Annotated in this window: 53 protein-coding genes (1 of these 53 running past the window's edge); 26 read left to right on the forward strand and 27 right to left on the reverse strand. The window is 73.5% G+C overall.

Annotation, left to right across the window (positions count from 1 at the left end; translation table 11 throughout):
* Positions 1-90: 90 nt before the first annotated feature.
* Together ABT403_RS31420 and ABT403_RS31425 are read right to left on the reverse strand one after the other, a co-directional pair.
* Positions 91-1,110 carry a hemolysin family protein gene (locus ABT403_RS31420; protein ID WP_344155220.1) on the reverse strand — a complete coding sequence of 340 codons (1,020 nt, stop codon included), beginning with the start codon at positions 1,108-1,110 and terminating at the stop codon, positions 91-93.
* Positions 1,107-2,447 carry a hemolysin family protein gene (locus ABT403_RS31425; protein WP_344155224.1) on the reverse strand — a complete coding sequence of 447 codons (1,341 nt, stop codon included), beginning with the start codon at positions 2,445-2,447 and terminating at the stop codon, positions 1,107-1,109. The genes ABT403_RS31420 and ABT403_RS31425 overlap by 4 nt, the downstream gene beginning before the upstream one ends.
* A 234-nt stretch (positions 2,448-2,681) precedes the next feature.
* On the opposite strand from ABT403_RS31425, the gene ABT403_RS31430 reads away from it, so the two are divergent.
* The gene (locus ABT403_RS31430) at positions 2,682-3,104 is read left to right on the forward strand and encodes a GNAT family N-acetyltransferase (protein WP_344155227.1); all 423 of its coding nucleotides are present in this window, start codon (positions 2,682-2,684) and stop codon (positions 3,102-3,104) included.
* A 35-nt stretch (positions 3,105-3,139) separates the two neighbouring features.
* On the opposite strand, the gene ABT403_RS31435 is transcribed toward ABT403_RS31430, so the two are convergent.
* From ABT403_RS31435 to bioB, 4 genes are all read right to left on the reverse strand, one after another.
* Positions 3,140-3,796 carry a class I SAM-dependent methyltransferase gene (locus tag ABT403_RS31435; protein ID WP_344155230.1) on the reverse strand — a complete coding sequence of 219 codons (657 nt, stop codon included), beginning with the start codon at positions 3,794-3,796 and terminating at the stop codon, positions 3,140-3,142.
* Positions 3,797-4,140: 344 nt separating this feature from the next.
* Complete coding sequence (bioD, locus tag ABT403_RS31440) at positions 4,141-4,860, reverse strand: dethiobiotin synthase (RefSeq protein ID WP_344155232.1); 720 nt, start codon at positions 4,858-4,860, stop codon at positions 4,141-4,143.
* A gap of 1 nt (position 4,861) precedes the next feature.
* On the reverse strand, positions 4,862-6,196 hold the full coding sequence (locus ABT403_RS31445) for an adenosylmethionine--8-amino-7-oxononanoate transaminase (RefSeq protein WP_344155234.1): 1,335 nt from the start codon (positions 6,194-6,196) through the stop codon (positions 4,862-4,864).
* Entirely contained in the window at positions 6,189-7,448 is a 1,260-nt protein-coding gene (bioB, locus tag ABT403_RS31450) for a biotin synthase BioB (RefSeq protein WP_344155237.1), read from the reverse strand. Before bioB ends, ABT403_RS31445 begins: the two co-directional genes overlap by 8 nt.
* Before the next feature lie 179 nt (positions 7,449-7,627).
* On the opposite strand from bioB, the gene ABT403_RS31455 reads away from it, so the two are divergent.
* Positions 7,628-8,809 (forward strand): 8-amino-7-oxononanoate synthase, encoded by a 1,182-nt coding sequence (locus ABT403_RS31455; RefSeq protein ID WP_344155240.1) that lies wholly within the window; start codon positions 7,628-7,630, stop codon positions 8,807-8,809.
* A gap of 4 nt (positions 8,810-8,813) precedes the next feature.
* Here the strand turns inward: ABT403_RS31455 and ABT403_RS31460 are convergent, their stop codons facing one another.
* Complete coding sequence (locus ABT403_RS31460) at positions 8,814-9,035, reverse strand: DUF397 domain-containing protein (protein WP_344155243.1); 222 nt, start codon at positions 9,033-9,035, stop codon at positions 8,814-8,816.
* Between the two features lie 12 nt (positions 9,036-9,047).
* Complete coding sequence (locus ABT403_RS31465) at positions 9,048-9,932, reverse strand: helix-turn-helix domain-containing protein (RefSeq protein ID WP_344155246.1); 885 nt, start codon at positions 9,930-9,932, stop codon at positions 9,048-9,050.
* A gap of 197 nt (positions 9,933-10,129) precedes the next feature.
* On the opposite strand from ABT403_RS31465, the gene ABT403_RS31470 reads away from it, so the two are divergent.
* The 8 genes from ABT403_RS31470 to ABT403_RS31505 all read left to right on the forward strand — a co-directional run bounded on the left by ABT403_RS31470 (position 10,130) and on the right by ABT403_RS31505 (position 17,232).
* Complete coding sequence (locus ABT403_RS31470) at positions 10,130-10,555, forward strand: ATP-binding protein (protein WP_344155250.1); 426 nt, start codon at positions 10,130-10,132, stop codon at positions 10,553-10,555.
* Positions 10,556-10,801: 246 nt separating this feature from the next.
* The gene (locus ABT403_RS31475) at positions 10,802-11,104 is read left to right on the forward strand and encodes an urease subunit gamma (protein ID WP_344155253.1); all 303 of its coding nucleotides are present in this window, start codon (positions 10,802-10,804) and stop codon (positions 11,102-11,104) included.
* Positions 11,105-11,118: 14 nt separating this feature from the next.
* On the forward strand, positions 11,119-11,430 hold the full coding sequence (locus ABT403_RS31480) for an urease subunit beta (RefSeq protein WP_344155256.1): 312 nt from the start codon (positions 11,119-11,121) through the stop codon (positions 11,428-11,430).
* Positions 11,423-13,144: an urease subunit alpha gene (locus ABT403_RS31485; RefSeq protein WP_344155259.1), complete on the forward strand. Its 1,722-nt coding sequence runs from the start codon at positions 11,423-11,425 to the stop codon at positions 13,142-13,144. The genes ABT403_RS31480 and ABT403_RS31485 overlap by 8 nt, the downstream gene beginning before the upstream one ends.
* Before the next feature lie 16 nt (positions 13,145-13,160).
* Positions 13,161-13,835: an urease accessory protein UreF gene (locus ABT403_RS31490; protein WP_344155262.1), complete on the forward strand. Its 675-nt coding sequence runs from the start codon at positions 13,161-13,163 to the stop codon at positions 13,833-13,835.
* A 43-nt stretch (positions 13,836-13,878) separates the two neighbouring features.
* Positions 13,879-14,565 (forward strand): urease accessory protein UreG, encoded by a 687-nt coding sequence (gene ureG, locus ABT403_RS31495; protein WP_344155265.1) that lies wholly within the window; start codon positions 13,879-13,881, stop codon positions 14,563-14,565.
* A complete protein-coding gene (locus tag ABT403_RS31500) occupies positions 14,562-15,347 on the forward strand; it encodes an urease accessory protein UreD (protein ID WP_344155268.1) in 786 nt (261 codons plus the stop codon). The genes ureG and ABT403_RS31500 overlap by 4 nt, the downstream gene beginning before the upstream one ends.
* 223 nt (positions 15,348-15,570) lie before the next feature.
* Positions 15,571-17,232 carry an alpha/beta hydrolase gene (locus ABT403_RS31505; protein WP_344155271.1) on the forward strand — a complete coding sequence of 554 codons (1,662 nt, stop codon included), beginning with the start codon at positions 15,571-15,573 and terminating at the stop codon, positions 17,230-17,232.
* 32 nt (positions 17,233-17,264) lie between these two features.
* Here the strand turns inward: ABT403_RS31505 and ABT403_RS31510 are convergent, their stop codons facing one another.
* The 6 genes from ABT403_RS31510 to ABT403_RS31535 form a co-directional block, all read right to left on the reverse strand.
* Positions 17,265-17,975, reverse strand: a complete 711-nt coding sequence (locus ABT403_RS31510) for a lysophospholipid acyltransferase family protein (protein ID WP_344155274.1) — start codon at positions 17,973-17,975, stop codon at positions 17,265-17,267.
* Positions 17,976-18,063: 88 nt separating this feature from the next.
* Positions 18,064-18,222, reverse strand: coding sequence for a hypothetical protein (locus tag ABT403_RS31515; protein ID WP_344155277.1), 159 nt, complete (start codon positions 18,220-18,222; stop codon positions 18,064-18,066).
* 32 nt (positions 18,223-18,254) lie between these two features.
* Positions 18,255-19,223, reverse strand: coding sequence for a cytochrome c oxidase assembly protein (locus ABT403_RS31520; RefSeq protein ID WP_344155280.1), 969 nt, complete (start codon positions 19,221-19,223; stop codon positions 18,255-18,257).
* 98 nt (positions 19,224-19,321) lie between these two features.
* On the reverse strand, positions 19,322-20,347 hold the full coding sequence (locus tag ABT403_RS31525; protein ID WP_344155283.1) for a 6-phosphofructokinase: 1,026 nt from the start codon (positions 20,345-20,347) through the stop codon (positions 19,322-19,324).
* 194 nt (positions 20,348-20,541) lie between these two features.
* Positions 20,542-21,270, reverse strand: coding sequence for a type 1 glutamine amidotransferase (locus ABT403_RS31530; RefSeq protein ID WP_344155286.1), 729 nt, complete (start codon positions 21,268-21,270; stop codon positions 20,542-20,544).
* Positions 21,271-21,291: 21 nt separating this feature from the next.
* Complete coding sequence (locus ABT403_RS31535; protein WP_344155289.1) at positions 21,292-22,530, reverse strand: MurT ligase domain-containing protein; 1,239 nt, start codon at positions 22,528-22,530, stop codon at positions 21,292-21,294.
* Between the two features lie 122 nt (positions 22,531-22,652).
* On the opposite strand from ABT403_RS31535, the gene def reads away from it, so the two are divergent.
* Positions 22,653-23,207, forward strand: a complete 555-nt coding sequence (def, locus tag ABT403_RS31540) for a peptide deformylase (RefSeq protein WP_344155291.1) — start codon at positions 22,653-22,655, stop codon at positions 23,205-23,207.
* 55 nt (positions 23,208-23,262) lie between these two features.
* Here def and ABT403_RS31545 read toward each other — a convergent pair whose 3' ends face one another.
* Entirely contained in the window at positions 23,263-23,913 is a 651-nt protein-coding gene (locus tag ABT403_RS31545; protein WP_344155294.1) for a TetR/AcrR family transcriptional regulator, read from the reverse strand.
* Between the two features lie 204 nt (positions 23,914-24,117).
* Here ABT403_RS31545 and ABT403_RS31550 point away from each other — a divergent pair, with 204 nt between their 5' ends.
* Positions 24,118-25,344, forward strand: coding sequence for an acyl-CoA dehydrogenase family protein (locus ABT403_RS31550; RefSeq protein WP_344155297.1), 1,227 nt, complete (start codon positions 24,118-24,120; stop codon positions 25,342-25,344).
* 303 nt (positions 25,345-25,647) lie between these two features.
* Positions 25,648-25,833: a DUF5999 family protein gene (locus ABT403_RS31555; protein WP_042809879.1), complete on the forward strand. Its 186-nt coding sequence runs from the start codon at positions 25,648-25,650 to the stop codon at positions 25,831-25,833.
* A gap of 143 nt (positions 25,834-25,976) precedes the next feature.
* Here the strand turns inward: ABT403_RS31555 and ABT403_RS31560 are convergent, their stop codons facing one another.
* Both ABT403_RS31560 and ABT403_RS31565 read right to left on the reverse strand, forming a co-directional pair.
* The gene (locus tag ABT403_RS31560; protein WP_344155302.1) at positions 25,977-28,016 is read right to left on the reverse strand and encodes an ATP-binding protein; all 2,040 of its coding nucleotides are present in this window, start codon (positions 28,014-28,016) and stop codon (positions 25,977-25,979) included.
* A 149-nt stretch (positions 28,017-28,165) separates the two neighbouring features.
* The gene (locus tag ABT403_RS31565) at positions 28,166-29,143 is read right to left on the reverse strand and encodes a fibronectin type III domain-containing protein (protein WP_344155305.1); all 978 of its coding nucleotides are present in this window, start codon (positions 29,141-29,143) and stop codon (positions 28,166-28,168) included.
* Between the two features lie 189 nt (positions 29,144-29,332).
* Here ABT403_RS31565 and ABT403_RS31570 point away from each other — a divergent pair, with 189 nt between their 5' ends.
* The 6 genes from ABT403_RS31570 to ABT403_RS31595 all read left to right on the forward strand — a co-directional run bounded on the left by ABT403_RS31570 (position 29,333) and on the right by ABT403_RS31595 (position 36,121).
* Positions 29,333-30,919 (forward strand): ABC transporter substrate-binding protein, encoded by a 1,587-nt coding sequence (locus ABT403_RS31570; protein ID WP_344155308.1) that lies wholly within the window; start codon positions 29,333-29,335, stop codon positions 30,917-30,919.
* A gap of 32 nt (positions 30,920-30,951) precedes the next feature.
* Positions 30,952-31,917 (forward strand): ABC transporter permease, encoded by a 966-nt coding sequence (locus ABT403_RS31575; protein WP_344155311.1) that lies wholly within the window; start codon positions 30,952-30,954, stop codon positions 31,915-31,917.
* Positions 31,910-32,779 carry an ABC transporter permease gene (locus ABT403_RS31580; RefSeq protein ID WP_344155314.1) on the forward strand — a complete coding sequence of 290 codons (870 nt, stop codon included), beginning with the start codon at positions 31,910-31,912 and terminating at the stop codon, positions 32,777-32,779. The genes ABT403_RS31575 and ABT403_RS31580 overlap by 8 nt, the downstream gene beginning before the upstream one ends.
* A 71-nt stretch (positions 32,780-32,850) precedes the next feature.
* Complete coding sequence (locus tag ABT403_RS31585) at positions 32,851-33,771, forward strand: ABC transporter ATP-binding protein (protein WP_344155434.1); 921 nt, start codon at positions 32,851-32,853, stop codon at positions 33,769-33,771.
* Positions 33,764-34,423 carry an ABC transporter ATP-binding protein gene (locus tag ABT403_RS31590; protein ID WP_344155317.1) on the forward strand — a complete coding sequence of 220 codons (660 nt, stop codon included), beginning with the start codon at positions 33,764-33,766 and terminating at the stop codon, positions 34,421-34,423. Before ABT403_RS31585 ends, ABT403_RS31590 begins: the two co-directional genes overlap by 8 nt.
* Before the next feature lie 129 nt (positions 34,424-34,552).
* Entirely contained in the window at positions 34,553-36,121 is a 1,569-nt protein-coding gene (locus ABT403_RS31595) for a hypothetical protein (RefSeq protein WP_344155320.1), read from the forward strand.
* 22 nt (positions 36,122-36,143) lie between these two features.
* Here the strand turns inward: ABT403_RS31595 and ABT403_RS31600 are convergent, their stop codons facing one another.
* From ABT403_RS31600 to ABT403_RS31610, 3 genes are all read right to left on the reverse strand, one after another.
* Positions 36,144-40,454 carry an nSTAND1 domain-containing NTPase gene (locus tag ABT403_RS31600; RefSeq protein WP_344155323.1) on the reverse strand — a complete coding sequence of 1,437 codons (4,311 nt, stop codon included), beginning with the start codon at positions 40,452-40,454 and terminating at the stop codon, positions 36,144-36,146.
* 10 nt (positions 40,455-40,464) lie between these two features.
* Positions 40,465-40,815 (reverse strand): CU044_2847 family protein, encoded by a 351-nt coding sequence (locus tag ABT403_RS31605; RefSeq protein WP_344155326.1) that lies wholly within the window; start codon positions 40,813-40,815, stop codon positions 40,465-40,467.
* Positions 40,816-40,969: 154 nt separating this feature from the next.
* Positions 40,970-41,899: an ion transporter gene (locus ABT403_RS31610; protein ID WP_344155329.1), complete on the reverse strand. Its 930-nt coding sequence runs from the start codon at positions 41,897-41,899 to the stop codon at positions 40,970-40,972.
* A 193-nt stretch (positions 41,900-42,092) separates the two neighbouring features.
* On the opposite strand from ABT403_RS31610, the gene ABT403_RS31615 reads away from it, so the two are divergent.
* Both ABT403_RS31615 and ABT403_RS31620 read left to right on the forward strand, forming a co-directional pair.
* Positions 42,093-43,298, forward strand: coding sequence for a sensor histidine kinase (locus ABT403_RS31615; RefSeq protein WP_344155332.1), 1,206 nt, complete (start codon positions 42,093-42,095; stop codon positions 43,296-43,298).
* Entirely contained in the window at positions 43,295-43,984 is a 690-nt protein-coding gene (locus ABT403_RS31620) for a response regulator (RefSeq protein ID WP_344155336.1), read from the forward strand. Before ABT403_RS31615 ends, ABT403_RS31620 begins: the two co-directional genes overlap by 4 nt.
* Positions 43,985-44,081: 97 nt before the next feature.
* On the opposite strand, the gene ABT403_RS31625 is transcribed toward ABT403_RS31620, so the two are convergent.
* Positions 44,082-44,486, reverse strand: a complete 405-nt coding sequence (locus ABT403_RS31625) for a DUF5997 family protein (protein WP_344155339.1) — start codon at positions 44,484-44,486, stop codon at positions 44,082-44,084.
* A 57-nt stretch (positions 44,487-44,543) separates the two neighbouring features.
* Here ABT403_RS31625 and ABT403_RS31630 point away from each other — a divergent pair, with 57 nt between their 5' ends.
* Positions 44,544-45,317, forward strand: a complete 774-nt coding sequence (locus ABT403_RS31630; RefSeq protein WP_344155342.1) for a LysR family transcriptional regulator substrate-binding protein — start codon at positions 44,544-44,546, stop codon at positions 45,315-45,317.
* A gap of 31 nt (positions 45,318-45,348) precedes the next feature.
* Here the strand turns inward: ABT403_RS31630 and ABT403_RS31635 are convergent, their stop codons facing one another.
* Positions 45,349-45,960 carry a hypothetical protein gene (locus tag ABT403_RS31635; RefSeq protein ID WP_344155345.1) on the reverse strand — a complete coding sequence of 204 codons (612 nt, stop codon included), beginning with the start codon at positions 45,958-45,960 and terminating at the stop codon, positions 45,349-45,351.
* Positions 45,961-46,141: 181 nt separating this feature from the next.
* Between ABT403_RS31635 and ABT403_RS31640 the strand changes: the two genes are divergently transcribed.
* Positions 46,142-47,542: an NADP-dependent succinic semialdehyde dehydrogenase gene (locus ABT403_RS31640; protein ID WP_344155348.1), complete on the forward strand. Its 1,401-nt coding sequence runs from the start codon at positions 46,142-46,144 to the stop codon at positions 47,540-47,542.
* 3 nt (positions 47,543-47,545) lie between these two features.
* Here the strand turns inward: ABT403_RS31640 and ABT403_RS31645 are convergent, their stop codons facing one another.
* The 3 genes from ABT403_RS31645 to ABT403_RS31655 form a co-directional block, all read right to left on the reverse strand.
* Complete coding sequence (locus tag ABT403_RS31645) at positions 47,546-48,139, reverse strand: TetR/AcrR family transcriptional regulator (protein WP_344155437.1); 594 nt, start codon at positions 48,137-48,139, stop codon at positions 47,546-47,548.
* Positions 48,140-48,199: 60 nt separating this feature from the next.
* Complete coding sequence (locus tag ABT403_RS31650) at positions 48,200-50,203, reverse strand: galactose-binding domain-containing protein (protein WP_344155440.1); 2,004 nt, start codon at positions 50,201-50,203, stop codon at positions 48,200-48,202.
* A gap of 240 nt (positions 50,204-50,443) precedes the next feature.
* Positions 50,444-50,644: a hypothetical protein gene (locus tag ABT403_RS31655; RefSeq protein ID WP_344155351.1), complete on the reverse strand. Its 201-nt coding sequence runs from the start codon at positions 50,642-50,644 to the stop codon at positions 50,444-50,446.
* Positions 50,645-50,762: 118 nt separating this feature from the next.
* On the opposite strand from ABT403_RS31655, the gene ABT403_RS31660 reads away from it, so the two are divergent.
* The 3 genes from ABT403_RS31660 to ABT403_RS31670 all read left to right on the forward strand — a co-directional run bounded on the left by ABT403_RS31660 (position 50,763) and on the right by ABT403_RS31670 (position 53,591).
* Entirely contained in the window at positions 50,763-52,202 is a 1,440-nt protein-coding gene (locus tag ABT403_RS31660; protein ID WP_344155354.1) for a hypothetical protein, read from the forward strand.
* 67 nt (positions 52,203-52,269) lie between these two features.
* Positions 52,270-53,250 (forward strand): alpha/beta fold hydrolase, encoded by a 981-nt coding sequence (locus ABT403_RS31665; protein ID WP_344155357.1) that lies wholly within the window; start codon positions 52,270-52,272, stop codon positions 53,248-53,250.
* A gap of 65 nt (positions 53,251-53,315) precedes the next feature.
* Positions 53,316-53,591 carry a hypothetical protein gene (locus ABT403_RS31670; protein ID WP_344155360.1) on the forward strand — a complete coding sequence of 92 codons (276 nt, stop codon included), beginning with the start codon at positions 53,316-53,318 and terminating at the stop codon, positions 53,589-53,591.
* A 10-nt stretch (positions 53,592-53,601) separates the two neighbouring features.
* On the opposite strand, the gene ABT403_RS31675 is transcribed toward ABT403_RS31670, so the two are convergent.
* Both ABT403_RS31675 and ABT403_RS31680 read right to left on the reverse strand, forming a co-directional pair.
* On the reverse strand, positions 53,602-54,057 hold the full coding sequence (locus ABT403_RS31675) for a GNAT family N-acetyltransferase (RefSeq protein ID WP_344155363.1): 456 nt from the start codon (positions 54,055-54,057) through the stop codon (positions 53,602-53,604).
* Positions 54,058-54,240: 183 nt separating this feature from the next.
* Positions 54,241-55,778: the end of a M28 family peptidase gene (locus ABT403_RS31680; RefSeq protein WP_344155366.1), read on the reverse strand. 1,972 nt of this gene lie beyond the right edge of the window; the window shows 1,538 of its 3,510 coding nt (coding positions 1,973-3,510); its start codon lies beyond the right edge, outside the window; the stop codon is at positions 54,241-54,243.

A 55,778-nucleotide genomic window follows, 5' to 3' on the forward strand; every position in this document is an offset into this window, starting at 1 on the left:
TCCGAAGCGAGAAAGGCCTCCAATGGGGCGGCAGACCACTACCCGCCGCGGCCTGACTTCCCAACCCGGCAAACCTTCCCGGTCACAGCACTAGGCCGAGGCCGGTTTGCCGAAGAGTTCGCGCAGGACGTCCTCCATCGTCACCAGCCCCGTCATGGCCCCGTCCGCCCCCAGGACCGCCGCCAGGTGGGTGCGGCTGGCCCGCATGGCGGTCAGGACGTCGTCCAGTGGGGTCTCCGCCCGCACCTGTGCGATCGGGCGCAGCGCGGACACCGGGAAGGGCTCGTCCCGCTCCACCACGTCCAGGGCGTCCTTGACGTGCAGGTAGCCGAGGATCCGCCGCTGCCCGTCGACCACCGGGAAGCGGGAGTAGCCCGACTCGGCCGACAGCCGCTCCAGTCCGGCGGGGGTGATCCCCTGCCGGGCCCGGACCACCCGGTCCACGGGCAGCACCACATCGGCGACCGGACGGCGCCCCAGTTCCAGGGCGTCGTACAGGCGCTCGCTCGCCCGGTCGTCGATCAGCCCGGCGTCGCTGGAGTCCTTGACCATCCGGGCCAGCTCGTCATCCGAGAAGGTGGCCGCGACCTCGTCCTTCGCGTCCACCCGCAGCAGCCGCAGCAGGGTGTTGGCGAAGGCGTTGATCGCGAAGATCACGGGCTTCAGCGCGTGGGTCATCGCCACCAGCGGCGGCCCCAGCAGCAGCGCCGTGCGCACGGGCTCGGCCAGCGCCACGTTCTTGGGCACCATCTCGCCGAAGAGCATGTGCAGGTAGGTGGCCAGCGCCAGCGCGATCACGAAGGAGATCGCGTGCGTCAGGCCGGAGGGCACCCCGACGGCGTCGAGCAGCGGACCCACCAGGTGCGCGATGGCCGGCTCGGCCACGACGCCCAGCACCAGGGTGCACAGGGTGATGCCCAGCTGGGCCGCCGCCATCAGCGCGGACACGTGCTCCAGGCCCCAGACGACCGCGCGGGCCCGGCGGTCGCCCTGCTCGGCGTACGGTTCGATCTGGCTGCGCCGGACCGAGATCAGCGCGAACTCCGCGCCGACGAAGAAGGCGTTGACGACGAGCGTCGCCAGGCCGATCAGCAGCTGGATCGCGGTCATCGGTCCCCCTCCGGGTTCTCGTCGCCGGGCGTCTCGGACGGCATGTGCAGCAGGACCCGCGCGGCGCGGCGGCCGCTCGCGTCCACCACGTCCAGGCGCCAGCCGTCCAGCTCCAGCCGGTCACCGACGGCCGGTATCCGTCCGAGTTCGGCGGCTATGAGCCCGGCCAGGGTCTCGTACGGCCCCTCGGGCACCCGCAGGCCGATGCGCCGCAGCTGGTCGGTGCGGGCGGCGCCGTCGGCGGAGTACAGGGCGCGGCCGGACTCGTCCGTACCGGCCGGTGCCAGGTCGGAGGTCTCGTGCGGGTCGTGCTCGTCGCGGACCTCGCCGACGACCTCCTCGACGATGTCCTCCAGCGTGGCCACACCGGCCGTGCCCCCGTACTCGTCGATGACCACGGCCATCGTCTGCCGACCGGACAGCCGGTCCAGCAGCCGGTCCACGGTCAGCGACTCCGGTACGAGGAGGGGTTCGCGCAGCAGCCGCGACACCGGGTGGCGGTGGCGCTCCTCGGCGGGCAGGGCCAGGACGTCCTTGATGTGGACCGTCCCGACGACGGTGTCCAGGCTGCCCCGGTAGACGGGGAAGCGGGACAGGCCGGTGGCCATGGTCGCGTTGGCCACGTCCTCGGCGGTGGTCTGCACGTCGAGGGCGGTGACCTGCACGCGCGGGGTCATCACGTTCTCGGCGGTCAGGTCGGCCAGGTTCAGGGTCCGCACGAAGAGCTCCGCCGTGTCCTTCTCCAGCGCGCCCGCCTTGGCGGAGTGCCGGGCCAGGGCCACCAGTTCCTGCGGGGTGCGCGCGGAGGCCAGTTCCTCGGCGGGCTCCATGCCCAGCCGGCGCACCAGGTGGTTGGCGGTGGTGTTGAGATGGCTGATCAGCGGGCGGAAGGCGCGGCTGAAGACGCGCTGCATGGTCGCCACGCGCTTGGCGATGGCCAGCGGTGAGGAGATCGCCCAGTTCTTGGGGACCAGCTCGCCCACGACCATCAGCACCACCGTCGACACGACGGTGCCCAGGATCAGGGCGGTGGAGGAGGCCACCGAGGCGGACAGGCCCATGGCCTTGAAGGGGCCGGTGAGCAGGGCGGCGATCGACGGCTTGGAGATCATGCCGATGACCAGGCCGGTCACCGTGATGCCGAGCTGGGCGCCGGAGAGCTGGAAGGTCAGGCTGCGGACGGCGGCCAGGGCGCTGTCCGCGCCGCGTTCGCCGCGCTCGACGGCCCGTTCGAGCTCGCTGCGCTCGACGGTGGTCAGCGAGAACTCGGCGGCGACGAAGACCCCGCAGGCAAGGCAGAGCAGCAGCGCCACGACGAGCAGGAGCACTTCGGTCATCGGTCGGTCACCTCCGTCCCATGATCGGCCAGAGGGAGGGGTGCCGCGCGATGTCGCGTGCGGGGATGCCGGGGACTGGGAGGCTCGCCCATGGGCGGACGCTCACACCTTTCGGTCGGGAGGGCGCGGAGGATTCCGGGGGTCCCGGGAGGGACCCTGCCCACATGGTAAAGGAAAGGCAAAGGGAGTGGCTCCTCCTTTTGGCCGAGTATGCGCGGGTGGTGGGATCGGCGCATGGACGATCTTCATATCGGCGAGGCCGCGGCCGCGGACCTCCCCGCCGTACTGGACTTCTGGAAGGCCGCCGCCAAGGGCACGAGCATCAGCGACGACCTGGCCGGGGTCGAGCGGCTGTACGCCCGCGACCCGCGGGCCCTGCTGCTCGCCCGGCGTGGCGGGGAACTCGTCGGCACGGTCATCGCCGGGTTCGACGGCTGGCGCTGCCACCTGTACCGGCTCGCCGTCCACCCGGCGCACCGCCGGCGGGGCATCGGGTCGGCGCTGCTGGCCGCCGCCGAGGAGCGGTTCGCGGAGCTGGGCGGGCGGCGCGCCGACGCGATGGTGCTCGACGGGAACGAGCAGGCGCACGGCGCCTGGGACGCGGCCGGCTACCACCCCGAGGAGATCTGGACCCGCTGGGTGAAGCCGCTGGCCTGACCGTGCCGTGCGTCGGCCGGACGGGTGAACGCGGTTCAGTCGCGGCGGCGGGCCGTGCCGATGACGCAGTACGAGGTGGGCAGGGACGGGCCGCGCTCGGGCAGCCGGAAGGAGCGGTGCGCGGTGATCCGGAAGCCGGCCGCCTCGATCGCCGCGAGCGGGTCCCGGGCGGTGTGGCAGCCGCCGAACAGCCGCGGCCAGACCGTCCGGTCGAGCGCCCGCTGGACGGAGGCCATCCCGGGGCCGGGGGCGAGCCCGTGCTCCAGGAAGCGCAGCTCGGCGCCGGGGCGCAGCACCCGGTGCAGTTCGCTGAGGGCGCGCGGCAGGTTCCGTACGGTGCACAGCACCAGCGAGGCCACGGCGGCGTCGAAGGCCTCGCTCTTGAGGGGGAGGGCCTCGGCGACACCCGGTACGAGGTCCACCGGCACCTCGGCGCGCAGCGCGGCGGACGCCGCGAGCCGGCGCAGGGTGGACTCGGGTTCGACGGCGACGACCTCGGAGACGGCGCGCGGATAGTGCGCGAAGTTCAGGCCGTTGCCGGCGCCGATCTCGATGACGCGGCCCGACACCCCCAGCAGGAGCTCCTCGCGCAGCGCCCCGATCCCGGCCCGGGTCTCGGCGGCGGTGCTGGCGCGGGCGTAGAACCGGGCGAAGCAGGGGTGGTGGACCGAATCGGGGGCGTGGGCGGGCATGGGGCGGCCTCCGGGCGCGGATCGGGGGCTGACGGGCGGACACACGGGCGCGCGCGTGTGCCCTCCCGGGCTGTTCCCCGCCCCGCCGGGCCGCGAAACCGCCCCGCCGGGCCACGAAACCGCCCCGCCGGGCCACGAGACCGCCCCGGTGGGGGCCGCGGGGGTGTCGCCGGGCGGAGCCGTCCCCCCTGCCGCGCCTCTCCCGTTCACTCCCGGCCACCGCCGGCAGGTGCCCCGGCCCCTCTCGCCGGCGCGGCCGCGAACACGGAGTCACCGCGCCCGCGCCGCACCCGCCGGCGGGGCCGCGCACCCGGTGGTACGGCCCGCGCCCCGGCCGGCGGGACCTACGCCGGCCAGGCCGTGAGGAAGGACTCCGCCGACCACGTGCCGTCCAGCGGCGGGGCCAGCCAGCCCGGGGCCGCCTCGCGGAAGGCGGCCGGGGACAGGGCGCCGGCGCCCTGCGGGACGGCGCCCAGCAGGGGCAGGCCGCAGACCTCCGGAAGGTCCGCCAGGTTGCAGCGGGAGGCCAGGTCGGGGGAGTCCGGCCAGCTACCCACCACCACCCCGAGCCCGTGCAGCCCCCGCGCGGTCAGCGCCTCCGCCGTCAGGGCGGTGGAGTTGAGGGTGCCGAGTCCCGCCGTGGCCACCACCAGCACCGGCGCCGCCAGCAGCCGCGCCGCGTCGGCCAGGGTGTGGCCCTCCTCGTCGAAGCGGACCAGCAGCCCGCCCGCGCCCTCGACCAGCACCAGGTCGTGCGTCCCGGCCAGCCCGGCGGCCGCCTCGGCGATCCGCGACGGGGCGACCGTCGCCAGCCCGGAGCGCCGCGCGGCGGTGTCCGGGGCCAGCGGCTCGGGGTACCGGGCCAGTTCCAGGGCGGTCACGGCCGGGCCGGCGAGGCGTACGGCCTCGGCCGCGTCCCCCGGCTCGTCCGGACCCACCCCGGTCTGGGCGGGCTTGAGCACCGCCACCGAGCGCCCGGCGGCCAGGGCGGCCGCCGCGATGGCCGAGGTGACCACCGTCTTGCCGATTTCCGTGCCCGTGCCGGACACCACGATGACGGACATCTCAGCCCTCCCGGGCCGCGGCGACGGCCGCGCGGCAGATACGGGCGACGTCGGCGTCGCCGGTGACGAACGGGGGCATCGTGTAGATCAGGTCGCGGAACGGGCGCAGCCAGACGCCCTCCCGGACCGAGGCCCGGGTCGCGGCCCACACGTCGACCGGGTGGTCCAGCTGGATCACGCCGATCGCGCCCAGGACCCGGACGTCCTTGACCCCCGGCAGCCCGGAGGCCTCCGCGAGGCCCTCGCGCAGGCCCGCCTCGATCCGCTTGACCTCGCCCGCCCAGTCCTGGCCGAGCAGCAGGTCGACGGAGGCCAGGGCCACGGCGGTGGCGAGGGGGTTGCCCATGAAGGTCGGCCCGTGCGCGAGCACCGGCACCTCCCCCTGCGAGATCCCGTCGGCGACCCTCTCGGTGCACAGGGTCGCGGCGAGCGTCAGGTAGCCGCCGGTCAGCGACTTGCCGAGGCACATCACGTCGGGGGTGATGCCCGCGTGGCCGGCCGCGAAGAGCGCGCCGGTCCGGCCGAAGCCGGTGGCGATCTCGTCGAGGACCAGCAGCACCCCGTACTCGTCGCACAGCTCGCGCAGCACCCGCAGGTAGCCCGGGTTGTGGAAGCGCATGCCGCCCGCGCCCTGCACCACCGGCTCCACGATCACCGCGGCCAGCTCGTCGGCGTGCGCGGCGACCAGGGAGCGCAGGTGATCGACGTACGCCGGGTCCACGGGGGAGTCGAAGTCCCCGGGCGGCGCGTCCGCGAACACCTGCCGTGGCAGGTGGCCCTGCCACAGCTCGTGCATGCCGCCCTCGGGATCGCAGACGGCCATCGGCTGCCAGGTGTCGCCGTGGTAGCCGCCGCGCCAGGTCATGAGCCGGGTCTTGCCGGTCCGGCCCAGCGAACGCCAGTACTGGAGGCACATCTTGACGGCGACCTCGACGGACACCGACCCGGAGTCCGAGAGGAAGACGTGCTCCAGCCCGGGCGGGGTGATCTCGACCAGCCGGGCGGCCAGCCGCACGGCGGGCTCATGGGTGAGCCCGCCGAACATCACGTGCGACATCCGGCCCAGCTGGGCCGCCGCCGCCTCGTTCAGCGCCGGGTGGTTGTAGCCGTGGATGGCCGACCACCAGGAGGACATGCCGTCGACGAGCTCGTCCCGCCCCTGGGCCGGGGCGGCGAGCCGGAGCCGGACCCCCGAGGCGGAGGAGACCACGAGGGTCTCCTGCCGCCCGGGCATCGGGCCGTACGGGTGCCAGACGTGCTGCCGGTCCAGGGCCAGCAGGCCGGCCGTGGCGGAGGCGGGGTCGAGGGGGTCGTGCAGGGGGTACAGGTCAGGCATTGGGGGCGAGGTCCGTCCCCGCGCCGCGCCGGCGCACCGCCACCAGGTCCGGCCGCACCTCGCCGGGCTCGGCCTGGGCCGGGGCCTCGGCCGGAGCCCCGGCGTGGGCGTGCCCGGAGCAGCCGCCGCAGGCCGAACCGCAGCCCGGGGCCTGCGCGTCCGCGTCCGCGGCCGAGCCGCAGCCCGAGCCGGCCGCCGAACCGCACACACCGCCCGCGCGGGCGGCGGCCGCCGCCTCGGCGGCGTCGGCGCGGTGCGCGGGCAGGGTGGTGGTGCCGGCGCCCTCCACCTCGAAGCCGGCGTCCGCGATCATGTCGAGGTCGGCCTGGCCGGCCTGGCCCTCACTGGTGAGGTAGTCGCCGAGGAAGATCGAGTTGGCGATGTTCAGCGCGAGCGGCTGCATCGAGCGCAGGTGCACCTCGCGGCCGCCGGCGATCCGGACCTCCACGTCGGGGCAGACGAAGCGGACCATCGCTAGGATCCGCAGGCAGCGCTGCGGGGTGAGGTTCCACTCCTTGGCCAGCGGGGTGCCCTCGAAGGGGATCAGGAAGTTGACCGGGACGGAGTCCGAGTCCAGCTCGCGCAGCGAGTAGACGACGTCGACCAGGTCCTCGTCGCTCTCGCCCATGCCGGCGATCAGGCCCGAGCAGGCCGACAGGCCCGCCGCGTGCGCCTTCCGCACGGTGTCGACGCGGTCCGCGTAGGTGTGCGTCTTGGTGATCTGCCCGTACGTGGCCTCGGAGGTGTTCAGGTTGTGGTTGTAGGCATCCGCACCCGCCTCGCGCAGCTTCTCGGCCTGGCCGTCGGAGAGCAGACCCAGGCAGGCGCAGACCTCCACGCCCTCGTTCTGCTCCTTGATGGCGGCGATCGTCTCGCCGACGCGGGCCACGTCGCGGTCGGTCGGACCGCGCCCGCTCGCCACGAGGCAGACCCGCTTGGCGCCGCCGGCGACACCGGCCGCGGCCGCCTGGGAGGCCTCGTCCGGCTTGAGCCACGTGTACTTGAGGATCTCGGCCTTCGATCCCAGGCGCTGGGAACAGTACGAGCAGTCCTCGGGGCAGAGCCCCGACTTCAGGTTGACCAGGTAATTCAGCTTGACGCGACGCCCGAACCACTGGCGGCGCACCTTGCCGGCGGCGGCCACCACATCGAGCAGTTCGTCGTCGGAGGTCGCCAGCACGGCGAGCGCCTCTTCGCGGGTCGGCAGCTCGCGCCGCAGCCCCTTTTCCACCAGGGTGTTCAGCAGGTCCATGGGCCCGATCCTGTCCCACGCGACCACTCCCGGCCAAGGAGAGATCGGACAACATGGCCGGAAGGGAGTGTGTGGATCGCCACACCGGCCCCTCGGGTCACGGGCGGATAGGGTCGAGCAGATCTGTCGACTGCCGACAAAACGCGAGTCACATCGCGAGACGCGACCCGAGGACGCCGATGACCCAGCCCACCCCGGAACCCGAGGACGTCTTCGCCTGGATCGACGGCGCGGAGCGGCGGCGCGAGGAGGCGGGACTGGTCCGGACCCTGCGCCCGCGCCCCGCCGACTCGCCCCTCCTGGACCTCGCGAGCAACGACTACCTCGGCCTCTCCCGGCACCCCGGCACGGTGCGCGGCGCCTGTGCGGCGGCCGAGCGCTGGGGGGCGGGGGCCACCGGTTCCCGGCTGGTCACGGGGACGACCGAGCTGCACACCGAACTGGAGCGGGAGCTGGCCGCTTTCGCCGGTTTCGAGGCGGCCCTGGTGCTTTCGTCCGGGTATGCCGCGAACCTCGCCGCGGTGACCGCGCTGAGCGGCCGGGGCACCCTGGTCGTCTCCGACTCCGGGAACCACGCCTCGATCGTCGACGGCTGCCGGCTCTCGCGCGCGGAGGTCGAGGTGACCCCGCACGGCGACGTGGAGCAGGTCCGCAAGACCCTCGCCGGGCACGGGGGCCGGGCCCTGCTGGTGACCGACTCGGTGTTCTCGGTCGACGGGGACGCCGCCCCGCTCGCCGCGTACGCGGCCGCCTGCCGCGAGGCGGGTGCCGCCCTGATCGTGGACGACGCGCACGGGCTCGGGGTGCTGGGCGAGGGCGGCCGGGGCGCCCTGCACGCCGCCGGGCTCGCGGGTGCGCCCGGGGTGGTCGCGACGATGACCCTCTCGAAGTCGCTGGGCAGCCAGGGCGGAGCGGTCCTCGGGCCGGCCAAGGTGATCCGCCATCTGGTCAACGCCGCCCGCGCGTTCATCTTCGACACCGGCCTCGCCCCGGCCGCCGCGGGCGGGGCGCTGGCGAGCCTGCGCCTGCTGGAGCGGGAGCCGGAGCGCGCGGCCCGGGTCCGGGAGGTGGCCGCCGAACTGTACGGACGGCTCACCGCGTCCGGCCTGACCGCGGCCAGGCCGGACGCGGCCGTGGTGTCGGTGCGGGCCCCGTCGGCCGCGACGGCACTGCGCTGGGCCGCCGACTGCCGCGAGGAGGGACTGTCCGTGGGGTGCTTCCGTCCGCCGTCGGTGCCGGACGGCATCTCCCGGCTGCGGCTGACCGCGCGGGCCGATCTCACGGGGGACGAGATCGCCCGGGCCGTCGCGACGGTCCTGCGGACCGCCCCGGCCGGAGCCACGGACATGGTTCAGCGGTAGGACGTCACGCGCGCGCGTCCTCCCGTACGGAGGCGAGGAAGCCGTCCCAGGCCGGCCCGGTGAAGAGCACGGCCGGGCCGTCCGTCCGCTTGGAGTCGCGGACGGCCAGCAGGCCGCCGGTCAGGGCGGCCGCCTCCACGCAGTTGTTCATTCCGGTGCTACGGCTGCTCCGCCGCCACCGCGCGCTGTTCAGAAGTCCGCCGGGGGATAAGGGGGTTGCGGACACGGGGGTGCCTCCTTACGCGTCGTCAGCGAGTGAGCTGATGAGATCCGACGAGTCACGGGGCGGGAGGGCGTGCGCCTGGATCGTGCGGAACGCGGCGCTGTACGCCTCAAGGTCTTCCTTCCGCTCCAGGTAGAGGCTACTCGTCAAATGGTCGAGTACCACCACATCCAGATCGGCGATGTTCGGAAATGAGAAAATGACGAACGGTCCGGTCAGGCCGAGATGACCCCCCACGGTGAACGGCAGCACCTGGAGGTGCACTTGGGGGAGCCGGGACACCTCCGCCAGGTGCCGCAGCTGCTCCCGCATCACCCCCGCCCCGCCGATCTGCCGGCGCAGCACCGCCTCGTCCAGGACGGCGCTGAGCTCCAGCGGCGGATCCGCCCGCAGCACCGCCTGCCGGGCCAGCCGTACGTCGACCAGCGCGTCCACCTTCGGCTCCGGCAGCCCGCCCAGCGCGGCCCGGGTCACGGCCCGCGCGTACCCCGGGGTCTGCAACAGGCCCGGCACCACCGAGAGTTCCACGGTCCGGGCCGAGCGGGCCCCCGCCTCCAGGCTGATGAAGTCCCGGTACTCCTGCGGGAGCAGCCCCCGGTAGTCGTGCCACCACTGCCGCCCGCGCGCCTCCTCGCCGCCCGCGGCGGGTCCGGCCGCCGAGGCGCCCAGGGCTTCCAGCAGGGCGCGTTGCTCGGGGCTCACCACGTCCCCGTAGGCGTCCAGCAGCAGCCGGATGTCCCGCGTCTTCACGCCACTGCGGCCCGTCTCGATCCGGCTGACCTTCGACTGGTGCCATCCCACGATGCGGGCCACCTCGCCGCTCGTGAGCCCCGTGCGGTCGCGCAGTGCGCGCAGTTCCTCGCCGAGCTTGCGCCGCCGCACCGCGGGACCGTGCTGCATACCCGCTCTCCTTCCACCGGCACAGCTCGCACCAGTCTGCCGTCCGAATACGCTCTTCCGTAGCAGAGTTCACCGCATTGGGCGACAGATATATGCATATCTTGGGGGAACGGCGGAAACGGCGGCAGGATGGGTGGCACTCTGGCGCTCAGCGCAGATCCGGGGCGGCTCCGTCCCGGTGGGAAAGGGACGTCGCCATGGCAGATCAGCTGGAAGCATCCGTCACTCTGCCGAGCGACCCGGTCTCGGTGGCCGCCGCCCGCCGCTACGCCGCGCAGGTGCTGAGCGACTGGGGACTGCCCGAGGACGCCGACACCGCCGACACCGTACGGCTGGTGGTCTCGGAGCTCGCGACCAACTCCGTGCAGCACACCTTCGGCCAGTCGCCCACCTTCACCGTCGACCTGCGCCTGGAGCGCGAGGAGTGGCTGCGCGTCGGAGTGACGGACAGTCACCCGCGCTGGCCCCGGCGGCTGCCCGCGGCCGTCCAGCAGGACAACGGCCGGGGCATGGTCATCATCCGCTGGCTGGCGGCGGAGGCCGGCGGGCGGCTGTCGGTGAGCCCCACCGAGGACGGCGGCAAGACCGTGTGGCTCGCCCTGCCCTGGCCCCCGATGGGGTGAACCGGGAGTCTTCCGGAAACGTGGGTTAACCCGACGGAAAACTCACGGCCCTAACGTGTCGCGCGCGGGCTTCCGCCAATGACCACCCATGGGTCGGTAAAGCGGCGGTGATCGGGACGGAAAGCCTCGCTCTGTGTTGGGCAAGACATGCTTGGCACGGATATCCGCAGGTCAACAAAGTGTTGACCGGTCGGTACGGTCGCCACGGCGCGATGACGGTCATGTCCCGGAAGCTTGGTGATACAGGTGCAGTTGACACCGCACGAACAAGAAAGACTGATGATCCACGTGGCCGCTGACGTGGCCGAGAAGCGCAGGGCGCGCGGGGTGCTCCTCAACCACCCCGAGTCCGTCGCCCTGATCACCTCCCACCTCCTCGAAGGCGCCCGCGACGGCCGGACCGTCGCCGAGCTCATGGAGTCCGGACGCAAGGTGCTCACCCGCGCGGAGGTCATGGAGGGCATCCCCGAGATGATCCACGACGTCCAGGTCGAGGCGACCTTCCCCGACGGCACCAAGCTCGTCACCGTCCACGACCCGATCATCTGAAGGGGACGAACCGCATGATCCCCGGCGAAATCGTATACGGGGACGGTCCCGTGCGCCTCAACGAAGGCCGCCCCGTCACCCGCCTCACCGTGCTCAACGCCGCCGACCGGCCCGTCCAGGTCGGCTCCCACTACCACTTCGCCGAAGCCAATCCCGGCCTCGACTTCGACCGGCGGGCCGCCCGCGGCCTGCGCCTGAACATCGCCGCCGGCACCGCCGTCCGCTTCGAGCCGGGCATCCCGGTCGCCGTGGAACTCGTACCGCTCGGCGGACTGCGCACCGTGCCCGGACTGCGCGGGGAGACCGGAGGACCCCTCGATGGCTGAGATCTCGCGCCAGGCGTACGCCGATCTCTTCGGACCCACCGAGGGCGACCGGATCCGGCTCGCCGACACCGACCTCTTCGTCGAGATCGAGCAGGACCTCAGCGGAGGCCCCGGCCGCTCCGGCGACGAGGCCGTCTTCGGCGGCGGCAAGGTCATCCGCGAGTCCATGGGGCAGGCCCGCACCACTCGCGCCGAGGGTGCCCCCGACACCGTGATCACCGGTGTGGTCGTCCTGGACCACTGGGGCATCGTCAAGGCCGACGTCGGCATCCGCGACGGCCGTATCTGCGGCATCGGCAAGGCCGGCAACCCCGACACCATGGACGGGGTCGACCCCCGTCTGGTGATCGGCCCCGAGACCGAGATCATCGCCGGCAACGGGAAGATCGTCACCGCGGGCGCCATCGACACCCACATCCACTTCATCTCGCCGACGGTCGTCGACGAGGCCCTCGCCTCCGGCATCACCACCCTCGTCGGCGGCGGCACCGGCCCGGCCGAGGGCTCCAAGGCCACCACCGTCACCCCCGGACCCTGGCACCTGGCCCGGATGTTCGCGGCGCTGGAGCACTACCCCGTCAACATCGGCCTGCTCGGCAAGGGCAACACCATGTCCCGCGAGGGCATGTACTCCCAGCTGCGCGGCGGCGCCCTCGGATTCAAGATCCACGAGGACTGGGGGGCCACCCCCGCCGTCATCGACGCCTGCCTGACCGTCGCCGACGAGACCGGCACCCAGGTCGCCATCCACACCGACACCCTCAACGAGGCCGGTTTCGTGGGCGACACCCTCGCGGCCATCGCAGGGCGGACCATCCACTCGTACCACACCGAGGGCGCGGGCGGCGGCCACGCCCCCGACATCATCACCGTGGTCTCCGAGCCGAACATCCTGCCCAGCTCCACGAACCCCACCCGGCCGCACACCGTCAACACCGTCGAGGAACACCTCGACATGCTGATGGTCTGCCACCACCTCAACCCGGCCGTCCCCGAGGACCTCGCCTTCGCCGAATCCCGGATCCGGCCCTCCACCATCGCCGCCGAGGACGTGCTCCACGACCTCGGGGCCATCTCCATCATCTCCTCCGACTCCCAGGCCATGGGCCGGGTCGGCGAGGTCGTGCTGCGCACCTGGCAGACCGCCCACGTGATGAAGCGGCGGCGCGGCTTCCTGCCCGGCGACGGCCCCGCCGACAACCACCGGGCCCGCCGCTACGTCGCCAAGTACACGATCAACCCCGCCGTGGCCCAGGGACTCGCCCGCGAGATCGGCTCGGTCGAGGTGGGCAAGCTCGCCGACCTGGTGCTGTGGAACCCGGCCTTCTTCGGCGTCAAGCCCGAGGTCGTCGTCAAGGGCGGCCAGATCGCGTACGCGCAGATGGGCGACGCCAACGCCTCCATCCCGACCCCCCAGCCGGTCCTGCCCCGCCCGATGTACGGCGCCATCGGCCGCGCGCCCGGCCTGAACTCGCTCAACTTCACCTCCCAGGCCGCCCTCGACGACCACCTGCCCGAACGGCTCGGCCTCACCAAGGCGTTCACGGCCATCGAGAGCACCCGCACGACGGGCAAGGCGGACATGCGCAACAACGACGCCATGCCGCGGGTCGAGGTCGACGCCGACACCTTCACCGTCAGCATCGACGGCGAGGTCGTGGAACCGGCCCCCGCCACGAAGCTGCCGATGGCGCAGCGCTACTTCCTCTTCTGATGGAGGACCGCTCCCGATGAGTCTCGCCGCGCTGCTCGTCCTCGCGGACGGCCGCTTCCCCGCCGGAGGGCACGCCCACTCCGGCGGGGCCGAGGCCGCCTGCAAGGCGGGCCGGATCCACGACGCCGCCTCCCTGGCCCAGTTCTGCCGGGGCCGGCTGCACACCGCGGGCCTGACCTCCGCCGCCCTCGCGGCGGCGGCCGCCCTCGGCCTCGACCCGGCCGCCCTCGACGCCGCCGCGGACGCCCGCACCCCCTCGCCCGCGCTGCGCGCGGCGGCCCGCCGGCTCGGCCGGCAGCTGCTGCGGGCCGCCCGGGCCACCTGGCCCTGCGCGGAACTGGACGCGCTGGCCACCGCCTTCCCGCGCGGGGCGCACCAGCCCGTGGTGCTCGGCACGGCCGCCCGGGCCGCCGGGCTCGGCGCCCTCGACGCCGCCCATGTGGCGGCGTACGAGAGCGTCAGCGGGCCGGCCACCGCCACCGTACGGCTGCTGGGCCTCGACCCCTTCGAGGCGAGCGCCGTCCTGGCCGGACTCGCCGCCGAACTCGACTCCGTGGCCGCCCGGGCCGCCGAGGCCGCGCTGCTCGCGCGTACGGAGGGCACGGAGGCGCTGCCCGCGGCCTCCTCACCGCTGCTGGACATCGCGGCGGAGGTACATGCCGACTGGGCGGTACGCCTCTTCGCCTCCTGAGCGCGGCCACCCCCCACACCCAACCCCCCCAAGGAGACCTGCCGTGCACCTCGACCACGATGGGGCGTACCCCCACCGGCACACCCACAGCGCCGCCCCCCTGCGCGCCGACGGCACCCGCCGCGCCCTGCGCATCGGACTCGGCGGCCCCGTCGGCTCCGGCAAGACCGCAACCGTCGCCGCGCTCTGCCGGGCCCTGCGCGCCGAACTGTCCATGGCCGTCGTCACCAACGACATCTACACCCGGGAGGACGCCGAGTTCCTGCTCCGCGAGGCCGTCCTGCCCCCCGAGCGGATCAGCGCGGTCGAGACCGGCGCCTGCCCGCACACCGCCATCCGCGACGACATCTCCGCCAACCTGGAGGCCGTCGAGGAACTGGAGGAGGCGGTCGGCCCCCTCGACCTGATCCTCGTCGAGTCCGGCGGCGACAACCTGACCGCCACCTTCTCCCGGGGCCTGGTGGACGCCCAGATCTTCGTGATCGACGTGGCCGGCGGCGACGACATCCCGCGCAAGGGCGGCCCCGGAGTCACCACCGCCGACCTGCTCGTCGTCAACAAGACCGACCTCGCCCCCCACGTCGGCTCCGACCTGGAGCGGATGGCCCACGACGCCGCCGAGCAGCGCGGGGACCTGCCGGTGGCCTTCCAGTCCCTGCGCGGCGGCGAGGGCGTGGCCCCCGTGGCCGGCTGGGTGCGCGAGCGCCTCGCCGCCTGGGCCGCACGGTGACCAGCGCACCCCCAGCGGCCCCGTCGCCGGCCGGGCTGCGGGCCACCGCCCGGATCGCCGCCGCCGCCGACGGGCGCGGCGGCACCGCCCTGCCCGTCCTGGCCGGGGAGGGGCCGCTCGCCCTGCGCCGGGTCCGGGGGGAGGGCGCCGAGGCCGGGGTGATGCTGGTCGGCGCGATGAGCGCCCCCCTCGGCGGCGACCACCTCGCGGTGGAGGCCGACGCGGGGCCGGGTGCCCGGCTCGCCCTGCGCTCGGCGGCCGCCACCCTGGCCCTGCCCGGCCGGGGCGGTGAGAGCGCGCGCTACGACGTGCGGCTGACGCTGGCCGAGGAGTCGGCGGTGCGCTGGCTGCCGGAGCCGCTCGTCTCGGTGCGCGGCAGCGACCTGCGGGTCTCCACCCGCGCGGAACTGGCCCCCTCCGCCCGGCTGATGCTGCGCGAGGAGCAGGTGCTGGGACGCACCGGCGAGCCCCCCGGCCTGCTGCGCAGCCGTCTCACGGTCACCCGGGGCGGCCGGCCGCTGCTGGACCAGGAGCTGTCCTGCGGACCCGGGGCACCCGGTGGCTGGGACGGGCCCGCCGGGATCGCCGGACACCGCACGCTCGGCCAGCTCCTGGTCGTGGACCCGCGGTTCGGGCAGGACCCGCCGCCGGCCGCGGTGCTGGGGGAGTTCGCGGCGGTCACGCCGCTGGCCGGGCCCGCCGTCCTGGTCACGGCCCTGGCCCCGGACGCGCTGCGGCTGCGCGAGCTGCTGGAGGAGGCGGCCCGGACGTACGGCTGGTGAGACGCGGGCGTCCACGCGGTGAAGGACGGGCAGTCCCCCAGCTACCGCTGGGAGGTGCCCCCAGGGGGGCGAATGGGACACCGCTCAGCGGTACACCCGTTTCCGGTTATCGGGTTGGCAAAGAACTCGACCCCGGTCTGTTGCCAGGTACCCGTCAGACGAAAGGATCCCCCTGACCCAACCCGGCCGCCTCGCGCGGCACATGACCAGGGGGATCAACCACGTGATACGCAACGCGACGCTGGGGAGCGCCGCCACCCTCATCACCGGCGCACTGGCCGCGGGCCTGCTGCTCGCGCCGTCCGCCTCGGCCGCCTCGGCGGGCAAGGACAACGGCTCCGCGGAGGCCGTCGGCGCCCAGATCGCCGCCGCCCGCGCCGCGCGCACCGGCATCGACTGGAAGGACTGCCCGGCCGACTGGGGCTTCGAGAAGCCCATCCAGTGCGGCTGGGTGAAGGTCCCGCTGGACTACACGAAGCCGTTCGGCAAGACCATCGACATCGCGGTCGACCGCGCGGTCAGCACGGGCACCAAGGAGGAGCGCCAGGGCGCCCTCGTCTACAACCCGGGCGGCCCGGGCGGCTCCGGCATGCGCTTCCCGCGCCGGGTCACCACCAAGAGCCCGCTGTGGGTCAACACCTCCAAGGCGTACGACTTCGTGGGCTTCGACCCCCGCGGCGTCGGCCACTCCGCGCCGATCTCCTGCATCGACCCGCAGGAGTTCGTGAAGGCCCCCAAGGCCGACCCGGTCCCCTCCAACGAGGCCGACAAGCGCGCCCAGCGCAAGCTCGCCGCCGAGTACGCGGACGGCTGCAAGGAGCGCAGCGGCGAGATGCTGCCGCACATGACCACCACCAACACCGCGCGCGACCTGGACGTCATCCGGGCCGCCCTCGGCGAGAAGAAGCTGAACTACCTCGGCGTCTCCTACGGCACCTACCTGGGCGGGGTCTACGCGACCCTCTTCCCGGGCCACGTGCGCCGCATGATCGTCGACTCCGTGGTCAACCCGGAGACCGACAACATCTGGTACCAGGCCAACCTGGAGCAGGACGTCGCCTTCCAGACCCGCTGGAACGACTGGCAGGACTGGGTCGCCAAGTACGACTCCGTCTTCCACCTCGGCGACACCCGCGCCAAGGTCGAGGCCAAGTACCAGCAGCTGCGCGCCCAGGCCAAGGCCAACCCGCTCGGCGGGGTCGTCGGTCCGAACGAGCTCATCGGCTTCTTCCAGAAGGCCCCGTACTACGACTCCTCGTGGGTCCCGGTCGCGCAGGCCTTCAGCGCCTGGGCCGCCGGCGACGAGAAGCCGCTGATCGAGGCCAACGCCCCGGACATGTCGGACCTCAAGGGCAACGCCGCCTCCGAGAACAGCAACGCCGTCTACACCGCGGTGGAGTGCGCCGACGCCAAGTGGCCGACCAGCTGGGCCAAGTGGGACCGCGACAACACCGAGCTGAACAAGAAGTACCCGTTCCTGACCTGGTCGAACGCCTGGATGAACCTGCCCTGCGCGACCTGGAAGTCCAAGCAGAGCACCCCGATCGAGGTCGGCGCGAAGAAGATCGCCCCGGTCCTGATCGTCCAGTCCGAGCGTGACGCCGCCACCCCGTACCAGGGCGGTGTCGAGCTGCACCGCCGCCTGGCCGGTTCGCGCCTGATCACCGAGCAGAACGCCGGCTCGCACGGCGTCACCAGCCTGGTGAACCCCTGCATCAACACCCGGGTGGAGTCCTACCTGCTGACCGGCAAGGTCGACGCCAAGGACGTCACGTGCGGCTCGCACGCCACTCCGGTGCCGCCGGCCCCGGCCGCCGCGAAGTCGCTCGCCCAGGCCCCGGCCTCGGAGCTCGCGAAGCGCGAGGAGCTCCCGGCCGTCCGCTAGGACCCCGGGAGATCCCCTGAGCGGGAGAAGGCTCAGCGCTTCGCGCGCCGGGCCTTCTTCCGCTCCTCCTCTTCCTCGGCCTTGACCTCGGCCGCGTACCGGTCGACGTACTCCTGGCCGGAGAGGTTCAGGATCGCGTACATGATCTCGTCGGTGACGGCGCGCAGCACGGCCCGCTCGCCCTCCATCCCCTCATACCGGGAGAACTCCAGCGGGGCGCCGAAGCGGATCGTGACCCGCCGGATCTTCGGGAGGGTCTGGCCGGGCGGCTGGATCTCGAAGGTGCCGAGCATGGCGCACGGGACGACCGGCACCCCGGCCCCCAGCGCCATCGCCGCCACCCCGACCTTGCCCTTGTAGAGCCGCCCGTCGTGCGAGCGCGTCCCCTCCGGGTAGATGCCGAGCAGCTCACCCTTGGCCAGTACCCCGAGCCCCTCGCGCAGCGCCGCCTGCCCGGCGTCCTTGCCGGAGCGGTCCACCGGGATCTGCCCGGCGCTGCGGAAGAAGGCGGCGGTCAGCCGCCCCTTGAGCCCGGGCCCGGTGAAGTACTCGGCCTTCGCCAGGAAGGTGATCCGGCGCCGCAGGATCGCGGGCATCAGGAAGTGGTCGGAGAAGGACAGGTGGTTGCCCGCGACGATCGCGGCCCCCTCCTCGGGGATGTTCTCCAGGCCCTCGATCCGGGGCCGGAACAGCAGACGCAGCAGCGGACCGAGCAGCACGTGCTTGAGCAGGTGGTAGAACACCCCGGCGCTTCCCTTCACCCGACGGTCGGACCACGGACGGATCAGCCATGCGGTGGCGAGGAACGGGCCGCGGGGGCCCGGGCCGGTCTCAGGTACTGCGGGAGGCGGCGAGGCCCAGGGTCAGCAGCCCCAGCACCACCCAGCCGAACCACAGCCAGCCGTTGCTGCCGAGGGCCACGGAGTACGTGGAGACGGCCACCAGGGCGGCGAAGGTCGTGACGGCCATCGCCTTAACGGATCCGGTCATGCCCCATGGTGGCGCGCCGACCGGCTCCGGCGCTACTGGCCGCGCCCTTGGAGCGAGGCGAGATACGCGTTGTACGCCTCGAGCTCCTTGTCGCCGTCCCGGTCCGCGGCCCGGTCCGAGCGCTTCGCCGCCCGCTGCTCCGAGTGGTACCACTGGTAGACCAGGGCGATCAGCACCAGCACCGAGGGGATCTCGCTGAAGGCCCAGGCGATGCCGCCGCCCCAGTGCTGGTCCTCCAGGGCGTCGATGCCCAGGGAGGCCGCCGGGTGCGCGTACGTCTTGATCATCGGCTCGCTCGCCATCATCAGCGCGATGCCGAAGAAGGCGTGGAAGGGCATGCCCGCGAAGAGCTCCAGCATCCGCATCACGTACCCCGGGCGGTGCGGGCCCGGGTCCACGCCCATGATCGGCCAGAAGAAGATCAGGCCGACGGCCAGGAAGTGGACCATCATGCCGATGTGCCCGGCCCTGCTCTGCATCAGGAAGTCGAAGAGCGGGGTGAAGTACAGGGCGTAGAGGCTGGCGATGAACATCGGGATGGTGAAGGCCGGGTGCGTGACGATCCGCATGTACCGGCTGTGCAGCAGCATCAGGAGCAGCTCGCGCGGGCCCTTGCTGCCGCGGGCCGCGGGCGGCAGCGCGCGCAGGGCCAGCGTCACCGGCGCGCCGAGGAGCACCAGGATCGGGGTGACCATGCTGATCACCATGTGCTGGACCATGTGCACGCTGAACATGACCATGCCGTAGTCGTTCAGCTTGGTGCACATCACCAGCATCACCGTCAGCACACCGGTGACGAAGGCGACCGTCCGGCCCACCGGCCAGGAGTCCCCGCGCCGGCGCAGCCGCACCACGCCCCAGCCGTACAGGGCGAGCGCCAGCAGGGAGCCGAACAGGAAGAACGCGTCGAAGGAGAACTCCAGACCGCGTCCGAGGGTGAACGGCGGCAGGTCCATGTTCATATCCATGTTCATGTCCATGCCGTGACCGCTGTGGTCCATCTGTTCACTCCCTTGACTGTGGCGCCCCACCACAGTAGTGCCGCCCCCGGACGCGATCGCGTCCGGGGGCGGCCGAAGGGGTCAGAACGGGTTCAACGTCACAGAACCGTCTGCGCCTCGTCGTAGCGCGCGTCCGGGACCGTCTTGAGGTGCGAGGTCGCCTCCGCGAGGGGGACCATCACGATGTCCGTGCCGCGCAGGGCCGTCAGCATGCCGAACTCGCCCCGGTGCGCCGCCTCCACCGCGTGCCAGCCGAAGCGGGTGGCGAGGACCCGGTCGTACGCGGTGGGCGTGCCGCCGCGCTGGACGTGGCCGAGGATGACCGGACGGGCCTCCTTGCCCAGGCGCCGCTCCAGCTCCACGGCGAGGATGTTGCCGATGCCCGCGAAGCGCTCGTGGCCGTACTGGTCCGTGCCGCCCTGCTGGTAGTCCATCGAGCCCGGCCGCGGCTTGGCGCCCTCGGCGACCACGACGATCGCGAACCGCTTGCCGGCCGAGAAGCGCTCGCCGACGATCGCCGTCAGCTCCTCGATGTCGAAGGGCCGCTCCGGCACCACGATGGCGTGCGCGCCGGCCGCCATGCCCGAGTGCAGGGCGATCCAGCCGGTGTGGCGGCCCATGACCTCGACGACCATCACGCGCTGGTGGGACTCGGCGGTGGTCTTGAGCCGGTCCAGGGCCTCCGTGGCCACGCCGACGGCGGTGTCGAAGCCGAAGGTCACGTCCGTGGAGGAGATGTCGTTGTCGATGGTCTTCGGGACGCCGACGATGGGCAGCCCGCCCTGCGCGAGCAGGTTGGCGGCCTTCAGCGTGCCCTCGCCGCCGATCGGGATGATCGCGTCCAGGCCGAGGTCCGCCACGTGCCCCTTGGCCCGCTCCACGCCGTCGCGCAGGTGCGCGGGCTGGACGCGGGAGGAGCCGAGGATGGTGCCGCCGCGGGCCAGGATGCCGGCCACGGAGTCCAGGTCGAGCTTGCGGTAGTCGCACTCCAGCAGGCCGCGCCAGCCGTCGTGGAAGCCGATGACCTCGTCCCCGTGGTCGACGACGGCGCGGTGCACGACGGAGCGGATGACGGCGTTGAGGCCGGGGCAGTCGCCACCGGAAGTGAGCACACCAATGCGCATGGCAGGAAGACCTTTGCAACGTGGGCCGACGACCGGACCACGTCGTCCGGTTGGAACTAACCGTCACCCTACAAGCGGATTCCCGCCGGACTGAACCATCGTCCACACCGAGGACCTACCAAACGGAAGATCGTACGAAAGCACGTCGGCCCGGACCCCCGAGGGGGTCCGGGCCGGACGGTGTGCGCGAGGGCCTACGCGGGCTGCGTGGCCGCCGCGATGCGCTCGTCGCGCAGCGCCTCGTACCAGCGGTCGTCTATGGCCGGCAGCGCGTTCACGTCGAGGGCCAGCTTCAGCAGCAGGTCCGCGATCAGCGGGTTGCGGGCCATGACGGGGCCGTGCATGTACGTACCGAAGACGGTGTCGTTGTACGCGCCCTCGGTGCCGTCGCCGGTGCCGTTGCCCCGGCCGAGCCGGGTCCGGGCGAACGGCTTGGCCGTCGGGCCCAGGTGCGTGACGCCCTGGTGGTTCTCGAAGCCCGTCAGCGGGGGCAGGTTCAGCCGCGGGTCGATGTCGGCGAGCACGTCGCCGACGCACCGCTCGCCCTCACCGCGCACGGTCACCACGTCCAGCAGGCCCAGGCCCTGCTGGCGCTCGCCCATGTCGTTGACGAACTCGTTGCCGAGGATCTGGTACCCGGCGCAGACGGAGAAGACGATCGCCCCGTTCGAGACGGCGCGCTCCAGGCCGCCGTCGCGCAGCAGGCGCTCGGCGGCCAGCCGCTGCGGCCGGTCCTCGCCGCCGCCGATCAGGTAGATGTCGCCCGAGGTGGGGATGGGCTGGTCGCTGCGCACGTCCACGCGCTGCACGTCCAGGCCGCGCTGGCGCGCCCGGCGCTCCACGACGAGAACGTTGCCCTGGTCTCCGTACGTGCTGAGCAGGTCGGGGTAGACCCACACCAGACGCAGGCTGTTGTCGCTCATGCTCTTGTCCTCTATGGGTGACTAGTTGCCGACGCGGCGGCGCACGTCCTGGAAGGCGGTGTAGTTGGCGATCAGCTCGATCTGGCCGGGCGGCGCCAGCTGCACGGCCTCGTCGAGGGTCTCGCAGACCCGGAAGTCCAGGCCGGCGACCTCCAGGCGGACGGCCAGGTCCAGCTTGCGGTCGCCGATCACGAAGATCGGGTGGCCGGCGAGCCGCGGGTAGTCCACGTCCCACAGCCAGGAGGTGTCGGTGCCGTCCGCGCCGCGGGCGTTCACCGAGAGGATCACCGGCGCCGGGGGGCCGTCGATCAGCGAAAACGTTTCGAGCCAGCCGGCCGGGTTCTTCGCGAGCAGCAGGCGCAGCTCACGGCCCTGGAAGTTCACCACGTCGTAGCGGCCTGCGACGGCCTGGACCTGGTACATGCGCTCCAGCGCCACCTGCGGGGGCACGCCGAACACGGCGGCCACCGCGGCCGAGGTGGCGGCGTTCGCCTTGTTCGCGCGGCCGGGCAGCTGGAGGTGGATGGGCCAGGCGCTGCCGTGCGGGTCCAGGACGTGGTCGCCGGAGAGCACCCACGTCGGGGTCGGGCGGCGGAAACCGCACTCGCCGCAGAACCAGTCGTCGCCCGGGCGCTGCATCACACCGCCGCAGGAGGGGCACGACCAGGCGTCGTCCTTCCACTCCTGGCCGGCCGCGACCCACACCACGGTCTGCGACGAGGACGCCGACCACACGATCAGGGGGTCGTCGCAGTTCGCCACGATGACCGCCTTGGAGCCCTGGAGCCCCTCGCGCCACTTCTCGGCGAGCATGCGGGTCTCGGCCGCGCGGTCCAGCTGGTCGCGGGAGAGGTTCAGCAGGGCGATCACCTTCGGGGTGACGTCCCGGGCCACCCCGGCCAGGTACTTCTCGTCGACCTCGATGACGCCGTACTTGGCGTCCGAGCCGCCGGCCAGGGCGGAGGTGATGCCCGCCGGCATGTTCGCGCCCAGCGCGTTCGAGACGACCGGACCGCTGGCCCGCAGGGCCTCGGCGATCAGGCGGGTCGTCGTGGTCTTGCCGTTCGTCGCGGAGACGAGGACGACATCGAGATGCTGCGCCAGCGCGCCGAGGAGATCGGGGTCCAGCCTGAGTGCGACCTTGCCACCGATCACCGATCCGCTTCCGCGTCCCGCGGCCCGCGACACCGCCGCCGCGGCCTTGCCCGCCGTCACGGCCAGCTTGGCCCGCGGCGAAAGCGGCTCCGTGTTGCCTGCCATCGTCCTTTGTCCTCCTAGCGTCGGTCGCCCCAGCCTATCCAGTACCGGCCGCGGCCTTGACCGCGGCGCCCCAGGTCCGCCGCGGATCTCCTCATATATTCGCCCGTCGTACCCTTACCGCCATGCGACAGCGCCCCATCCCCGGTACCACCGGACTCGTCCGCACCATGAGCCTGCTGGGTGATCCGGTGCTCCATTCCGCCTGCGCCGAGGTCACCGACTTCGGCCCCGAACTCGACCGGCTCATCGAGGACATGTTCGCCACGATGTACGCCGCCCAGGGCGTCGGCCTCGCCGCGAACCAGATCGGGACCGGGCAGCGGGTCTTCGTCTACGACTGCCCCGACGACGATGACGTCCGCCATGTGGGACACGTGGTCAACCCCCGCCTGGTGGAGGCCGGCGGGGAGGAGTTCCTCGGTCCCGAGGGCTGTCTGTCGCTGCCCGGGCTGGAGGCGGGCACCGCCCGCTTCGACCGCGCGGTCGTCGAGGGGGTCACCTCCGACGGGAAGCCGGTGCGGATCGAGGGCACCGGGTTCTTCGCCCGCTGCCTCCAGCACGAGTGCGACCACCTCGACGGCACCGTCTACGCGGACCGGGTGACCGGTCTGCGGGCCCGCCTGCTGCGCCGGGCGATCCGCAAGACCTCCTGGGGCCGCGCGGCCGGGCAGCGCTAGGGCGTACGGGCCGTACGGCGGCGTACGACGCCGTACGGCGGCGGGCCCGGGCGGCTCAGAAGCCCGGGCCGTCCTCGCGGTTGCCGGCGGTGGCCAGGCGGCCCCACAGCAGGTCGGTGAGGCCCGCCACCAGGTCGGCCCGGGAACAGGGGCGTTCGCCGAGCCACCAGTCCCCGGCGGCGTGCATCATGCCGACGATGCCGTGCCCCCAGATCCGCGCCAGCCGCTCCCCGTCCTGGCCGAGGTCGACGCGCTCGCCGACCACCTGCGCCAGCTCCTCGCCGAGCCGGCGCAGCAGCGGGGCGGAGTGCAGGCCGACGTCGAAGCCGCGCTCGGAGCTCTGCGAGTCCTCGGCGGGGTGCATCAGGAACCGGTACACCTGAGGGCGGGCCTCGATGGCGGCGAGGTAGGTGTCGAGGGTGGACTCCACCCGGCTGCGACGTTCGGCGGGGGCGTCGAGCGCGGCCCGCAGCGAGTCGAGCAGGGCGTCGGTGTGCCGGACGGCCAGGGCCTGGTAGAGCCCCGCCTTGTCGCCGAAGTGCCGGTAGAGGATGGGCTTGGTGATGCCCGCCTCCGCCGCGATGGCGTTCATGGAGGCCTTGGGGCCGTCCCTGAGGACGACGCGGTCCGCCGCCTCCAGCAGCTCGCGCCGGCGGCGCTCGCCCGCTCCCGGTTCCGAGGCCCCGGCCTCCTGGGTGGTCTGCATGACGTGTTTCTCTCCCCGCCCTTGCGATGTGCGTGACGCCCACGCAACGTAACACCCCGCACACCCTGGAGATCGATCCGGCGGCGCTTGACAGTGCTTACCGGCCGGTAACAGACTGTGGTCTCGTTTAGGTTACCGGCAGTAACCCGCAGGGCGGGACTACCGGGCGGGGCCGTGAGGCCGTGTGCAGCAGCTGGAGGGGACATGGCGGAGTTCACCATGGAGCTCAACGACGACCAGAAGCAGGTCCGCGACTGGATCCACGGCTTCGCCGCCGACGTGATCCGCCCCGCGGCGGCGGAGTGGGACGAGCGCGAGGAGACCCCCTGGCCCGTCATCCAGGAGGCCGCCAAGGTCGGCATCTACTCGCTGGACTTCTACGCCCAGCAGTTCTTCGACCCGACCGGCCTGGGCATCCCGATGGCCATGGAGGAGCTCTTCTGGGGCGACGCCGGCATCGCCCTGTCGATCGTGGGCACCGGCCTCGCCGCCATCGGCGTCCTCGCCAACGGCACCGAGGAGCAGATCGGCACCTGGATCCCGCAGATGTACGGCACCCCCGACGACGTGAAGGTCGCCGCCTTCTGCTCCTCCGAGCCCGACGCCGGCTCCGACGTCGGCGCGATGCGCACCCGGGCCGTCTACGACCAGGCCACGGACGAGTGGGTGCTGAACGGCACCAAGACCTGGGCCACCAACGGCGGCATCGCCAACGTCCACATCGTCGTCGCCGTGGTCGACCCGGAGCTCGGCACCAAGGGCCACGCCTCCTTCATCGTCCCGCCGGGCACCCCGGGCCTCTCGCAGGGGCAGAAGTTCAAGAAGCACGGCATCCGCGCCTCCCACACGGCCGAGGTGGTGCTGGAGGACGTGCGCATCCCCGGCTCCTGCCTGCTCGGCGGCAAGGAGAAGCTCGACGAGCGGCTCGCCCGGGCCCGCGAGAAGGCGAAGGCGGGCGGGGAGAGGGTGAAGAACGCCGCCATGGCCACCTTCGAGGCCTCCCGCCCGGCCGTCGGCGCCATGGCGGTCGGCACCGCCCGGGCCGCCTACGAGGTCGCCCTCGACTACGCGAAGACCCGTACCCAGTTCGGCCGCCCGATCATCGACAACCAGGGCGTGGCCTTCCAGCTGGCGGACATGCGCACGCAGATCGACGCGGCCCGGCTGCTGGTGTGGCGGGCGTCGTGGATGGCGATCGCCGGGAAGCCCTTCACCGCGGCGGAGGGCTCCATGTCGAAGCTCTACGCGAGCGAGGTGGCCAAGAAGGTCACCGCCCAGGCGGTCCAGATCCTCGGCGGCAACGGCTTCACCCGGGAGTACCCGGTGGAGCGGATGCACCGCGACGCGGCCATCTACACGATCTTCGAAGGAACGAGCGAGATCCAGCGCCTGGTGATCGCCCGCACCCTCTCGGGAATGCCGATCCGCTGACCCCCGGCATCCTGTGATCCCCGCCACTCCGGCGGGGGTCACGGGGCAGTGGGTTGTGGTGATCGTCCCGTTTTGAGGGGGGTGTGCGCCGTGGTGTTCCCGGGGTCTCGGGCTCCGGCCCGCCGAGGAAGATCCGGAAAACGGGCATGAGCGCATGGTGAGCGGGCATACACACCCTGAACTCGACCTCGAATACGGGTTCCGTCCGGGGGCGACGATCAGTAATACTCGCCGCCACCGTGGATCGCGGAATCGACCGGGTGACCACCGGCCCTCCCGCCCCACACTGCGAGGAGGTGCGCCATGTGCTCCCACCAGCCCCCCTGCCCGCCCGCCGACAGCGCCGACCGTGACGCTGCCCGCACCGTGGCCTTCCATCCCGAACAGGGGTGGAGCCTGCTCTGCAACGGCGTGGTGGTCTTCGACGACACCGGGGAACTGCTCCCCGAAGGCCGGACGGTGGAACCCCGTCGCCCGGCCCTGGTCTGAGCGAGGAGGCAGCATGCGCCAGCAGCTGATCCGCAAGCCCGTCCCCAAGCCCGCCCCCCGAGACCTGGACCTGCGCACACCGTCGGGCCGACCCCTCCCGTACTGACGGGAGCTCTCGCCTTAGGTTGCCCACCGGCCGCCCTTCAGCCGGTGGGCGCCGCCGCACCGCCCCGGAACGCGGTCTCGAACGCCGCGTCCCCGATCGCCGCCCTGGCCTGCCGTTCGCCCTGGTCCCTCAGGGCCGTCAGCGAGGGCGAGCCCATCTGCGGCCGCCCCACCGTGCGCCACCACGCGTGCCCGGTGCCGAGCAGCCGCGCCGCCAGTTCCCCGTCGCCCAGGGCCGCCACCGCCGCCGCGAGCAGGTCCAGGCCGATCGCGATGCCGAAGCGGTCGTTCAGCAGCCGCTTGCCCGAGAGCATCGCCCGTACGTGCCGGGCGGCCTCCCCGTGCTGGCCGAGCCCGAGCGCCGCGAAGGCCAGGACGTAGTCCGCGTACGCCCGCAGCCAGCGCTCGCCCAGCGCCACGCACGCCTCGCGCAGCCCGTTGGCCTCCTCGGCGGCCTCCTCGAAGCGCCCCAGGTCGCACAGGGCGTACGCGCTCACCAGCCGGCACAGCAGCAGCCCCGCGCCGTCCCCGTCGCCGCCGTGGCCCGCCCGCGCCGGGGGGCCCGCCAGCGCGAGCGCCCGTACCGGGTCGCCCGGCATCAGGAGCGAGACCGACCGCAGGTAGGCGGCGCGCAGCCGCCCCTCCGGGTCGCCCAGCGCGTCCGCCGCCCGTACGCAGGCCAGGCCCGTCAGCCCGGCCGCCGCCAGGTCGCCCTGGAGCAGCATCGTCAGCCCCAGCGTCCAGAGCCCCTGGGCGTGCGCCGCCCCCGTCGGCGGGACCTGGGCCAGGGCCCGCTCCAGGAAGCCGCGGCCCTCCTGGAGGTGGCCGCAGGAGAACCAGAAGAACCACAGGGCGCCCGCCATCTCCAGGGCGGCCGCCGGGTCGGTCCCGAGCAGGTGCTCCAGCGCGGTGCGCAGCTGGGCGTGCTCGGTGCTCATCCTGCGGTACCAGTCCACCTGGCCCGGCCCCATCCAGCCCCGTTCGGCGGCCCGGGCGAGGGCGGCGTACCAGTGGGCGTGGCGGTCCGCGACGGTCCGTACCTCGTCCAGCTCGGTCAGCCAGTCGTGGCCGAACTCGCGGATGGTGTCCAGCATCCGGTAGCGGTCCCCGGCCCCGCGTTCCCGGGAGCGGCGTACGACGGACTTCGCGACCAGCCCCTCCAGCAGCCGCTCCACCCGCGCCGCCGGCAGCGGTCCGCCGGCGCACACCGTCCGGGCGGCGGCCACGTCGAAGTCCCCGGCGAACACCGACAGCCGGGCCCACAGCAGCCGCTCCAGCGGCTCGCACAGCTCGTGGCTCCAGCCGATGGCGGTCCGCAGGGTCCGGTGCCGGGCCGGCAGTGCGGCCCGGGTGGTGTCGGAGAGCACCTCGAAGCGGGCTCCGAGCAGCTGCGCCATCCGCTCCAGGGTCCACACCCGCAGCCGGGCCCCGGCCAGCTCCAGCGCCAGCGGGATGCCGTCCAGGCGGCGGCAGACCTCGGCCGCGAGGGCGGCCCGGGCGGGGTCGGCGAGGGTGGCGGCGGCCTGCGGGGAGGCGGTCAGGGCGCGGGCCCGGAAGAGGGTGAGGGCGTCGCTGTCGGGGCCGTCGCAGGGCAGCGGGCGGACCTCCACGACGGTCTCGCCGGGGGAGCCCAGCCGTTCGCGGGAGGTGACCAGCACCGTCAGGCCGGGTGCTGACTGCAGGAGTTCGCCGACCAGGTGCCGGACGGGGGTGACCAGGTGCTCGCAGGTGTCGAGGACGACGAGCAGGGTCTTGTCGGCGATCCACGCGCACAGTTCCTCCTCGAGGGACTGCTCGGTGTGGCCGGCGACGCCGATGGTGAGGCCGAGGGCGTGGGCGAGGGTGGTGGCCAGGAGTCCGGGGTCGCGCAGCGGGGAGAGCTCCACCCACCAGACCCCGTCGGGCCGTGCCCGGGCGGGGCGGGCGCCGGCGGCCCGCAGGGCGAGCCGGGACTTGCCGACTCCGCCCACCCCCGTCAGCGTGATCAGTCTTCGCTGGTCCAGCAGACCGCCGAGGCGGTCGAGTTCGGCCTCGCGGCCGACGAAGCTCGCCGTCTCCGGCGGCAGGTTTCCCGGCACGGCGTCAGATTCTGACGCATGGTCGCCGCCCGTGGCACCTGTCTGATTGTGGTTGACCGAGTACTCACCGAACACGGTTGTATTGTGCGCGATCTTCTTGCGCGGCCGTGCCGTTCGGCCCGGATCGGTGGCGGGGGCTCCCGGTGGCCTCAGCCCGGCAGGGTGACGTGGCGGTCCTCCGAGAAGGCGCCCCAGTTGCCGTCGGGCAGGCGGGCGCGGAGTTTCAGGGTCCAGGCGGTGCCGGCCGGTTCCGTCGTGGTGAGCCGGTAGGAGGCCCGGCCCTTGGGTACGGCCCCGGCTCCGAACTGGATGACCGTGACGGGACGGTCGTTGACGTAGAGCTGGTACTCGCTCGTCTCGCGGCCGGTGTCCGGGGCGGTCCAGGTCAGGTCCACCGTGCCGGGGGAGGCGGAGGCGGTGAACGCGCCCGGTGCGGTGCCGGGGCCCTGTGCGGGGTCGTCGGGGGTGGTCACGGCCACGGCCGGGCCGTCGGGGGAGGTGTTGTCGGAGCCGTCGCGGGCCCGGACGGTGAACGAGTAGGCGGTGCCCGGCTGGAGCCCGGTCAGGGTGGTGGCGCTCTCGCCGGCGCCCGCCGTGTGGATCCTGACCCCGCCCTGGTAGACGTCGTACGCCGTCACGCCCGTGTCGTCCGTGGCCGGGGTCCAGTTCAGCCGTACCGCCCGGGGCCCTTCGGGGCGGCCGGCGGTGGTGGGCGGGGCGGAGGGCGGCTGCCGGTCGTCGGCCTTGGCGGTGGGGGTGGTGACCTGCGCGGCGGCGCCGGCGGGGGAGTGGTTCCCGGCGGCGTCGCGGGCCCGGACGGTGAAGGAGTAGGCGGTCCGGGGGGTGAGGCCGGTGATGTCCACCATGGTCTTCTCGGCGGGGACTTCCCGGACGATCCGGCCGTTCTGGAAGACCTGGTAGCCGGTGACCCCGTCGGCGGGGGCGGCGGCCTCCCACATCACATGGACCGAAGTGGCGCTGCCCGCCTGGGCGGTGAGCCCGGCGGGGGCGTGCGGGGGCGTGGTGTCCGCGTCCGCCCCGCAGGCGGTCAGGGCGGGGGCGGCCAGGCAGAGGGCGAGGGCCGCGAGGACCGCCCCGGCGCGGCGCGGGGCCGTGATGGGTCGCACGGGGTGCCTTCCTCGTACGTGCTCTCGTAAAGGTCTAGACATATATGGCACGGGTGGGGGCGGCCGGACAAGACCCCTGTGGCCGGGAACCGGCGCCCGTATGACCCGGTTCGTCTTCTTCTGATCTCGTCTGGCATTATTGCGATCTCTTTGCAATTACAGATGATCTTAAACAGGGATGTGCACACCATGACGGCCCGGAACGTACGGGGGGCCGCTGCCGCGGCGCTCGCCGCCGCACTCAGCACGGGCGTGACGGCCTGCTCGAACCCCTCGGCCCCCGCCCCGGCCGACTCCGCCGTCGTCGGCATCGCCACTGAACCGGAGAGCCTCAGCCCGCTGCTCGGCTACGGCAAGGACGGCAACTCCAAGATCTTCGACGGGCTCCTCACCCACGACGCGGACATGAAGCTGAAGCCCGCGCTCGCCGAGGCCCTGCCGGAGGTCTCCGCCGACGGCCGTACGTACACCTACCGGCTCCGCCAGGGCGTCAGGTTCAGCGACGGGGAGCCCTTCTCCGCCAAGGACGTCGAGTTCACCTACCGCACCATCCTCGACCCGAAGACCAACAACGCCTCCAGGACCGAACTCGACGCCGTCGAGAGCGTCACCGCCCAGGGCGCCGACCGGGTCGTCTTCACCCTCAAGTACCCCTACGCGCCCTTCGCCGAGCGCACCGTCCTGCCCATCGCCCCCGAACACGTCGCCGGCCGCCAGGACGTCAACAGCGGCGAGTTCACCACCCGGCCGGTGGGCACCGGCCCCTACGTCCTCACCGGCTGGTCCAAGGGCGAGAAGCTCAGCTTCAGGGCCAACCCCGGCTACTGGGGCGGCGAGCCCGCCGTGAAGAACCTCACCATGGCCGTCGTCAAGGACGACGACGTGCGCGCCACCCGGCTGCGCTCCGGTGAGCTCGACGCCGCGATCCTGCCCCCCGCCCTCGCCCGCGGCTTCGCGAAGGACCCCTCCCGCACGACGTACGCGGCCAGGACCTTCGACTACCGCAACGTCACCCTCCCGACCCACCACGCGGTCACCGGCGACCTCGCCGTCCGCCGCGCCCTCGACCTGGCCGTCGACCGCAAGGCCATGGTCGGCGCCCTCCTCGACGGCGCCGGCAAGGCCGCCTACGGCCCGGTCCCCACCGACAGCCCCTGGTTCACCCCCGGCACGGAGCGCCCGTACGACCTCGACCGCGCCCGGCGGATCCTCGACGAGGCCGGCTGGAAGACCGGCCCGGACGGCGTCCGCGTCAAGGACGGCGTCCGCGCCGCCTTCCCGCTCTGGTACACCTCCGGCGACAAGATCCGCCAGGACCACGCGCTGGCCTTCGCCTCCGACGCCAAGAAGGCGGGCATCGAGGTGCGGACCGAGGCCGGCACCTGGGAGGTCATCGAGCCCCGGATGAAGACCGACGCCGTCCTCGCCGGGGGCGGCTCCCCGGCCGACCCCGACTTCGACCAGTACCAGCTGCTGACCTCCTCCCTCGCCGGCGACGGCTTCAACAACATGGCCCGGTACGACAACCCCGCCGTCGACCGCGCCCTGGCCGACGGCCGCACCAGCGGCGACCCGGCCGTCCGCAAGGCCGCCTACGACACCGTCCAGCGCGAGCTCGCCCAGAACCCCGGCTACGTCTTCCTCACCCACATCGACCACCTCTACGTCGTCTCCGACAAGTGGGAGGGTCCCTCCACCCAGGTCGAACCGCACGACCACGGCCTCGGCGCCGGTCCCTGGTGGAACGTCGAGCAGTGGAAGCCGAAGCAGAAGTGACACCCCGACCCCCACGCCCGCCCTGGGGGCCGATGGCGCGGATGACCGGGCGGCGGCTGCTCTCCGCCGCCCCGGTCCTGCTCGCCGTCACCCTCGGCGTCTTCGCCGTCGCCGCGCTCTCCCCCTTCGACCCCGTCAAGGCCTACGCCGGCACCGCCGGACTCACCGCCTCCGCGGCCGAACTCGACCAGCTGCGCGCCAACCTCGGCGCGGACCGGCCCTTCCCCGCCCGCTGGTGGGACTGGCTCACCTCCGCGCTCACCGGCGACCTCGGGAACTCCACCACCCTGCGCGGGCCCGTCGCCGACGCCATCGCCGAGCGCCTCGGCTGGTCCGCGCTGCTCGCGGGCTGCGCCTTCGCCGTGGCGGTCCTCCTCGGCACCGCCCTCGGCGTGCTCGCCGCGCGCCGCCGGGGCGGCGCGCTGGACCGGACGGTGAGCGCCCTCGCGTACACCCTGGAGGCGGCGCCCGCCTTCTGGCTGGGGCTGCTGGCCATCTGGCTCTTCGCCGTGCGGCTGGGCGTCCTGCCCTCCGGCGGGCTCACCGACGCGGCCGCCGACACGGTCACCGCCGGACAGGTCGCCTCCCACCTGGTGCTGCCCGCACTGGTGCTCGGGATCTCGCAGCTGCCCTGGTTCTTCCTCTACGTGCGCCAGGGGGTCGCCGACGCCCTCGACGAGGACCCCGTACGCGGGGCCCGCGCCCGGGGCCTGTCGCCGCGCCGGGTCCTGGTGGGGCACGCCCTGCGTTCCGGGATGCTTCCCGTGCTGACCCTCATCGGCTCCCGGGTGCCCGAACTGATCACCGGCGCCCTGCTCGTGGAGACCGTCTTCAGCTGGCCCGGCATCGCCGCCGCCACCGTGCAGGCCGCCACCTCGGTGGACTTCCCGCTGCTGGCCGCCCTCACCGTCCTGGCCACGGTCGCGGTCCTGGCCGGCAACCTGCTGTCCGACCTGCTCTACGGGCTCGCCGACCCGAGGGTGGGCTTCGATGGCTGACGTCACCACCTGGCGCACCCGGGGCCCGGACCGCCGCTCCACCCGTGCCCTGCGGACACGCGCCTCGGCCGCCGTGGCGGCGGTGCTGGCCCTGGCCGTGCTGCTGGTGCCGCCGCTGGTCCAGCTCGACCAGCAGGCCGTCGACCTCTCCGCGAAGCTGCTCCCGCCGTCCTGGGCGCACCCCTTCGGCACCGACGACGTGGGCCGGGACCTGCTGCTGCGCTGCGTCTACGGACTACGGGTGTCGCTGCTGGTCGGCCTGGTCGCGGCGGTGGTCGCCACCGTCGTCGGTACGGCCGTCGGCGCGGCCGCCGGGGCGCTGGGCGGCTGGACCGACCGGCTGCTGATGCGGGCGGTCGACACCCTGTCGTCCGTACCGCACCTGCTGCTGGGGGTGTTCGTCGTCGCCCTGTTCCGGCCGGGGGTCTGGCCGGTGGTGGCGTCCGTGGCGGTGACCCACTGGCTGTCCACCGCCCGGATCGTGCGCGCTGAGGTCCTCTCGCTGCGCGGCCGCCCGTACGTGGACGCGGCCGTGTCCGGCGGCGCCTCGCGCTGGCGGGTCACCGTCCGCCACCTGCTGCCCGGGGTGCTGCCGCAGGCCGGGCTGGCGGCCGTGCTGATGGTCCCGCACGCCATGTGGCACGAGTCCGCCCTGTCCTTCCTCGGCCTCGGCCTGCCCGCCCACCAGGCCAGCCTCGGCACCCTCGTACAGGGAGGCCGCGGCTCCCTGCTCGCCGGGGACTGGTGGCCCACGCTCTTCCCCGGCCTGCTGCTGATCCTCCCGACACTGGCCATCGCCGGCCTCGCGGGCGCCTGGCGCGACCGCCTCAACCCCCGCCGACGCTCGGAGACCGTCCTGTGAACCGCCCCGACCCCACCCCGCCCGCCCCGGGGCCCGCGCCGCAGTCCGGCCCGGCCGGGGACGGCGGGCCCGTGCTGCGCGTCCAGGGGCTCTCCGTGCGGTTCCGGACGGGCGGCGGCCGTTACGTCGAGGCCGTCTCCGGGGCGGAGTTCAGCCTGGCGGCGGGGGAGTGCCTGGTACTCGTCGGGGAGAGCGGCTGCGGCAAGTCCGTCCTGGCCTCCGCCCTGCTCGGACTGCTCCCCGGCAACGCCGAGACCGCCGGATCGGCCCTCCTCGCCGACGGCCTCGACCTGCTCGCCGCCGACGAGGACACCCTCGCCCGCACCGTACGGGGCCGCCGCGTCGGCCTGGTCCCGCAGAGCCCCGCCGCCCACCTGACCCCGGTCCGCACCGTCCGCTCCCACCTGGAGGAGACCGTCCGCGCACTCACCGGCTCCCGCGCCCCGCGCCGGGCCGCCGAGGCCGCGGCCGCCCGCGCCGCCTTCCCCGCGACCCACCTCGACCACCACCCCCATCAGCTCTCCGGCGGCCTCGCCCAGCGCGCCGCCACCGCCCTCGCGCTCATCGGGGACGCCCCGCTGCTCCTCGCCGACGAGCCCACCACCGGCCTCGACCGGGACCTCGTCGAGCGCACCGCCGACGAACTGCGCGCCCACACCCGGGCCGAAGGCCGCGCGCTGCTGATGATCACCCACGACCTCGCAGCCGCCGAGCGCGTCGCCGACACCGTCGCCGTCATGTACGCCGGCCGGATCGTCGAACTCGGCCCCGCCGAAGCCTTCTTCGGCGCACCCGGGCCGCGCCACCCCTACGCCCGCGGCCTGCTGAACGCCCTGCCCGAACGCGCCTTCACCCCCGTCCCCGGCTCCCCGCCCGAGCTCGGCGACCTCCCGCCCGGCTGCGCCTTCGCCCCCCGCTGCGCCCTCGCCGACCCCCTCTGCCGGACCGTCCGGCCGCCGCTCACCGAAGGGGTGGCCTGCCACCGTGCTTGAGCTCCAGGGCATCACCGCCGGCTACGACCCCCGCAGCCCCGTCGTCCGCGACGCCCACCTCACCCTGCGCCCCGGCGAGGCCCTCGGCCTGCTCGGGCCCAGCGGCTGCGGCAAGTCCACGCTGGCCCGGGTCGCCGCCCTGCTGCACCGGCCCGACCGGGGCACGGTGGTCCTCGACGGCAGCCCGGTCACCGGCTTCCGGCACCGGGCCCCGCGCTCCCTGCGGACCGCCGTGGGCGTCGTCTTCCAGCAGCCCCGGCTCTCGGCCGACCCCCGCCTCAGCCTCCGCGACCTGGTCGCGGAACCACTGCGCGCCACCGGCCGCCGGCACGGGGCGGACGCGGCCGTGGCGGGACTGGCCGAGCGGGTCGGCCTCGGGGCCGACCTCCTCGTCCGGCGCCCCCACGAGGTCAGCGACGGCCAGCTCCAGCGCGCCTGCCTGGCCCGGGCGCTGGTGCTGCGGCCCCGCTGGCTGGTGTGCGACGAGATGACCGCCATGCTCGACGCCTCCACCACCGCCGCCCTCGTCAGCGTGGTGGAGGAGTACCGGAGGGAGACCGGAGCCGGTCTGCTGGCCGTCGGGCACGATCCGGTGCTGCTCCGCCGCTGGTGTGGCCGTACGGCCGACTGGAGCGACGTCGCGCGCGGTTGATCGACTGTTGCGCGTTCGTGAATCATCCCTCCCGGCCATGGACTCCTCGGGCGGTGCGACCTAGCGTCTCGCGGCGGCGCGATGTCAGACGTGATGTCAACAGCACCGAACGAGAAGGAGGAAACCCGGATGTTCCGAAGAGCGCTGAACTGCGCCGTGTTCCCCGCCCTCGCCGCCCTGACGGTACTGGCCGGGACCGTCCCGGCCCACGCCGAGGAGATCCCCCAGGCCCCCGGCCACCGCCTGGTCGGCCACTACGACGGGGCCCCCGCGACCGCCGCCCCGCTGCCGGGCGAGGCTCCGCCGCAGCACCCCTTCCTCGCGCCCAACGGCCGCAGCGGCATGCACTCCGACGCGGGCGGCAGCGCCACCTCCCCGTGGTCGGGACCCCTGGGCAGGAACCCGCAGGTCACCAGTGAGAAGATCGCCGCGCTCGGCGGAGAGTGCGCCACCGCCACCTTCGACGCGGGCGGCCGCCTCGTCACCGTCTGCGGCACCTTCTCCGGTTTCAAGGTCAAGCTCCTGGAGCCCCGTACGCTCGCCACGCTCGCGGAACACCAGCTCCCGCAGCGTTCCTCGACGGTCGAGGCGATCACCTCGCTCGACTTCTCGAAGATCTTCAAGGACACCTCGGGCGGCGCCTACTTCTACCTGGACGACCGGGACCGCGCGGTACTGGCCGACTCCCGCCAGCACGTCCTGCGCCTGGCCCACTCCCAGAACCCCGACGGGAGCTGGAAGTTCACGGTCGAGGACGACTGGGACCTCACCGGCCACGTCCCGCACGACTGCGCCGGCTGGACCAACCTCTGGCCCAGCGGCACCTGCGACCCCGTCACCTCGGTCATGCCCGACTGGAACGGCCTCATCTGGTGGGTCACCCGCCAGGGCCGCGTCGGCACCGTGGACCCGGCGACCTCGCGGATCCGCTCGGTCCGGCTGGAGGGCGAGGAGATCCAGAACTCCTTCTCGGTCGCCGAGGACGGCGTCTCCATCGTCTCCGACCACGCCCTCTACGGCTTCCGCGCCACCGCCGACGGCACCCCCGAGGCGCAGTGGCGCCAGACGTACGACCGCGGGACCGGGACCAAGCCCGGCTCCGTGAACCAGGGTTCGGGCACCACCCCCGACCTCTTCGGCAACGGCTACGTCGCCATCACCGACAACGCCGACGACCGGATGAACGTCCTGGTCTACCGGCGCGGCGCCGACGTCCCCGCCGACCGGCGGCTGGTCTGCAAGGTGCCCGTCTTCGGCTCCGGCGCCTCGACCACCGACAACTCGCTGATCACCTGGGGCAACAGCATCGTCGTCGAGAACAACTACGGCTACGAGAACGTCACCTCGCTGCTGCTGGGCAAGTCGGTCGTCGGCGGCGTCAGCCGCATCGACGTCCGCGCGGACGGCAGCGGCTGCGACACGGTCTGGCAGAGCGCGATCCGCTCGCCCTCCGTCGTCCCCAAGCTCTCCACCGGCAACGGGCTGCTCTACTTCTACGAGAAGGAACCCAACTTCTGGGGCATCGACGCCTGGTACCTCACGGCGGTCGACTTCCGCACCGGTGAGCGCCGCTGGCGGCGGCTGACGGGCACCGGCCCGCTGTACGACAACAACTGGGCGCCGATCACCCTCGGCCCCGACGGCACGGCGTACGTCGGCGTGTTCAACGGCATCGTCGCCGTCCGCGACGGCGGCTGACCCGGCCGGCGCCCGCGCGGGCTCACCCCTTCAGGCCCGCGCAGGCGTCGGAGCGGGAGCCCGGGGGCAGGAGCCGGCGCTCGCCGTCCGTGAAGGGGCGCGCGGCCAGCCGGCACGCCCGGGCCCGCCAGGCCTCCGGGTCAAGGGGCAGTACCCGCACGCCGGAGCCGTCCAGCCAGGCGAGTCGCCGGCCGTCCTGCGACCAGTCGACGGTGCCGCCGTAGCCGGGGGTGAAGTGGTACTTCTCGGCGCCCTGGGCCAGATCCCAGAAGGTGAAGGAGTTGACCGAGCCGACCGTGCTCAGCGTCGACGCGTCGGGGAAGCCGTTCAGCCACCGGGTGCCCTGGTAGGCGAGGGTCCTCGTCGGCTCCTTCCCCTCCACGTCCCGGATCTGCAGGCGTCCGTCCTTGGTGAGGACCGCCAGCTTGCGGCCGCTCGGGTCGAAGAGCATCTGGCTCACGTAACCGTCCTCCTCCTTGAACGGGATCGTGTCGGCCGTGCCCTTCTCGAAGTCCCAGAGCTGGATCCGGTCACCCGGAGCACGGACCGCCGCCTGGTGGTGACCGGGGCGGGCCGTGGCGAAGACGGACGCGGCGGCCGTCGACACGTCGATCGGGTCCTGGGCCCTCGGCCGGTACGTCTCACCCGCCGCCCTGCCGGTATTCAGGTCCCAGCGGGACACATAGGAGACGGCCGACACCAGAGCGTGGTCGGCGCCGTCGAACGAGACGCCGACCCAGGCCGGTGTGCGGCCCGTGCGGGGGTCCGCGCGCGACGGGTCGATGCCGGGGGGAGCGGGCAGGCCGAGCCGGCGCACCTCGGTGAGAGGGGGGCCGCCCTCCTGCCTCAGGTCCCACACCAGGACCCCGAGGCCGTCGGCGGTGACGGTCAGCAGCCGTTTGCCGTCGGGGCTGAACGACGCGTAGAGCCGGGCGAGCGGGGCCGAGGGACGCAGGGCCGCGAGCTGGCGGTGCGTCGTCAGGTCCCACAGGCGCAGGGTGGCGCCGTCCGCGTCCACACTGGCGACCCGGCCGGTGTCCACGTCCACGGTGCGGATCAGACTCGTGAGCATGGCGGCGTCGAAGCCGGTCGGCCGCGGCACCTCGGCCACGACGATCGTGCCGCCCGCGCTGATCGCCACCTTCATGGCCTCGGGAGGCCCGGCGAGGCTGATCGCCGGCAGCGTCGCGGAACCCGCGACGAACTCGTCCTGCTGGGCGGCGGCCGGCAGGTCGAGCGTGGCGGGCAGCCCCTCCTGGAGGTCCAGCACCAGGCACCGGTACCGGCCCAGGGACCCCCCGAACCGCTGCGCCGGGTTGAGCAGGAAGCGTCCGGTCCGGTCGAGCCGGGGCACGTACAGCGGGCAGACCAGGCCCAGCTGGCCGGTGCCGTACTGCTTCCTCACCTTCGGCTGCCCGGCCAGGTCCCAGGCCTGGAGGACACCCTCCCCGGTGCAGCGGACGAGGGTGGAGCCGTCGGCGCTCACGGTGACCGGGCCGGTCTCCTCGGTGCCCCAGGACTGCTCGTCGAGGCGGCCGTCGGAGAGCTGCCAGCGCACGAGCCTGCCGTTCGCCCCGGCGGCCGCTCCTTCCCGGACGATCCGGCCGATGACGGTATCGCCGTCCGGCCCGAACCAGGCGTTCGGGACCGTCCAGCCCGGGGGCGGGACGAGCGTGGGCCCGACCCTCGTCCCCTGGAGCGCCTCCCACACCTCGACGCCCTCCGTGGGGATGGCCGCGAGCAGCCGTCGCCCCGAGGCGTCGAAGCGGAGGTCGTCGGCGGGCCGGGCGTTGTCCCGGACCTGCTCGGCACCCCGCAGTTTCACCGTCCGCCAGCTGTCGTCGGCCTGACGGACGCCCACCGTGATGACGCCGTGGGGGCTGGAGGCCGCGGCGGTGCGCCCGTCCCCGGAAGCCGTCACCAGCCGGGTGGTGCCCTCCCGGAGGCCGGAGACGCGTGGTGGTCCCGTGCCGAGGTCGGCGCCCAGGAGGTCGCCGGAGGAGAGGCCGATGGTGACGTGCCGGCCGTCCTCGCTGAGGATCGTGTTCCGGACCTCACCCCTGCCCTCCAGCACGATCCGGTCGACCTGCCGCATCCGTACGTACTGCTCGAACAGGGCCGTCTGCGCCTCCGGTTTCGGGGACGTGCGGTACGCGGCCGCGCTCATCAGGGCCGAAGTGCCGAGCGAGACGTCGTCCAGCCGCGCCGCCAGCTGGGCCAGTTGCGGGGAGGCGCCGCGCCGCAGGTCCTCGTCGAGCCTGCCCTTCGCCCCGTACAGCTTCCAGGAGACGAAGAGGGTGGCGACCAGCGCGAGGCTCAGCACGACGACGGCCGCCCGTTTCAGCCACCCGGCCCGCCGGGCCTGAGCCGCCTCCTCCGCACGCCGGGCCAGGCTCGCCCGCAGGAACGCGCGCTCCCGTGCGGAGAGTTCGCCGCCTCGGGTCGCGGTCTGGGCGACGGCGGTGTCGAGCGGGGCGCCCGTCAGCAGCTGGTCCCGGGGCTCGCCCAAAGCGTGCCAGCGGTCGAGGTCGTGGCGCAGTCCGGCGCGCCAGCTGAGGAACTGCCGGTCGTGCGCCACCTGCCGGGCCAGGGTGGGCCAGGCGCCGATCAGCGCCTCGTGCGCCAGCTCCACGGTCTGGCCGCGCTCCGGATCCCCGCCGACGACCAGGATCCGCCGCTCCGCCAGCAGGCCGGCGATCCGCCAGCGCTCCTCCCCGGCCTCGGCCCGGCCCAGCACCGCGCGCAGCGGGGCCTCGCTCCCCGGCAGCAGTCTGACGAGCGCGGTGAGCAGCCTGAGGGCCTCCTCCCGGTCGTCCTCCCCGACGCACTCCCGCCAGGCGGCCTCCGCGTGCCGGCCGAGCGCGCCCCGGACCCCGCCGATCTCCTCGTACGAGTCGAACCGCAGCCGTCCGAGGGCCTGCTCGTCCCAGAGCCGGGCCAGGACGAATCCCAGCAGCGGCAGGGCGCCGGGTCCGGTACCCGCGTCGTCCAGCATCCGGGCGACCAGCCCGGGGTCGTAGGAGACGGAGGGGAGGCGCGTCAGGGGACGCAGGATCACCTCGGACATCTGGGCGCGGGTCATGGGCAGCAGCGGCCGGACGGTGGCCCGGGCCAGGGCCGGGCCCAGGACGGGGTGCGCCACGGCCGCGTCCGTGAAGTCGGTCCGGAGCGTGAGGAGGACCCGCAGTCCGGGGGGATGCGGATCGGGGAAGAGCAGCCCCACGGTGTCGTCCTGCGCGCGCCGCGGGTCGGCGAGGACGGCCTCGGCCTGGTCGAGTACGACGAGCAGCCGCTCGGCGTGCCCGTCGCCCAGGGCCAGCCGGGCGGCGGCCGGCAGGCCGTGCCGGGTCAGGGACTCCTCCAGGTCCTCCGGCGCCGCCGGCCCGGCGTGCCGCCGGGGCCGGGCCAGCCGGGCGAGCTCCGCCGCGAGGGCGGTGCGCACCGGGAGCCCGTCGGCGGCCCGGACCACCAGCACCTCGTGGCCCCGGGCCCGCAGCCGGGGCGCCACTCCGGCCAGGGCCAGCGAGGACTTCCCGCAGCCCGAGGGGCCGATCAGGGCCACGCAGGGGCGGGGGCCGGAGTTCAGGAGGGCGGTGACGTCGGCGGCCTCGGTGTCCCGGCCGAAGAACACCTCCGCGTCGGCCTCCCGGTAGGTCCCCAGGCCCCGGAAGGGGGAGGCCGGGGTGAGAACGGGGGAGAGGGCGGGGACCTCCGCGAGCAGGGTCCGGGTGGGGATCATGAAGCTCTGGCGGGCTCCCGAGAGCTGGGCCGCCACGACCATGCCGACGACGGCCCCGGCCCGGTCGTCCCAGACGGGGCTGCCGCTGAACCCCCTGTCCACGGGCACGCCCTGCCCGTCGGCGCCGGAGAGCTGCACCCACCCCTCGGCCGTGGGGCCGCGCAGCCGCCCGGCGTGCCAGACGCCGCCGGGGGAGGAGGCGGGGAAGCCCGCCACCCGCACCGGGTGGTCCCACACGCCGGGCGGTGAGGCCATGGCCGGCGGGGTCGCGCCCGGGACCGGGGCCGCCAGCCGCAGGACGGCGATGTCCCCGGTGCCGTCGTCCCGCAGCGGGACCCAGTGCGCCACCTCCGCCGGGGTACTGCCGGGGCTGCCGGACAGGGGGCGGTCGAGGGTCAGGGTGCCGGCCGGGGCCGCGACCCGTGCGCGGGCCAGCCCCAGCGCGTCGGCGACGACGTGGGCGCAGGTCAGCGCCAGGTCCGGGGCCACGAGGAAGCCGACGCCGCCCACCACCCCGTCCGGGCCGGTGACGCGGACGACGGCGGAGCCCAGTACGGCGTCGGCGCTCGCGGGGCCGCCGCTCCCGGTGGTCATCCCCAGCCCCTTACGGCGTGTCGCGGGGGGCCCGGGAGTTCCAGGTCAGGGTGACCGAGAAGTTGGCCTCGGTCGTGGTGCTCGCGATCACGATGTCGGCCTCGGCCGACAGGGACACCCCGAATTCGAGGGTGATCTCGTCCGGCCGGTGGGCCATGGCGCCGAGACGGCTGACGAAGCTGTCGGCGACCGGCCGGATGCCGTCCACCATGTCCCCGAAGGAGCGCGAGGCCCGTGCCACCGCGCCGCCGCCGCGGCCGACCCGCGCCAGCGATTCGTCGACCTCGCGTATCTGTACCCGTAAGACCCCGTCGGTGCCGTCCCCGAGCGGGACCTCGACCGTACGCACGTCGGTACCCATGCCGACCACCCTCCCCGTCGCCCAGCGGCTCGGTGCACCGACAACTCTTTCACGCCGCAGGGGAGTTGGGGCAAGACCGGGGGGCATGTGCGCCGGGGATGGCCGAAACCGGGCCGCCCCGCGGCGGCCCGGTCCCCGGTGGGCGCCGCGCCGGCTACACGGCGGACTCCAGCCGCCGCTCGCACTCCTTCGCCTCCCGTGGCCCGGGCGCGGCCGGGGGCGCGGACCGGGCCAGGTCGAGGCTGGCCTCCAGGTCGTCCAGGGCGAGACGGGCCGCGCCGATCCGCTCGCGGACCTCGTCGGCGGCGTCCATGTCCCGCGCCGCCCGCTCCCGGGCCCGGGCGTCGGCCTCCTCCATCTCCCGCGCCTCGTCGAGGGAGTTGAGCACCACCCCGATCAGGACGTTGACCAGCACGAACGAGGCGAGGAGCGCGTAAGAGGCGTAGTAGACGATGCTGAACCGGGAGATCTCCAGCCCCGCCCGGACGGCGTCCGTGAGCCCGTCCAGGGTGGTGAGCAGGAACAGCGTGAGCGCGGCCCGGCCGATCGAGCCGTAGTGCTGCGGGTCGGAGTGGGCGAAGCAGACCCAGCCGACCATCGCGTACACGTACACCACCAGCGCGCCGACGAACAGGAAGCTCGCCGTGCCCGGCAGGCTGCGCCCGACCGCGAGCAGCAGGATGCGCAGGTGGGGCAGGAAACGGGCGGTGCGCAGCACGCGGGCCAGCCGCAGCAGCCGGAGCACGGTGGTGTTCGAACGCAGGAACGGCAGGAAGGCCGAGGCCACGATCAGCAGGTCGAAGATGTTCCAGGGGTCCCGGAAGAATGCTTTCGGCCGGTCCGCGTAGGAGCCCAGGCGCAACACCATCTCCAGTGTGAACAGGACCAGGCAGCCGTCCTCCGCCAGTTGCAGGACCCGCCCCTGGGACGCGGCCAGGCCGCTGTACGTCTCCGCCCCCATCAGGCCCGCGTTGATGAGGATCACGACGAAGACGCCCATGCCGAACGACGGGTCCTCGGTGATCCTCCGGCAGTGGACTGCAAGTCTCCCGCGGCCGGAGCCGGCCGCCGTGGTGTCCGTCATCTCGCTCCTCGTCCTCGTACTCGCTCGCACCGGCGTGGTGGACCGGCGCACGGTGCGGGCGCACGCGCCGGTCCGTCCTTCTAACGCCCCACCGCCGAACGGGTTTCAGCCGGTTTCGCGCGAGCGCGCACCGCCTGGGGGCGTAAGCCCGCGGGCCGATGTCCGTACGGGGCGCGGTGATTACCGTCGGGGCATGAACACAACAGCGCTGAGCGCGTCTTTCGGTACGGAGGCGAGGGCGGGGACGCGGACCGCCCTGCTCGACTGGGGCGGCGCCGTCCTCTACCTCCTCTGCGCCGGCCTGCTCATCGGCGCCGGCCCGTCCGGCGCCGGCCCGTCGACGGCGATCGTCCTGCTGCTGGCGGTGACCCTGCTGGCCGGGCTGGTCCGGCGCCGGCCCCTGGTGGCGCTGGGCCTGAGCGTCCTCGCCGGTACGCTCGTCGCCTTCGGGGCCAGGGCCGGGGCAGGCGGGGGGAGCCCGGACCGGCTGCTGGCCTACCTCCCTGTGGACCTCCTCCTCGCGGTCGTGGTGGCCGTGCGCCCCCGGCGGGCGGCCCTCGCCGCCGGCATCACCGTCGGGGTGGTGCAGGTCCTCGCCGTGGGGCTCCTCGCGCCCGGCGCCGCCCTGACGAGCGCGGGCCTGATCGCGGTCCTGGGCCTGGGAACCTGCTGCATGGCCGGCCTGCTGCTGCGCCAGCGGCGCGAACACGCGGTGGAGCTGCGCGCCCAGGCCGTGTCCGAGGCGGTGACCGCCGAACGCCTGCGCATCGCGCGGGAGCTGCACGACATGGTCGCCCACAGCATCGGCGTCATCGCCATCCAGGCGGGGGTCGGCGCCCGGGTCATCGCGACCCGGCCCGAGGAGGCGCGCAGCGCGCTCGGAGCCATCGAGAACACCAGCCGGGAGACCCTCGCGGGCCTGCGCCGGACCCTGGTAGCCCTGCGCCGGGCCGAACCCGACGGGGACGCGGGCCCTGCCCCGACGGGGCCGGCGCCGGGCCTCGCCGACCTCGACGCGCTGGCCGCCTCGTTCGCGGGCTCGGGCGCCGGGGTGGACGTCCGCCGGACCGGCGAGCCGCGTCCGCTGCCCCCGGACATCGACCTGTCCGTCTACCGGATCGTCCAGGAAGCCCTCACCAACGTCGTCCGGCACGCCGGGGGCTCCGCCCGGGCCCGGGTGACCGTGGAATTCCGGGAGGGGGAGCTGCGGGTGGAGGTGACCGACGACGGCAGGGGCGCGGCGGTGCGCCCGGGGAAGGCCGGCTTCGGCATCACGGGCATGTACGAGCGGGTCGGCCTGCTCGGGGGCCGCTTCAGCGCCGGACCGCGCCCCGAGGGCGGGTTCCGGGTGGCGGCGGAGATCCCGCTGCCCGCCGGGGAAGCGGGGGAGCGGCCATGACCGGCGGTCCGGTCCGCGTCCTGCTCGTCGACGACCAGCCGCTGGTCCGCTCCGGGCTGCGGGTGCTCATCGGGGAGACGGCCGACCTGGAGGTGGTAGCCGAGGCCGGCACGGGCGCGGAAGCCGTCGAGCTGGCCGCCGCGCACCGACCCGACGTGGTGGTGATGGACATCCGGATGCCGGGGATGGACGGTATCGAGGCCACCCGCCGGATCACCGGCGGGCCGGGCGCGCCCCGGGTGCTGGTCCTGACCACCTTCGACGAGGACGAGCACGTCTACGGGGCGCTGCGCGCGGGCGCGAGCGGGTTCGCGGTCAAGGACATGGCCCTGGAGGACATCCTCGCGGCCGTCCGCGTGGTCGCCTCCGGGGACGCCCTGATCGCCCCGGGCGTCACCCGCCGCCTGATCGCGGACTTCGTCCGGGGCCCCGGCCCCGCTCCCGGCCGGCCCGCGCGGCCGGTCGCCGGCATCACCGACCGGGAGCGGGAGGTCCTCACCCTGGTGGGGCGGGGCCGGTCGAACGGGGAGATCGCCGGGGAACTGTTCATCTCCGCCGCCACCGCCAAGGCCCATGTGGCGCGGCTGTTCACCAAGCTGGGCGCCCGCGACCGGGTCCAGCTCGTGATCACGGCATACGAGTGGGGCCTGGTCTCCCCGTCCGGCGACGGTGTCCCGGGCCTCTGAGGCGTCCAGGACCTCGGGCCCCGGCACGAGAACGGCCGGGCCGGGCCCCCCGAGGGGGACCCGGCCCGGCCGTCGTGCGTGCGGGGGGAGGAGGGGGTCAGGAGCGCTTCTGCGCGTCCTTCTGCGCCTTCTCCGCCTGCTTCTCCTTGATGCGGACGGCCTCCTTGCGGACCTCGGCCTGGGTGGCCCGCTCCTTCTGCAGCCACTCCGGGTTGTCCTGCTTCAGGGCCTCGATCTGCTCCGTGGTGAGCGCCTCGGTGACCCCGCCGCGCGCGAGCCCGGCGATGGAGACGCCCAGCTTCGAGGCGACGACCGGGCGCGGGTGCGGGCCGTTGCGCCGCAGCTCCACGAGCCAGGCGGGCGGCTCGGCCTGGAGTGCGTTCAGCTCGGTGCGCGAGACCACGCCCTCCTGGAACTCTGCGGGGGTGGCCTCGAGGTACACACCCAGCTTCTTCGCCGCGGTCGCGGGCTTCATCGTCTGGGTGCTCTGGTGCGACGTCATGCTCCAAGGGTATCGAGCATGTGCGCGGGCTCCGACCACGACCGGTAACCTTGCGGGGTGACAGGCTCGGATGCATCCCCTTCGTTCCGGCTCGCCTATGTCCCGGGAGTGACGCCCACCAAGTGGGTGCGGATCTGGAACGAGCGGCTGCCCGACATCCCGCTGACCCTCGTCGGCGTGAGCGCCGGTGAGGCGTTCGCCGTGCTGCGCTCCGGAGACGCCGACGCCGGCTTCGTCCGGCTGCCCGTGGACGGTGCGGACCTCAGCGCGATCCCGCTCTACACCGAGACCACCGTGGTCGTGGTCCCCAAGGACCACGTCGTGGCCGCCGTGGACGAGGTGTCCACCGAGGACCTGGCCGACGAGATCGTCCTCCACCCGCTGGACGACGTCCTCGGCTGGCAGACCCCGCCCGGCAAGCCCGCCTTCGAACGGCCCGCCACCACGGCGGACGCGATCGAGCTGGTGGCGGCCGGTATCGGCGTCCTCGTCGTCCCGCAGTCCCTCGCCCGGCTGCACCACCGCAAGGACCTCACCTACCGGACGGTGACGGACGCCCCCGCCTCGCGGGTCGCGCTGTCCTGGCCGGAGGAGAAGACCACCGACATGGTCGAGGACTTCATCGGCATCGTCCGGGGCCGCACCGTCAACAGCTCGCGCGGCCGTCAGGCGGCGCCGGCGCAGCCCAAGCAGGAGCGCAAGGCCGCCCCGGCGAAGAAGACCGGCGGCAAGGGCTCCGGCAAGCCGGCGGCCCGGTCCGGCGGCAAGCCGAACGCCCGAGGCGGGGCCGCCCCCAAGCGCGGCGGCGGCAAGCCGCGCCGCCGCCCGTAACCACAGCCCGCAACCGCCGCCCGCGGCCGCGTCAGCCCGGCGGCGCGTCCGGCCGGGGGTGGTCCGGATCCGGGCGGGACGCCGGGGTGCGGAGGGTGACCAGGCGGTAGGACGGCGCCCGTTTCGGGCGGCGGTCGTTGCCGCGCAGCCCCCGCGCCTGCTGGACGGCCGCGTCCACGAGGGCCGCCACCAGGGGGTTCGCCCGGCGCAGCCGCAGCAGCTGGTCCGAGCGCAGGCCGACGGTCGTGGCGGCCGTGCCGGTGTGCACGCCCCGGGCCACGGCCTGAAGGAACAGCCGCAGCCCCAGCGCGCCGATCCGGCCCCGGGCCGGGGCCCGGTGGGCGGCCGCCAGGGCCGTCGCCGCCGCGAGCGCGGCCTCGAAGGCGGGGTCCTGGGCCCGCCACCCGGCGAGCAGAGCCTCCGGGATTCCGGCGGCCGCCGCGCAGCCCGCCGGACCGAGGCCCAGGGCGGCCGCGTGCACGGCGCGGGCGCGGCGGGCGCTGTTCTCCGCCTGCAGGTCCGGGTCCGGGTCGAGCACGGCCGCCAGCGCCCGGTCGACGTCCTCGGCCGCGGCAAGGCCCGCCACCAGCCGCCGGGCCCACTCCCGGCGGCGCTCCGGTTCGTCCTGTGCCCGCTCGTCCACGGTCCGTGTGCCTCCCGCCCGGCCGGCTCCTCCGGGTCTCCTGGTCCCATTGTGCGACCGCGCCGGGATCCTTTGCGGAAACGTCTCAGCAGCCGGGCGGCGACGGCCGGTCCTCGCGTTGCGCCCCGGGGAGCGGGCGGGCAGGGTCGGTGGGGCGGCTCCCTCGCAGGAAGGTCGGACCATGCCCATCGCCACCGTCAACCCCGCCACAGGCCAGACCCTGCGCACCTTCGACGCGCTCGACGCCGACGGCATCGAACGCCGCCTGGACGAGGCCGCGCGCACGGCCGTCTCCTACCGGCGCACCACCTTCGCCGAACGTTCCGCGCTGCTGAACCGGGCGGCCGACCTCCTGGAGGCCGAGGGCGAGGACATCGCCCGCACCATGACCGTCGAGATGGGCAAGCCCCTGGCCGCCGCCCGCGCCGAGGCGGCCAAGTGCGTCAAGGCGATGCGCTGGTACGCCGCCCACGCCGAGGGCCTCCTCGCCGACGAGCACCCCGCCGACTCCGACGTCCGCGACGCCGGGGCCTCGGCCGTCCGGGTGCGTTACCGCCCGCTCGGGGTGGTGCTCGCCGTCATGCCGTGGAACTTCCCGCTCTGGCAGGTCGTACGGTTCGCCGCGCCCGCGCTGATGGCGGGCAACGTGGGCCTGCTGAAGCACTCCTCGAACGTCCCCCAGACGGCCCTCTACCTGGGCGAGCTCTTCGAGCGCGCCGGGTTCCCGCGGGGCTGCTTCCAGACCCTGCTGATCGGCTCGGGCCCCGTCGAGGGCATCCTGCGCGACCCGAGGGTGGCCGCCGCCACCCTGACCGGCAGCGAACCGGCCGGGCGGGCCGTGGCCTCGGTCGCCGGGGACGAGGTGAAGAAGACGGTCCTGGAGCTCGGCGGCAGCGACCCGTTCATCGTGATGCCCTCCGCCGACATCGCCCGCGCCGCGAAGACCGCCGTGACGGCGCGGGTGCAGAACAACGGACAGTCCTGCATCGCCGCCAAGCGGTTCATCGTCCACACGGACGTCTACGAGGAGTTCGCCCGGCTCTTCACGGAGGGCATGCGCGCACTGACCGTCGGCGACCCGATGCACGAGTCCACGGACGTCGGCCCGCTGGCCACCGAGAGCGGCCGCGCCGACGTCGAGGAGCTCGTCGACGACGCCGTCCGGCACGGGGCCACCGTCCTGTGCGGCGGCCGGCGGCCGCCGGAGCACCCGGACGGATGGTTCTACGAGCCCACCGTGCTGGCCGACGTCACCCCGGGGATGCGGATCGACCTGGAGGAGACCTTCGGGCCCGTCGCCACCCTGTACCGGGTGGGCAGCCTCGACGAGGCCGTGGAGCGGGCCAACCACACTCCGTTCGGGCTGAGTTCGAACGTCTGGACCCGCGACGACGCCGACCTGGAGCGGTTCGTCCACGACCTGGAGGCGGGCGGCATCTTCGTCAACGGGATGACGGCCTCGCACCCCGCCCTGCCCTTCGGCGGCGTCAAGCGGTCGGGTTACGGCCGGGAGCTCTCCGGCCACGGCATCCGCGAGTTCTGCAACATCACCACCGTCTGGCAGGCGGCCGATCCGGCCTGAGCGTCACGTGCCCATGAGGCCCTGGACATGGTCGGTGATCATGTCCAGGATCCCGGCGGCCGACTTCTCGTCGCCCAGCACCAGCAGGGCGAGCGTCAGCCCGTCCGTCATCGCGGCCAGGTAGCCGGCCAGCACGGCGACCGGGACCCGGGGGACCAGTCCGGTGTCGTGGCTCAGTTGCCGGATGAGCTCCTCGTAGGTGTCCCGGTACATCGCGTACTGACGGCGCGCCAGGTGCTCGAACCCCGGCCGGCGCAGGGCGTACTGGGTGAGCTCGTACGTCAGCATGTGCTCGCCGGGCTGGGCGCACACGTGGTCCCAGTACGCCTGGAAGCCCGCCCGGATCGTCTCGCGCGGGGTGGGCTTCGGGCGGATCGCCTCCTTGACCACCGAGACGTAGTGCGCGGTGATCGCCTCGATGACGGCTTCGAGCAGGGCCTGCTTGGAGTCGAAGCAGTAGTGGACGACGCTGAGCGACACCCCGGCCTCGGCGGCGATGGACCGGGTCGTGGTGCGGGCGACGCCGTCGCGGGTCATCGCGCGGATCGCGGCCTCGGTCAGCTGGGCCCGTCGCTCCGCCGACGGCATCCGCGCCATGGGACCCCTCTCGTTCACGGGCCGGACGGGGGCCGGCCGGTCCGGCCGGCCCCCGCCGCCTCAGCTGCTGAAGACGCCCACCTCGTGCAGGGAGTAGCCCCACTGGGTGGCGCGCCGCACCCCCTGGACGCGGAGGTAGCGGGCCGTCACCCCGTCGAACCGGGCGGTGTCCAGGCCGCCGTCGCCGTCGGAGGTGGCCCAGACCGTCTGCCAGTTCGAGCCGTCCGTGGACGTCTCGATCCGGTACGCCTTCCCGTACGCGCGCTCCCAGTCGAGCGTGACCCGGCCGACGCGGTGCGCCGAGCCGAGGTCGACGCGCAGCCACTGGTCGTCGTTCCACTCGCTGGCCCAGCGGGTGCCCGAGTCGCCGTCCACGGCCCGGGCGGGGGAGTAGTCGACGAACGGGTTCCACCACTCCGAGGTGGACGCCGACGCGGAGGAGCCGGCGGCGAGGTTGACGCTGCCCTGGTGCTTCTCGGATGCGCCCCAGGTGGTGAGGTAGGACTCGGCGCCCCTGAAGAGGTCGTCGACCACGTCCTGGCCGCCGACCAGCCGGATGTCCTCGATCCAGTCGGGGACCAGGCCGTAGTGCGAGGCGCCGTCGGTGTTGAGGTCCCAGGTGCGCTCCCCGGCGGTCTGCCGGTCGATGACCGAGCCCCCGTCGGTGCTGCGGAAGGGGTACTTCACCGGGTTCGGGGTGTCGGCCCCGCGGGGGCCGGGCCAGCCGCCGACGCCGTTCATGTCGGTGCCGTAGCCGTAGCCGACGTGGTACTTCTCGCGGAGCGCGTCCGTGCGCCTGGCCTCCGCGCTGAACGCCTCCGAGCCGCTCATGTACTGCGCGGCGAAACCGCCCAGCTTGTAGAGGCGTTCGGTCCAGCCGAGGTCCATCCAGCTGTGCGAGGAGATCACGCCCGGGTACGACTCGGACTCCAGGATGTCGAAGGCACGGCCGGCGGCCTTGACGCTCATGTGGTCGACCTCGAGCATCATCTTCCGCTTCATCATGCCGCGTACGGCGTACTCGCCGAGTTCGGTGAGGCCGCGGGTGTTGCACTGCGCGTCGGCGGCGTACGAGGGGACCGTCACGCCCGCCGGGAGCTCCTTCTGCGCCGACGGAGCGGGCGCGAGGCCGATCGGGTTGTCCTTCTGCGGGCCCGTGCACGTCTCGGTCTTCCAGAAGGTTCCGGTCGACAGGAACTGGCCGACGTTGATCGCCGTGCCCAGGGCGCCCTCGTCGAAGCGCACCCCGCACAGGGCGTTGTCGAACTTGTGGCACAGGAACATGCTGCGCACGCCCAGCCCGTACAGCTCGTCCAGGCCGCGGTCGATGTCGGCCTTGGAGCACTGCGCCACGTCGAGGATCTGCTTGCAGCCGAAGGGTTCGGAGGTCTCCACGCCCATGACGACGGCCAGCTTGCCCTGCTTGATCACCTCGCGGGCCTGGTCGGAGCTGGTGACGATGCGGAACCACCCCTTTCCGGGGCCGCCGTACATCTTGTCGACGAAGGCCTGCATGTCGTAGGTCTTCTGCGCCTCCAGACGGATGGCGGTCATCTCGTCGCAGCCGCGGTCCTTGAAGAAGTAGACCGAGCAGATCACCCCGTTGGTGACGAGGTCGTTGACGAGGACCCGCTGGCCGCCGCGCCAGGCGCGCTCGACCCAGGCGTAGTAGTTCTGCTGGTGGGTCAGGGAGTCGTGGGCGGGCCAGTCCTTGAACGTGGGCCAGCCGACGGGGTCGTGCTTGCCGTCCCCGCCCTTGGTGATGAAGTCGAAGACGGCGAGGGTGCCGTCGGGGTAGTGCTCGGGACAGTCCTTGAGGGCGTCGGCGACGCCCAGTTCGGAGAAGGGCTTGCCGCAGATGAGGCGTCCGCCGAAGCCCTCGTTCGACATCAGGTGGTCGTGTGCGTCGACGAAGCCGCGGACCTTGCCCTGGGCGTCGGTGCCCTTGAAGGGCTCACCGGTCACGTTGATGCCGGAGTCCGGCTGCGGCCGGGCGGTGGGGTTCCACCAGCCGGGATCGGACGCGGAGCCGGCGGCGGAACTGGGCGCGGGGGCGAGCGCCATGGCGATGACGGCGATGAGGAGGGAGAAGAGGGCGAAGGGACGCCCGCGCCGACGGCGTGCGCGCGGGCGTGGGGGAGGGTGAGGGGTCAAGGTGATCACTCATGCCTTCGGTCGGCGGAGAGCGCGGTCGGATCGAGGCATGAGTTGTCATGCCCGGTGCAACGGTGGGCATGAGAATCGCTACTGGCGCGTAAGGAGTCAAGGGTCCGGGACGCTTGACCTGATGACCCGTCGGATGTGTCAGTTGATCGGCTCGTCGGCGTGTGTACCGCCGATGCACGTCCACTGGCCGACGATCGAGTCGTACTGCACCGAGCCTCCGCCCGTCACGCAGTCGTCCCCGCTGACCCGGGGCGCGGCCGCGGCCTGCGCGGCGGGGCCCATGAGGCCGAGGACGACGACCATCGCGGCGGTCGCGAGGCCGAGGAGTCGTGTGCGCATGAGAGTTCCTCCTGGGAGGATCCATGAGGGGTCATGACCAGCATCCTGCGCACCGCTCCGGGCCGCATGCCGTACCGCTCCGGGGGCGCGGCCCGGCGTTCGGCGGCAGACTGGTGTCATGACGAACGCGCCCGCGGTCGTCGTGGGGCGACCGGACGGTTTCGGCCTGCGGAAAGTCACGGTGGACGGCAAGCCTGTGGGCCAGGCGCGCTCCGCCGGGGACCTGCAGAAGATCCTGCGCCGTGCCGGTGTGGCGTTCGAGAAGGACATCCAGTGGATCGGCGGGGACTGCACCGTCTGGCCGGGCTATCCCTGGAAGCGCCGGGCCGTTGGTCTCGCGATGACGGCCGGCCTCCTGGCGACCGCGTGCGAGCTCGTCTGGATCGGCAGGATCGACGCCTTCCACGCCCTGAGCTACCCCGGGCGGGTCACAGGGATCATCTTCCTCGGAGCGGCCGTGGTGGCGGTGGCCGCCGCGCTGGCTGCTTTCGACTACTGGCACAAACGGAAGAGGAGTTACTCCGGAATCATCATCTTCATCGGGGGCCTTTCCGCGTTGGCCGTCAATCTGCTGCTGCTGTTCATGCACGTCAACGCCTGGGAGTACACGCCGTACCTGCTGGTCCGGGCGGCCCTGGCCTTCTGGTCCGTATGGGCCCTGTGGGTCCTCTGCCGCAACCGTGCGTGGACGGGAATCCGTAACCCCGTGCGGGTGCTGGCGGGGGCGGTCATCCCCATCCTGCTGGCCGTGGCCAATATGGCCTACACGCAGATCTACCTGCCCTCCGTGACGTACCCGCTGGTAGAGACGGGAGCCGACCTCGGGACGGCCGCCTGGGACGGCAAGGGGAAGGTGATGGTCCTGACGGTCCATCTGCACGTGAAGAACCTGGGCCAGATTCCCGTCTACATACTGGGAAGCATATATTTCATCAACGGCCGGACGCCGTCCAATGTGCAGCCCGGGCAGCCCCAGGCGCAGTACAGGCTGGTCACCAGTGGTGAGTTCATCAACCCGCCGGGGCTTTCCCTGAGCCCGGGTGAAGAGATGTCGGCGGACGAGTACGTGGAGATCCCCCAGCCGGACCGGTTCAAGTCCATCATGGCCCAGACCGAGCTGTACATGGTCAGGAAGGACAAGGCGACCGTCAGTGCGGAATACGAACTCTCCGGAATAGGGCGCGGAAAGCTTCAGAAGCAGGGAAGGGCGGAGGATCCCCCGGGCCCGGCCGCCGACTACTTCCGGTACCAGGCCGACCTTTCGAACAGTAACGAGCTCCTCAACGAGACGCGTGGCCGGCCCCGGGTGACGCTGTGGTGGGTGCGTCAGAACAGGTACCCGTACATCACCGTGGCGGTGACGGCTCCCGGCGAGAAGAAGCCCTTCTCGGTGAACTACCTCTTCCGGAACGACAAGGCGATCGAGCGGTACGGGCTCCAGAAAGTGCGTGGTTCGATGACGCAGAAGACCTATGCCCAGCTGCTGCTGGAGGCCGAGGGGAAGCGCCCCGCCGGTGACGCGCGGGCGCGGCCGACGGATTCGGGCCGTCCCTCGTAACGGCACGTGCCGAGGAGGTGGCCGGAATCCGCCGAGGACGGATCCGCGCGCTCTTAGAGTCGGCCGCATGAGCGATATCGGTGGTTCCGGAGTGCGGTCCCGGCGCGGGGTGCTGAAGGCGGCCGTGGTGGGGGCGGGGGCGGTGGCCGCCGCCGGGGTCGGCCCGGGCGCCGCCCGTGCCGACGAGCGGCGGTGCGCCGCGCCCGTGTTCGTACTCGTGCACGGGGCCGGCGGGAACTCCTACGGGTGGGCTCCCGTCCTCGCCGAGCTGGGGCTGCGCGGGCACAAGGCGATCGCCGTGGACCTGCCCGGGCACGGGCGCGGCGCCTACTTCCCGGTCTCCTACCAGAGCCCGCAGGACCCGGAGGCGCTGCGCAGCGAGCCCTCGCCGCTCGGGAAGGTGACGCTGGACGACTTCGCCGAGCACGTCGTGGGCGTCGTACGGCGCGCCTCCCGCCTCGGGGCCGTCGTCCTGGTCGGCCAGAGCATGGGCGGGGTGACCCTCAACGCGGTCGCCAACCGGGTGCCGGAGCTGATCTCCCACCTGGTGTACGCCTCCGCGTACTGCGCGACGACCGGGCACGCCTCCGCCGCGCGGCTCATGGCCACCCCGGAGGCCTCCACCAGTGCCCTGTTCCGGATGGCCCGGGTCGAGACCCCACCTGAACTCGGCGTCAACCGGGCCAACTGGCGCTCCGGCGACCCGGCGTTCTTCGCGGCGGCCAAGGAGGCCCTCGCCGCGGACCGGCCCGACGCCGAGGTGCGGGCGCTGCTCGCCACCCTGGAGCCCGACGAGTCGGCGGCGATCGCCACCGCCGACTGCCGGGGGATCCCGGAGAAGTGGGGGCGGGTGCCGCGCACCTTCCTGCGGTTCACCTGGGACCGGGCGATCCCGCTCGCGCTCCAGGACCTGATGATCCGCGAGGCGGACGCGGCCACCCCGGGCAACCGCTTCCGCGTCCGCTCCCTGGCCGCCCCGCACGTCGGCCCCCGGGACGCGGCGGTGTGGGCGGACGAACTGGAACTGGCCGCCGGCGCCTGCCGCTGACCATCCGGCCGGGCGGACCCGCGCCGGCGCGGCGGGGCCGGGCCGGGCCGCCTATCGTCGGAGGTATGAGCGAGACCGTCGTGGTGTACGAGTACGACCGGCCGGGCGCGGCGCACCCCGCCGGGGAGCCCGCCCCCGAGGACGTCCTGCGCGTGCACGCGGCCTCCACCGCCCCGGGCCGGCACGACGTGCGCGGCCCCCGGACCCTCTGCGGCCGGGACACCTTCGCCATGGAGACGGCCTCCTGGCGGCCCTCCGAGCATCCAGGCTCGCCCTGGTACCCCGAGGCGTACGCGGACCGGGTCTGTCCCGCCTGCGCGGACGCGGCCGGGGAGGCGTGAGCGGGAGCCGTCAGCGGCCGGGGGGCATGTCGTACGTGACCCACATGGTCCGGGTGGCCACCTGGTCGTACTTGGACCGGGCCCGGTGGTTATCGTCGGCGGTGATCCACCGCACGACGCTCCAGCCCCGCTCCGCCGCGAGCTCGCGCAGGGCGCCCAGTAGCAGGTCGGCCGCGCCGCCGCCGCGGTGCTCGGGGGCCACGAACAGGTCGTCCAGGAAGCAGCCGGTCGTCGCGGACAGCGGGCGGGCGAAGGGGCGGTGGTGGGCGAGGCCGACCAGCCGGCCTTCGGCGTCCTCGGCGACCAGGGCGCCCACCTCGTGGTCCGGGTCGTTGATCCACGACCACACCGTGGCGGCGGCCTCCTCGGTCTGCTCCACCCGGTAGAACTCGGCGTAGCCCCGGTACAGGGCGCGCCACTGGGCGAAGTCGCCGGGCCGTGCGGCGCGGACCAAGATGTCGGACATGTCGGGGATCTCCTGGGATCGGGGCTCGGGGAACCGATCATGCCGGAGCCCCCGGCGGCCCGGGATGCGCCGCCGTGTCCAAAGCGGGGCCGGCCTCCTTCCGCCGTGGACAGGCGGCGGACGCGGCGGAGCCCGGTCCGGCGGGGTGCCGGACCGGGCCCCTGAAGGGTGCCGCGTAGTCGGTCAGCTCACGCGCAGGCTGACGTCGTCGACCACGAAGGAGGTCTGGAGGGACTGGTCCTCCACACCCTGGAACCCGAGGGTGACGGTCTGCCCGGCGAACTGGGAGACGTCATAGCTCTTGAGCACGTAGCCGGATCCCGCGTCCACGTTGGACAGGGTCTCCAGGGTCTGGCCGCCCACCGAGACGGTGAACGTGTCGTAGACCGTGTTCTCGGTCTCGTCGGTGTCGATGTGCAGGTAGAAGGAGAGGCGGGCCGAGGAGCAGCCGGCCGGCAGGGTCAGCGACTGCGAGACGCTGTCGGTGCGCGGGGAGCCCCAGCCGTTGAGCCAGGCCATGTACGCGCCGGCGTGCGGGGTCTCGCCCGCCTGGTTGGTGATGACGCCGGAGGTGCTGCTCCAGGGGCTCGCGCCGTTCTCGAAGCCGCCGTTGGCGACGGTCTCGGCCGGGGTGCAGCTGCCGCCGCCCCCGCTGACGGTGAGGGTGTAGGTGGTGCTGTGGGTGGTGGTGCCGGTGCCGGTCACGGTCAGGGTGGCCGTGCCGGGGGCGGTGCCCGCGGCGACCTGGACGGTGAGGGTGGCGGACTGGCCGGACTGCACGGAGGACGGGCTGAGGGTGGCGGTCACGCCGGCCGGGGCGCCCGAGACCGTCAGGGCGACGGTCTGGGGGCTGCCGCTGACGGTGGTGGTGTTCACCGTCGAGGTGACGCTGGAGCCCGGGGCGGCGGTGCCGGCCGCGGGGGAGGTGGCGACGGAGAAGTCGGACGCCGGGGCGGTGCCGCCGACGGCCTGCTTCCAGATGGTGTAGGCGACCCCGTCGGCGCTGCGGTCCAGGACCGTGGCGTTGATGTTGCTCGGGGTGTCGCAGGAGCTGTGGTAGCAGGAGTCGTAGGCGGCGTTCGCGGTGCCGCCCCACTTCGAGGCCTGCGCGGCGGTCTTGCGGGCGCTGGCGCCGGCCGCGTAACCGGAGGTGGGGATGCCCGCCTGCTGGAAGGAGTAGTCGTCACTGCGGCCCTGGCCCTCGGTGTTCTCCTCGGGGGCGAGGTTCAGCGAGGTCCAGTACGCCTTCAGGGGGGCGGCGGTGGTGGAGTTGAGGTTGTTGATGAAGTAACCGCCGTTGGGCGAGCCGACCATGTCGAAGTTGTAGTAGCCCTTGACGGCGGCGCGCTGGGCGCTGCTCAGCTGGCCCACGTAGAACTTCGAGCCGTTCAGGCCCTGCTCCTCGTCGGTCCACCAGGCGAAGCGCACGTGCTTGGTCATGGTGGGGTTTTTCTGGGCCAGGACCAGCGCGTTCTCCAGCAGGGTGGCCGAGCCGGAGCCGTTGTCGTTGATGCCCGGGCCGGCGGAGACGCTGTCGAGGTGGGCGCCGAACATCACGGTCTGGTCGTCGGGGCCGCCCGGCCAGTCGGCGATCAGGTTGTTCGACGGGTAGGTGCAGGAGGTGCAGCTCTGCTCGGTGACGGTGTAGCCGGCGGCCTGGAGCTTGCCCTTGATGTACGCGAGGGACTGGGTGTGGCCGCCGCTGCCGGCCCGGCGGTTGC

Origin of the sequence: Streptomyces sp. NPDC000075 (genome assembly GCF_040301925.1) — a bacterium.
GTDB lineage: Bacteria > Actinomycetota > Actinomycetes > Streptomycetales > Streptomycetaceae > Streptomyces > Streptomyces polychromogenes.

Bases quoted from the DNA above. Each gene is read 5' to 3' on its own strand.
- ABT403_RS31420 (WP_344155220.1), bottom strand. From the start codon at position 1,110: ATGACCGCGATCCAGCTGCTGATCGGCCTGGCGACGCTCGTCGTCAAC.
- ABT403_RS31425 (WP_344155224.1), bottom strand. From the start codon at position 2,447: ATGACCGAAGTGCTCCTGCTCGTCGTGGCGCTGCTGCTCTGCCTTGCC.
- ABT403_RS31430 (WP_344155227.1), top strand. From the start codon at position 2,682: ATGGACGATCTTCATATCGGCGAGGCCGCGGCCGCGGACCTCCCCGCC.
- ABT403_RS31435 (WP_344155230.1), bottom strand. From the start codon at position 3,796: ATGCCCGCCCACGCCCCCGATTCGGTCCACCACCCCTGCTTCGCCCGG.
- bioD (WP_344155232.1), bottom strand. From the start codon at position 4,860: ATGTCCGTCATCGTGGTGTCCGGCACGGGCACGGAAATCGGCAAGACG.
- ABT403_RS31445 (WP_344155234.1), bottom strand. From the start codon at position 6,196: ATGCCTGACCTGTACCCCCTGCACGACCCCCTCGACCCCGCCTCCGCC.
- bioB (WP_344155237.1), bottom strand. From the start codon at position 7,448: ATGGACCTGCTGAACACCCTGGTGGAAAAGGGGCTGCGGCGCGAGCTG.
- ABT403_RS31455 (WP_344155240.1), top strand. From the start codon at position 7,628: ATGACCCAGCCCACCCCGGAACCCGAGGACGTCTTCGCCTGGATCGAC.
- ABT403_RS31465 (WP_344155246.1), bottom strand. From the start codon at position 9,932: ATGCAGCACGGTCCCGCGGTGCGGCGGCGCAAGCTCGGCGAGGAACTG.
- ABT403_RS31470 (WP_344155250.1), top strand. From the start codon at position 10,130: ATGGCAGATCAGCTGGAAGCATCCGTCACTCTGCCGAGCGACCCGGTC.
- ABT403_RS31480 (WP_344155256.1), top strand. From the start codon at position 11,119: ATGATCCCCGGCGAAATCGTATACGGGGACGGTCCCGTGCGCCTCAAC.
- ABT403_RS31485 (WP_344155259.1), top strand. From the start codon at position 11,423: ATGGCTGAGATCTCGCGCCAGGCGTACGCCGATCTCTTCGGACCCACC.
- ABT403_RS31490 (WP_344155262.1), top strand. From the start codon at position 13,161: ATGAGTCTCGCCGCGCTGCTCGTCCTCGCGGACGGCCGCTTCCCCGCC.
- ABT403_RS31515 (WP_344155277.1), bottom strand. From the start codon at position 18,222: ATGACCGGATCCGTTAAGGCGATGGCCGTCACGACCTTCGCCGCCCTG.
- ABT403_RS31520 (WP_344155280.1), bottom strand. From the start codon at position 19,223: ATGGACCACAGCGGTCACGGCATGGACATGAACATGGATATGAACATG.
- ABT403_RS31525 (WP_344155283.1), bottom strand. From the start codon at position 20,347: ATGCGCATTGGTGTGCTCACTTCCGGTGGCGACTGCCCCGGCCTCAAC.
- ABT403_RS31530 (WP_344155286.1), bottom strand. From the start codon at position 21,270: ATGAGCGACAACAGCCTGCGTCTGGTGTGGGTCTACCCCGACCTGCTC.
- ABT403_RS31535 (WP_344155289.1), bottom strand. From the start codon at position 22,530: ATGGCAGGCAACACGGAGCCGCTTTCGCCGCGGGCCAAGCTGGCCGTG.
- def (WP_344155291.1), top strand. From the start codon at position 22,653: ATGCGACAGCGCCCCATCCCCGGTACCACCGGACTCGTCCGCACCATG.
- ABT403_RS31545 (WP_344155294.1), bottom strand. From the start codon at position 23,913: ATGCAGACCACCCAGGAGGCCGGGGCCTCGGAACCGGGAGCGGGCGAG.
- ABT403_RS31550 (WP_344155297.1), top strand. From the start codon at position 24,118: ATGGCGGAGTTCACCATGGAGCTCAACGACGACCAGAAGCAGGTCCGC.
- ABT403_RS31555 (WP_042809879.1), top strand. From the start codon at position 25,648: ATGTGCTCCCACCAGCCCCCCTGCCCGCCCGCCGACAGCGCCGACCGT.
- ABT403_RS31570 (WP_344155308.1), top strand. From the start codon at position 29,333: ATGACGGCCCGGAACGTACGGGGGGCCGCTGCCGCGGCGCTCGCCGCC.
- ABT403_RS31575 (WP_344155311.1), top strand. From the start codon at position 30,952: ATGGCGCGGATGACCGGGCGGCGGCTGCTCTCCGCCGCCCCGGTCCTG.
- ABT403_RS31580 (WP_344155314.1), top strand. From the start codon at position 31,910: ATGGCTGACGTCACCACCTGGCGCACCCGGGGCCCGGACCGCCGCTCC.
- ABT403_RS31595 (WP_344155320.1), top strand. From the start codon at position 34,553: ATGTTCCGAAGAGCGCTGAACTGCGCCGTGTTCCCCGCCCTCGCCGCC.
- ABT403_RS31600 (WP_344155323.1), bottom strand. From the start codon at position 40,454: ATGACCACCGGGAGCGGCGGCCCCGCGAGCGCCGACGCCGTACTGGGC.
- ABT403_RS31605 (WP_344155326.1), bottom strand. From the start codon at position 40,815: ATGGGTACCGACGTGCGTACGGTCGAGGTCCCGCTCGGGGACGGCACC.
- ABT403_RS31610 (WP_344155329.1), bottom strand. From the start codon at position 41,899: ATGACGGACACCACGGCGGCCGGCTCCGGCCGCGGGAGACTTGCAGTC.
- ABT403_RS31615 (WP_344155332.1), top strand. From the start codon at position 42,093: ATGAACACAACAGCGCTGAGCGCGTCTTTCGGTACGGAGGCGAGGGCG.
- ABT403_RS31620 (WP_344155336.1), top strand. From the start codon at position 43,295: ATGACCGGCGGTCCGGTCCGCGTCCTGCTCGTCGACGACCAGCCGCTG.
- ABT403_RS31625 (WP_344155339.1), bottom strand. From the start codon at position 44,486: ATGACGTCGCACCAGAGCACCCAGACGATGAAGCCCGCGACCGCGGCG.
- ABT403_RS31640 (WP_344155348.1), top strand. From the start codon at position 46,142: ATGCCCATCGCCACCGTCAACCCCGCCACAGGCCAGACCCTGCGCACC.
- ABT403_RS31645 (WP_344155437.1), bottom strand. From the start codon at position 48,139: ATGGCGCGGATGCCGTCGGCGGAGCGACGGGCCCAGCTGACCGAGGCC.
- ABT403_RS31650 (WP_344155440.1), bottom strand. From the start codon at position 50,203: ATGGCGCTCGCCCCCGCGCCCAGTTCCGCCGCCGGCTCCGCGTCCGAT.
- ABT403_RS31655 (WP_344155351.1), bottom strand. From the start codon at position 50,644: ATGCGCACACGACTCCTCGGCCTCGCGACCGCCGCGATGGTCGTCGTC.
- ABT403_RS31660 (WP_344155354.1), top strand. From the start codon at position 50,763: ATGACGAACGCGCCCGCGGTCGTCGTGGGGCGACCGGACGGTTTCGGC.
- ABT403_RS31665 (WP_344155357.1), top strand. From the start codon at position 52,270: ATGAGCGATATCGGTGGTTCCGGAGTGCGGTCCCGGCGCGGGGTGCTG.
- ABT403_RS31670 (WP_344155360.1), top strand. From the start codon at position 53,316: ATGAGCGAGACCGTCGTGGTGTACGAGTACGACCGGCCGGGCGCGGCG.
- ABT403_RS31675 (WP_344155363.1), bottom strand. From the start codon at position 54,057: ATGTCCGACATCTTGGTCCGCGCCGCACGGCCCGGCGACTTCGCCCAG.